The organism is Pseudomonas sp. LP_7_YM (assembly GCF_004364435.1).
In the GTDB taxonomy this organism is placed as follows: domain Bacteria; phylum Pseudomonadota; class Gammaproteobacteria; order Pseudomonadales; family Pseudomonadaceae; genus Aquipseudomonas.
Window position 1 is genome coordinate 1,032,629 of record NZ_SOCT01000001.1, and the last position, 56,203, is coordinate 1,088,831.

54 protein-coding genes and 3 pseudogenes (2 of these 57 cut by a window edge) are annotated in these 56,203 nt (G+C 60.4%); 37 read left to right on the forward strand and 20 right to left on the reverse strand.

Translation table 11 applies throughout. The features are described from left to right. The 3 genes in view from EC915_RS04600 to lexA are tightly spaced (at most 7 nt apart) and all read right to left on the reverse strand, a layout consistent with a single transcriptional unit that may run on beyond the window. Positions 1-246, reverse strand: the beginning of a protein-coding gene (locus EC915_RS04600) for a DNA polymerase Y family protein (protein WP_133749314.1). Its footprint begins 1,185 nt before the window's first position; only the first 246 of its 1,431 coding nucleotides appear in the window; its start codon is at positions 244-246; its stop codon lies off the left edge, out of view. 7 nt (positions 247-253) lie between these two features. Beyond that, positions 254-871 carry a translesion DNA synthesis-associated protein ImuA gene (imuA, locus tag EC915_RS04605; protein WP_166650926.1) on the reverse strand — a complete coding sequence of 206 codons (618 nt, stop codon included), beginning with the start codon at positions 869-871 and terminating at the stop codon, positions 254-256. Further along, positions 871-1,488, reverse strand: a complete 618-nt coding sequence (lexA, locus tag EC915_RS04610; RefSeq protein ID WP_133749316.1) for a transcriptional repressor LexA — start codon at positions 1,486-1,488, stop codon at positions 871-873. The genes imuA and lexA overlap by 1 nt, the downstream gene beginning before the upstream one ends. 248 nt (positions 1,489-1,736) lie before the next feature. Between lexA and EC915_RS04615 the strand changes: the two genes are divergently transcribed. From EC915_RS04615 to EC915_RS04640, 6 genes are all read left to right on the forward strand, one after another. After that, positions 1,737-2,327 (forward strand): amino acid synthesis family protein, encoded by a 591-nt coding sequence (locus EC915_RS04615; RefSeq protein WP_133749317.1) that lies wholly within the window; start codon positions 1,737-1,739, stop codon positions 2,325-2,327. A gap of 40 nt (positions 2,328-2,367) precedes the next feature. Continuing rightward, entirely contained in the window at positions 2,368-3,201 is an 834-nt protein-coding gene (locus EC915_RS04620) for an alpha/beta fold hydrolase (RefSeq protein ID WP_133749318.1), read from the forward strand. Then, positions 3,198-4,679 (forward strand): aldehyde dehydrogenase, encoded by a 1,482-nt coding sequence (locus EC915_RS04625; RefSeq protein WP_133749319.1) that lies wholly within the window; start codon positions 3,198-3,200, stop codon positions 4,677-4,679. Before EC915_RS04620 ends, EC915_RS04625 begins: the two co-directional genes overlap by 4 nt. A 12-nt stretch (positions 4,680-4,691) precedes the next feature. Then, entirely contained in the window at positions 4,692-5,192 is a 501-nt protein-coding gene (locus EC915_RS04630; RefSeq protein ID WP_133749320.1) for a flavin reductase family protein, read from the forward strand. 194 nt (positions 5,193-5,386) lie between these two features. Further along, positions 5,387-6,139 (forward strand): GntR family transcriptional regulator, encoded by a 753-nt coding sequence (locus tag EC915_RS04635; protein ID WP_133749321.1) that lies wholly within the window; start codon positions 5,387-5,389, stop codon positions 6,137-6,139. A gap of 1 nt (position 6,140) precedes the next feature. Beyond that, complete coding sequence (locus EC915_RS04640; protein ID WP_133749322.1) at positions 6,141-6,704, forward strand: NUDIX hydrolase; 564 nt, start codon at positions 6,141-6,143, stop codon at positions 6,702-6,704. 141 nt (positions 6,705-6,845) lie between these two features. Here the strand turns inward: EC915_RS04640 and EC915_RS04645 are convergent, their stop codons facing one another. After that, positions 6,846-7,139 carry a DUF1330 domain-containing protein gene (locus tag EC915_RS04645; protein ID WP_133749323.1) on the reverse strand — a complete coding sequence of 98 codons (294 nt, stop codon included), beginning with the start codon at positions 7,137-7,139 and terminating at the stop codon, positions 6,846-6,848. Between the two features lie 109 nt (positions 7,140-7,248). Between EC915_RS04645 and ribBA the strand changes: the two genes are divergently transcribed. Then, complete coding sequence (gene ribBA, locus EC915_RS04650; RefSeq protein WP_133749324.1) at positions 7,249-8,358, forward strand: bifunctional 3,4-dihydroxy-2-butanone-4-phosphate synthase/GTP cyclohydrolase II; 1,110 nt, start codon at positions 7,249-7,251, stop codon at positions 8,356-8,358. 192 nt (positions 8,359-8,550) lie between these two features. Beyond that, positions 8,551-8,762: pseudogene (locus tag EC915_RS25130) on the forward strand (polyamine ABC transporter ATP-binding protein); the annotation flags it as partial. 230 nt (positions 8,763-8,992) lie between these two features. On the opposite strand, the gene EC915_RS04660 reads toward EC915_RS25130, so the two are convergent. Further along, positions 8,993-10,411, reverse strand: coding sequence for a cytosine permease (locus tag EC915_RS04660; protein WP_133749325.1), 1,419 nt, complete (start codon positions 10,409-10,411; stop codon positions 8,993-8,995). Positions 10,412-10,789: 378 nt separating this feature from the next. Between EC915_RS04660 and EC915_RS04665 the strand changes: the two genes are divergently transcribed. Together EC915_RS04665 and EC915_RS04670 are read left to right on the forward strand one after the other, a co-directional pair. Next, on the forward strand, positions 10,790-11,275 hold the full coding sequence (locus tag EC915_RS04665) for a flavin reductase family protein (RefSeq protein ID WP_133749326.1): 486 nt from the start codon (positions 10,790-10,792) through the stop codon (positions 11,273-11,275). A gap of 87 nt (positions 11,276-11,362) precedes the next feature. Continuing rightward, positions 11,363-12,400 (forward strand): LLM class flavin-dependent oxidoreductase, encoded by a 1,038-nt coding sequence (locus EC915_RS04670; RefSeq protein ID WP_133749327.1) that lies wholly within the window; start codon positions 11,363-11,365, stop codon positions 12,398-12,400. A 155-nt stretch (positions 12,401-12,555) separates the two neighbouring features. Here EC915_RS04670 and EC915_RS04675 read toward each other — a convergent pair whose 3' ends face one another. The 6 genes from EC915_RS04675 to EC915_RS25135 form a co-directional block, all read right to left on the reverse strand. Next, positions 12,556-13,356, reverse strand: a complete 801-nt coding sequence (locus EC915_RS04675; RefSeq protein WP_133749328.1) for an isocitrate lyase/phosphoenolpyruvate mutase family protein — start codon at positions 13,354-13,356, stop codon at positions 12,556-12,558. A 133-nt stretch (positions 13,357-13,489) separates the two neighbouring features. Continuing rightward, positions 13,490-14,029, reverse strand: coding sequence for a methylated-DNA--[protein]-cysteine S-methyltransferase (locus tag EC915_RS04680; protein ID WP_133749329.1), 540 nt, complete (start codon positions 14,027-14,029; stop codon positions 13,490-13,492). An 84-nt stretch (positions 14,030-14,113) separates the two neighbouring features. After that, entirely contained in the window at positions 14,114-15,034 is a 921-nt protein-coding gene (locus EC915_RS04685) for a DNA-3-methyladenine glycosylase (RefSeq protein ID WP_133749330.1), read from the reverse strand. Between the two features lie 164 nt (positions 15,035-15,198). After that, the gene (locus EC915_RS04690; protein ID WP_133749331.1) at positions 15,199-15,879 is read right to left on the reverse strand and encodes a hypothetical protein; all 681 of its coding nucleotides are present in this window, start codon (positions 15,877-15,879) and stop codon (positions 15,199-15,201) included. A 211-nt stretch (positions 15,880-16,090) separates the two neighbouring features. Beyond that, a complete protein-coding gene (locus EC915_RS04695; RefSeq protein WP_133749332.1) occupies positions 16,091-17,227 on the reverse strand; it encodes an MFS transporter in 1,137 nt (378 codons plus the stop codon). Positions 17,228-17,352: 125 nt separating this feature from the next. Further along, positions 17,353-17,484, reverse strand: coding sequence for a hypothetical protein (locus tag EC915_RS25135; protein WP_256658649.1), 132 nt, complete (start codon positions 17,482-17,484; stop codon positions 17,353-17,355). A gap of 106 nt (positions 17,485-17,590) precedes the next feature. Here EC915_RS25135 and EC915_RS04700 point away from each other — a divergent pair, with 106 nt between their 5' ends. The 8 genes from EC915_RS04700 (at position 17,591) to EC915_RS04735 (ending at position 25,727) form a co-directional block, all read left to right on the forward strand. Beyond that, positions 17,591-18,577: an aliphatic sulfonate ABC transporter substrate-binding protein gene (locus tag EC915_RS04700; protein WP_133749333.1), complete on the forward strand. Its 987-nt coding sequence runs from the start codon at positions 17,591-17,593 to the stop codon at positions 18,575-18,577. After that, a complete protein-coding gene (locus EC915_RS04705) occupies positions 18,574-19,407 on the forward strand; it encodes an ABC transporter permease (RefSeq protein ID WP_133749334.1) in 834 nt (277 codons plus the stop codon). The genes EC915_RS04700 and EC915_RS04705 overlap by 4 nt, the downstream gene beginning before the upstream one ends. A gap of 260 nt (positions 19,408-19,667) precedes the next feature. Further along, the gene (locus EC915_RS04710; RefSeq protein ID WP_177413351.1) at positions 19,668-20,693 is read left to right on the forward strand and encodes a LacI family DNA-binding transcriptional regulator; all 1,026 of its coding nucleotides are present in this window, start codon (positions 19,668-19,670) and stop codon (positions 20,691-20,693) included. A 133-nt stretch (positions 20,694-20,826) separates the two neighbouring features. Then, positions 20,827-21,648 (forward strand): sugar phosphate isomerase/epimerase, encoded by an 822-nt coding sequence (locus tag EC915_RS04715; RefSeq protein ID WP_133749335.1) that lies wholly within the window; start codon positions 20,827-20,829, stop codon positions 21,646-21,648. Beyond that, positions 21,641-22,606: a sugar kinase gene (locus EC915_RS04720; protein WP_133749336.1), complete on the forward strand. Its 966-nt coding sequence runs from the start codon at positions 21,641-21,643 to the stop codon at positions 22,604-22,606. Before EC915_RS04715 ends, EC915_RS04720 begins: the two co-directional genes overlap by 8 nt. Positions 22,607-22,671: 65 nt before the next feature. Further along, a complete protein-coding gene (locus tag EC915_RS04725) occupies positions 22,672-23,988 on the forward strand; it encodes an MFS transporter (protein WP_133749337.1) in 1,317 nt (438 codons plus the stop codon). A 14-nt stretch (positions 23,989-24,002) separates the two neighbouring features. After that, complete coding sequence (locus EC915_RS04730; RefSeq protein ID WP_133749338.1) at positions 24,003-24,989, forward strand: NAD(P)-dependent oxidoreductase; 987 nt, start codon at positions 24,003-24,005, stop codon at positions 24,987-24,989. Between the two features lie 474 nt (positions 24,990-25,463). Continuing rightward, positions 25,464-25,727, forward strand: a complete 264-nt coding sequence (locus tag EC915_RS04735; RefSeq protein ID WP_133749339.1) for a DUF1652 domain-containing protein — start codon at positions 25,464-25,466, stop codon at positions 25,725-25,727. Between the two features lie 236 nt (positions 25,728-25,963). On the opposite strand, the gene EC915_RS04740 is transcribed toward EC915_RS04735, so the two are convergent. Continuing rightward, on the reverse strand, positions 25,964-28,378 hold the full coding sequence (locus EC915_RS04740; protein WP_166650927.1) for a UvrD-helicase domain-containing protein: 2,415 nt from the start codon (positions 28,376-28,378) through the stop codon (positions 25,964-25,966). 386 nt (positions 28,379-28,764) lie between these two features. Between EC915_RS04740 and EC915_RS04745 the strand changes: the two genes are divergently transcribed. Then, positions 28,765-29,463 carry a pirin family protein gene (locus EC915_RS04745; RefSeq protein ID WP_133749340.1) on the forward strand — a complete coding sequence of 233 codons (699 nt, stop codon included), beginning with the start codon at positions 28,765-28,767 and terminating at the stop codon, positions 29,461-29,463. Positions 29,464-29,700: 237 nt separating this feature from the next. Here the strand turns inward: EC915_RS04745 and hemB are convergent, their stop codons facing one another. Together hemB and EC915_RS04755 are read right to left on the reverse strand one after the other, a co-directional pair. Beyond that, positions 29,701-30,675: a porphobilinogen synthase gene (gene hemB / locus EC915_RS04750; protein WP_133749341.1), complete on the reverse strand. Its 975-nt coding sequence runs from the start codon at positions 30,673-30,675 to the stop codon at positions 29,701-29,703. Between the two features lie 332 nt (positions 30,676-31,007). Continuing rightward, a complete protein-coding gene (locus tag EC915_RS04755) occupies positions 31,008-31,538 on the reverse strand; it encodes a GNAT family N-acetyltransferase (protein ID WP_133749342.1) in 531 nt (176 codons plus the stop codon). Positions 31,539-31,646: 108 nt separating this feature from the next. On the opposite strand from EC915_RS04755, the gene EC915_RS04760 reads away from it, so the two are divergent. Together EC915_RS04760 and EC915_RS04765 are read left to right on the forward strand one after the other, a co-directional pair. Beyond that, entirely contained in the window at positions 31,647-32,534 is an 888-nt protein-coding gene (locus EC915_RS04760; RefSeq protein WP_133749343.1) for a LysR family transcriptional regulator, read from the forward strand. 48 nt (positions 32,535-32,582) lie between these two features. Then, complete coding sequence (locus tag EC915_RS04765; protein ID WP_133749344.1) at positions 32,583-33,536, forward strand: class I SAM-dependent methyltransferase; 954 nt, start codon at positions 32,583-32,585, stop codon at positions 33,534-33,536. 62 nt (positions 33,537-33,598) lie between these two features. Here EC915_RS04765 and EC915_RS04770 read toward each other — a convergent pair whose 3' ends face one another. Together EC915_RS04770 and EC915_RS04775 are read right to left on the reverse strand one after the other, a co-directional pair. Next, positions 33,599-35,218, reverse strand: coding sequence for a methyl-accepting chemotaxis protein (locus EC915_RS04770; protein WP_133749345.1), 1,620 nt, complete (start codon positions 35,216-35,218; stop codon positions 33,599-33,601). Positions 35,219-35,555: 337 nt separating this feature from the next. Continuing rightward, on the reverse strand, positions 35,556-36,392 hold the full coding sequence (locus EC915_RS04775; protein ID WP_133749346.1) for an IclR family transcriptional regulator: 837 nt from the start codon (positions 36,390-36,392) through the stop codon (positions 35,556-35,558). 262 nt (positions 36,393-36,654) lie between these two features. Here EC915_RS04775 and EC915_RS04780 point away from each other — a divergent pair, with 262 nt between their 5' ends. The 10 genes from EC915_RS04780 to moaA all read left to right on the forward strand — a co-directional run bounded on the left by EC915_RS04780 (position 36,655) and on the right by moaA (position 47,063). Then, complete coding sequence (locus EC915_RS04780) at positions 36,655-37,683, forward strand: ABC transporter ATP-binding protein (RefSeq protein WP_133749347.1); 1,029 nt, start codon at positions 36,655-36,657, stop codon at positions 37,681-37,683. Then, positions 37,680-38,552 carry an ABC transporter permease gene (locus EC915_RS04785; RefSeq protein ID WP_133749348.1) on the forward strand — a complete coding sequence of 291 codons (873 nt, stop codon included), beginning with the start codon at positions 37,680-37,682 and terminating at the stop codon, positions 38,550-38,552. The genes EC915_RS04780 and EC915_RS04785 overlap by 4 nt, the downstream gene beginning before the upstream one ends. Positions 38,553-38,555: 3 nt before the next feature. Next, positions 38,556-39,350, forward strand: coding sequence for an ABC transporter permease (locus tag EC915_RS04790; RefSeq protein WP_133749349.1), 795 nt, complete (start codon positions 38,556-38,558; stop codon positions 39,348-39,350). A 52-nt stretch (positions 39,351-39,402) separates the two neighbouring features. After that, positions 39,403-39,693, forward strand: a complete 291-nt coding sequence (locus tag EC915_RS04795; protein ID WP_133749350.1) for a (2Fe-2S)-binding protein — start codon at positions 39,403-39,405, stop codon at positions 39,691-39,693. Next, positions 39,690-41,051 (forward strand): NAD(P)/FAD-dependent oxidoreductase, encoded by a 1,362-nt coding sequence (locus EC915_RS04800; protein WP_133749351.1) that lies wholly within the window; start codon positions 39,690-39,692, stop codon positions 41,049-41,051. The genes EC915_RS04795 and EC915_RS04800 overlap by 4 nt, the downstream gene beginning before the upstream one ends. Then, a complete protein-coding gene (locus tag EC915_RS04805; RefSeq protein WP_133749352.1) occupies positions 41,048-42,220 on the forward strand; it encodes an FAD-binding oxidoreductase in 1,173 nt (390 codons plus the stop codon). The genes EC915_RS04800 and EC915_RS04805 overlap by 4 nt, the downstream gene beginning before the upstream one ends. Before the next feature lie 29 nt (positions 42,221-42,249). Then, positions 42,250-43,302 (forward strand): ABC transporter substrate-binding protein, encoded by a 1,053-nt coding sequence (locus tag EC915_RS04810; RefSeq protein WP_133749430.1) that lies wholly within the window; start codon positions 42,250-42,252, stop codon positions 43,300-43,302. Positions 43,303-43,544: 242 nt separating this feature from the next. Then, entirely contained in the window at positions 43,545-44,894 is a 1,350-nt protein-coding gene (locus EC915_RS04815; protein WP_133749353.1) for a sodium:proton antiporter, read from the forward strand. 267 nt (positions 44,895-45,161) lie between these two features. Next, a complete protein-coding gene (locus EC915_RS04820; RefSeq protein WP_133749354.1) occupies positions 45,162-45,989 on the forward strand; it encodes a formate/nitrite transporter family protein in 828 nt (275 codons plus the stop codon). Between the two features lie 75 nt (positions 45,990-46,064). Then, positions 46,065-47,063: a GTP 3',8-cyclase MoaA gene (gene moaA / locus EC915_RS04825; protein WP_133749355.1), complete on the forward strand. Its 999-nt coding sequence runs from the start codon at positions 46,065-46,067 to the stop codon at positions 47,061-47,063. 93 nt (positions 47,064-47,156) lie between these two features. Here moaA and EC915_RS04830 read toward each other — a convergent pair whose 3' ends face one another. Next, entirely contained in the window at positions 47,157-48,485 is a 1,329-nt protein-coding gene (locus EC915_RS04830; RefSeq protein ID WP_133749356.1) for an OprD family porin, read from the reverse strand. A gap of 562 nt (positions 48,486-49,047) precedes the next feature. Beyond that, positions 49,048-50,244 (reverse strand): annotated as a pseudogene (locus tag EC915_RS04835) (pyridoxal phosphate-dependent aminotransferase); the annotation flags it as partial. A 291-nt stretch (positions 50,245-50,535) separates the two neighbouring features. On the opposite strand from EC915_RS04835, the gene copC reads away from it, so the two are divergent. From copC to EC915_RS04860, 5 genes are all read left to right on the forward strand, one after another. After that, positions 50,536-50,922: a copper homeostasis periplasmic binding protein CopC gene (gene copC, locus EC915_RS04840; protein WP_133749358.1), complete on the forward strand. Its 387-nt coding sequence runs from the start codon at positions 50,536-50,538 to the stop codon at positions 50,920-50,922. 4 nt (positions 50,923-50,926) lie between these two features. Then, complete coding sequence (gene copD / locus EC915_RS04845; RefSeq protein ID WP_133749359.1) at positions 50,927-51,799, forward strand: copper homeostasis membrane protein CopD; 873 nt, start codon at positions 50,927-50,929, stop codon at positions 51,797-51,799. An 82-nt stretch (positions 51,800-51,881) separates the two neighbouring features. Further along, on the forward strand, positions 51,882-52,991 hold the full coding sequence (ada, locus tag EC915_RS04850) for a bifunctional DNA-binding transcriptional regulator/O6-methylguanine-DNA methyltransferase Ada (RefSeq protein ID WP_133749360.1): 1,110 nt from the start codon (positions 51,882-51,884) through the stop codon (positions 52,989-52,991). 47 nt (positions 52,992-53,038) lie between these two features. Next, positions 53,039-53,488, forward strand: a complete 450-nt coding sequence (locus tag EC915_RS04855) for an antitoxin Xre/MbcA/ParS toxin-binding domain-containing protein (RefSeq protein WP_256658650.1) — start codon at positions 53,039-53,041, stop codon at positions 53,486-53,488. Next, positions 53,488-53,955, forward strand: a complete 468-nt coding sequence (locus EC915_RS04860) for an RES family NAD+ phosphorylase (protein WP_133749362.1) — start codon at positions 53,488-53,490, stop codon at positions 53,953-53,955. The genes EC915_RS04855 and EC915_RS04860 overlap by 1 nt, the downstream gene beginning before the upstream one ends. Here the strand turns inward: EC915_RS04860 and EC915_RS04865 are convergent. Continuing rightward, positions 53,952-54,963 (reverse strand): annotated as a pseudogene (locus EC915_RS04865) (MDR family oxidoreductase). The gene EC915_RS04860 and the pseudogene EC915_RS04865 overlap by 4 nt on opposite strands. 15 nt (positions 54,964-54,978) lie before the next feature. After that, positions 54,979-55,617: a TetR/AcrR family transcriptional regulator gene (locus EC915_RS04870; protein ID WP_133749431.1), complete on the reverse strand. Its 639-nt coding sequence runs from the start codon at positions 55,615-55,617 to the stop codon at positions 54,979-54,981. A 144-nt stretch (positions 55,618-55,761) separates the two neighbouring features. Here EC915_RS04870 and EC915_RS04875 point away from each other — a divergent pair, with 144 nt between their 5' ends. After that, positions 55,762-56,203 carry the beginning of a nitronate monooxygenase family protein gene (locus EC915_RS04875; protein ID WP_133749363.1) on the forward strand. It continues 641 nt past the right edge of the window, so the window shows 442 of its 1,083 coding nt (coding positions 1-442); its start codon is at positions 55,762-55,764; its stop codon lies off the right edge, out of view.

Sequence of the window (56,203 nt, forward strand, 5' to 3'; positions counted from 1 at the left end):
CCGGTGCCAATGCTCGGTCTGCTTCGGATCGTACTCGACCGTGTCGAAATCGCGGGTCATGGCATGTGCTGCGGTGAGGGACTGGCCGGGACGCAAGCCCAACTCCCGGCCGGCGGCGTTGACGGTTTGCAGTACCCGACGCTGGGCCGTGCCGCTGATCAATGCCAGCGCGCGGTCCGGCTCGGCACGTCGACGCATGACGCCGTCCAGTGCCAATTGGGGCAAGAGGATACAGGCCCAGAGCATGCAAACCTCAAGCGTCGGCAGTGAAAGGAATGGGTGCGCAAGGCGCCAGCCCGCCACGGCACTTGAGCACCCGCAGCTGACTGGGCCGTGCATCGATGGCCAGGCGCAAGGCGGCAGGCGACGGATTGGCTGCCGCGTGTTGTCCGCGACAGGCAAAGGCCAGGGTTTGGCCGGTTTCCGCCGCCACCTGCAAACGGCGCAGCGCCCGGTCATCGACCTTGGCGGGCCAGCACAGCACCGCGCCACAGCTGCCGGAACGCAAGCATTGCTCGACCGCCCACAAGGCATCGGTATCGCTGGCGTTGATCACCGACAGCTGCCGCAAGTCGACACCCGCTGACTGCCAGGCCTGGGGGTAAGGCACATGAGGCGGCGCCACCAGCACAATCCGTTCGCCGCTGTCGGCCAATCGAGCCAGGGTCGGCCACAGCAGACGCAGCTCACCACTGCCATTGGCTGGAATGAGGATTTCCGTCAGTGCAGCGGGTGGCCAGCCTCCAATGGGCAAGGCAGCATCGAGCAAAGGATGGCCGGTGGGTTGGGCGGCAACCGGCTGAACCTGTGGACGCCCTTTCCAGACCCGGCGCTCGTCCAGCAACGCATCAAGGCTGACCACCGCGCGCATCATTCCCGCCGCACCAGGCCACAGAACACGCCTTCAATGGCGAAATCCTGATCCGGGCCTACAACGATGGGGGCATACGTCGGGTTGCGCGGCAGCAGACGGAATGTGTTATTCCCGCGTTCCAGACGTTTGATGGTGACTTCCCCCTCCAGCCGGGCCACGACGATCTGCCCGTCCTTGGCTTCGGCGCTTTGCAGGATGCCCACCAGATCGCCGTCGAGGATGCCGTCTTCGATCATCGAATCGCCCTTGACCCGCAGCAGGTAATCCGGGATGCGCTGAAAGGTTCGGCTGTCGAGGGTGAAGGTGTCGTGGATATCGAGATCCGGGCCGATCGGCGCGCCAGCCGCGACCCGCCCCAGCACCGGGATCTCGAGCATTTGCGCACGGCGCCTATGCTCGACCAGGCGAATGCCCCTGGCCTGATTGGCCGTGACTTCGATAAGGCCGGCTTCGGTCAGCGCCACGATGTGCTTGCGCGCCACACTGCGCGAAGCGAAGCCAAAGGCGTCGCAGATTTCAGCGAGGCTCGGCGGCTGGCCATGGTCTGCGACGCGATCACGGATGAACGTGAGAATGGCAGCGCGTTTGGGAGATAAGTTGGTCATGGAGTACATTTGTACTCTTTGCGCTGAGTGCTGACTAGAACCGTTCATCAAATATGCCGTTTTCCTGAAGCTCCATCGGCCACAGGCCCGCCGCATCTGAACAAGCCCCAGCCATTGCCGTTCAGTGGCGCTTCTCCTCGCGGGAGGTATTTGGTCACAACCTCATGCAAAATATTTGCATCAATGATCTTATGGTATACCATCAGACCAAATACAAACCCGCATCAATAATCCGATCAAGAACCCGGGAGCCATTCATGAGTTTCGAAATTCGCAAAATCGTCAGCTACCTCGAAGAAACCCTGATCGAAGGTGGCAAAGCCACCGACACGCCGGTGACCATGGTTGGCCTGGCCGTGGTGATGAAGAACCCGTGGCTGGGTCGTGGCTTCGTCGAGGACCTGAAACCGGAGATCCGCGCCAACTGCTCCGATCTGGGCGCCATGATGGTCGAACGCCTGACGGGTCTGATCGGCGGTGCCGACAATATCCAGGCCTATGGCAAGGCTGCGGTGGTCGGTGCCGAAGGCGAAATCGAGCACGCCTCGGCCGTCATCCACACCCTGCGCTTCGGCAATCATTACCGCGACGCGGTGCAAGCCAAGAGCTACCTGAGCTTCACCAACAAGCGTGGCGGTCCGGGCACCTCGATCCAGATTCCGATGATGCACAAGGACGACGAAGGCCTGCGTTCGCACTACATCACCCTGGAAATGCAGATCGAAGACTCACCGCGCGCCGACGAAATCATCGTCGTACTGGGCGCTGCCAACGGCGGTCGTCTGCACCCGCGCATCGGCAACCGCTACATCGACCTGGAAGAACTGGCGGCCGAAAAAGCTCAGTGATGACAGCTGCGACTACTTATAAGGCTTGCAGGAGCGATCCATGATTCGGCTCATCGCTGAACGCACCCCGGCCGGCACCAGTTATCTGGCGACCGGCCAGGGCCACCCCGTGGTGTTGATTCACGGGGTTGGCCTGAACAAGGAAATGTGGGGAGGACAGATCGTCGGCCTGTCCCCTCACTATCGAGTCATTGCTTACGACATGCTCGGCCACGGTGCCAGCCCGCGCCCGGCCCCGGAAACCGGGCTGCCGGGGTTCGCCGAACAACTGCGTGAGTTGCTGGAGCACCTGGGCCTGCCCAGTGCCACGGTCATCGGCTTTTCCATGGGCGGTCTGGTGGCGCGGGCCTTCGCCCTGCACTTCCCTGAGCAGGTGTCGGGCATGGTTATCCTCAACAGCGTGTTCAATCGCAGCGCCGAGCAGCGTGCAGGCGTCATTGCCCGCACCAGCCAGGCTGCCGAGCACGGGCCTGATGCCAATGCTGCCGAAGCGCTGACGCGCTGGTTCAGTCGTGAGTATCAGGCGGCCAATCCGGCACAGATCGCGGCGCTCAGGCAGGTGCTGGCCAACAATGACCCGCAGGGCTACCTGACCTCTTACAAGCTGTTCGCCACCCAGGACATGTACCGTGCCGACGAGCTGGGCGACATCCGCGCACCGACACTGATTGCCACCGGAGAACTGGACCCCGGCTCGACGCCGGACATGGCCCGGCAACTGGCGATGCGCATCCATGGCGCTCAGGTGGCGATACTGGCCGAGCAGCGGCATATGATGCCCGTGGAATCGCCACGCATGGTCAATCAGGTGCTGCTGGACTTTCTCAAGCAGGCAGACGCGCAAAACACTTCGGCAAAGGGGATCGTTGCATGAGCCTTACCCGTTTCCAGATGTGCATCGACGGCCAGTGGGTCGATGCAGTGTCCGGCAAGACCTTCGAAAGCCTCAACCCGGCGCTGGCCCAGCCTTGGGCCGAACTGCCCGATGCGGATGAAGCCGACGTCGAGCGCGCGGTACAAGCAGCCCAGGCAGCGTTCGAAAACCCGGCCTGGCGCACGCTCAGCGCGACCGCACGCGGCAAGCTGCTGCGTCGTCTGGGCGATCTGATCGCCGAGAACAAAGAGCATCTGGCGCAGCTGGAAAGCCGCGACAACGGCAAGCTGATCCGAGAAACCCGCGGTCAGGTCAGCTACCTGCCGGAGTTCTTCCATTACACCGCAGGCCTGGCCGACAAGCTGGAAGGCGGCACCTTGCCGCTGGACAAGCCCGATCTGTTTGCCTACACCGTGCACGAGCCCATGGGCGTGGTCGCAGGGATCATTCCCTGGAACAGCCCGCTGTACCTGACTGCGATCAAGCTGGCGCCGGCATTGGCGGCAGGCAACACCATTGTACTCAAGCCTTCGGAGCATGCCTCGGCGACCATTCTTGAGCTGGCACGTCTGGCCCTCGAAGCCGGCATTCCGCCGGGCGTGGTCAACGTCGTTACCGGTTACGGTCCCAGCACCGGCGCAGCCCTCACCCGCCATCCGCTGGTGCGCAAGATCGCCTTCACCGGCGGTGCAGCCACGGCCCGGCATGTGGTGCGTAGCAGCGCCGAGAACTTTGCCAAGCTGTCACTGGAGTTGGGCGGCAAATCACCGAACATCATCTTCGCCGACGCCGACCTGGACAGCGCCATCAACGGTGCGATCGCCGGTATTTATGCGGCGTCGGGTCAGAGCTGCGTGTCCGGCTCGCGCCTGCTGGTGCAAGACGAGATCTACGACGAGTTCGTCGAACGTCTGGTCGAGCGCGCGCAACGTATCCGCATCGGCAATCCACAGGATGAAAGCAGTGAAATGGGCCCGATGGCTACCGCGCAGCAACTGGCCGTGGTTGAAGGTTTGGTCGCCGATGCACTGGCCGAAGGCGCGCGTCTGCGCACCGGGGGCAAACGTCCTGAACTGGACGGCGATGGCTGGTACTACGAACCCACCCTGTTCGAGTGCGACCGCAATTCAATGAAGATCATGCAGGAAGAAGTCTTCGGCCCGGTGGCGTCGGTGATTCGCTTTAAGGACGAAGCCGAAGCGCTGGCCATTGCCAACGACTCGCAGTTTGGCTTGGCAGCCGGCATCTGGACGCGGGATCTGGGCCGCGCACATCGCCTGGCGCGGGACGTGCGCTGCGGGATCATCTGGGTCAACACCTACCGCGCCGTCTCGGCCATGGCGCCGATCGGCGGCTTCAAGAACAGTGGCTACGGGCGCGAGAGCGGCATCGATTCGGTACTGGCCTACACCGAACTGAAAACGGTGTGGATCAACCTTTCGCAAGCGCCGATGCCCGACCCCTTCGTGATGCGTTAAGAGGCCTTCGACATGATCGAACCCGGAATTTACAAAGAAGTGATGGCCTCGTTTCCCTCTGGGGTCACGGTGGTCACCACTCTGGATCCAGACGGTGGCATGGTCGGCATCACGGCCAGTGCGTTCAGCGCGCTGTCCATTGATCCGGCGCTGGTGCTGTTCTGTCCCAACTACGCTTCGGACACCTACCCGGTGCTGCGCGACAGCAAGCAGTTCGCGATTCACCTGCTGTCCTCGGCGCAGACCGCAGAGGCCTACGCCTTTGCCGGTAAAGGCAAGGACAAGACCAAAGGCATCGAGTGGCATCTGAGTGAATTGGGCAACCCGCTGCTGGGCCCTTCGTCGCAGCCGCAGGCCACGGCGATCATCGAGTGCGAACTGTGGCGCGAGTACGACGGGGGCGATCACGCGATCATCGTCGGCGCGGTGAAACACCTGATCCTGCCCCAGGTGCCGGTCACGCCGATGGTCTATTACCGGGGCAAGCTGGGACCCTTACCGGTTCTGGCGTGAAATCCGCTGATAAAGAGTTGAAATCAAGCCCATCCCGGTGATGGGCTTGCTGGTTGGCGGCACACAGCGTGATAAACTGCGCCACGTTTTGGCCTCAGGGCCACCCCAGTCAACTACATGGCTGCCTGAAATGACAGCGCGCTTGAGCATCGAGCCGCTTTTTTGCACGGACAGCCATCTTCAGAGCGGACTCCATGAAACGCCTGCCACTCGACGACAGCTTCAAGGTCAATCGCAACCCCGTCACCCTGCGGGAAATCGTGCTGGATAAACTGCGCAGCGCGATCATGAATTTTCAACTGCTGCCCGGCGACCGTCTGGTCGAACGCGATCTGTGCGAGCGCCTCGGCGTGAGCCGTACCTCGGTGCGCGAAGCGCTGCGCCATCTGGAATCCGAAGGTCTGGTGGAGTTCGCCGACGCCAAAGGCCCTCGCGTCGCGATCATCACCCTGGAAGACGCCTGCGACATCTATGAGCTGCGTTGCGTGCTCGAAGGCCTGATCGTGCAGTTGTTCACCCTGCGCGCCAAGGCCAAAGACATCCGCGCCCTGGAAAAAGCCCTCAACGAAAACAGCAAGGCGCTGGAACACGGCGAGCTGCAACAGGTGCTCGATTCGGTACAGGGCTTCTACGACGTGCTGCTGGAGGGCTCGGGTAACCACTTCGCCGCCACCCAGTTGCGGCAATTGCAGGCCCGCATCAGCTACCTGCGCGCCACTTCCGTTTCTCAGGAAAACCGTCGCGGCGCGAGCAATCGGGAAATGGAAAAAATCGTCGCGGCGATCAAGAGCGCAGACCCGCTGGCCGCGCATCAGGCGTCGGTCGATCACGTGCGCAGCGCAGCCAAGGTCGCGCTGGATTACCTCAAATCAAAACAGGACGATGGCACCAAGGTGCGCGACATCGTCGAACCCGTGGTTCTGAAGGAACCGCGCATAGGACGCTGAGATGCCTGATCCGCGCTTTTGTCCGCAATGTGGCAGCACTGACCTGGCTCAGCGCACTCCCGAGGGAGACACCCATCAGCGGCTGATGTGCGGAGCTTGCCAGCACGTCCACTATGTCAATCCGAAGATCATCGCCGGCTGCATCATCGAGCGTGAAGGCAAGTACCTGCTGTGCCAGCGCGCGATTCCCCCGCGCCCCGGCACCTGGACATTGCCGGCCGGATTCATGGAGACCGGTGAGACCACCGAGCAGGCAGCGTTGCGCGAGGTCTGGGAAGAAAGCGGTGTGCGCGCCGAAATCCTCTCGCCCTACTCGATTTTCAGCGTGCCGCAGATCAGCGAGGTGTATATCCTGTTCCGCGCCATCGCTCTGGAAGTGACCGGCGAGTTCGGCCCCGAGACCCTCGCCTGCCGGTTCTTCTCCCCTGAAGACATCCCGTGGGACAGCATCTACTACCCCGCCATCCGCCAAATCCTTGAGCGTTACATCACCGAGCGTCAGGCCGGGGTGTACGGGATCTATGTCGGCAATGACGATACCGGGAAAATCCATTTCATTCGTTGATCGTTAAAAGCGCCACGGTCAGGTCTGGGGGAGCGAATCCATTCGTGATTGGCCATCTCAGCCGGTAGAGCTCTGGGGCCTGTGAACGCGCATCGCGAATGAATACGGTTGCTCAGGGTGTGAGCCCTTTCTGGATAAGCCCTACCCCTCGAAACCCTCGACAATCACGATCTCCGCCTGAGCCACGCCGTGCCTGTGGCTCATCGCTTCCTGATACTCGGCAGAGTGGTAACAGGCCAGCGCCTGTTCGTAGGATTCAAACTCGATGATCACGGTACGCTGCGGCGTCTTGCGCCCTTCCAGCGCCTCGGCACGACCGCCGCGGGCCAGGAATTTGCCGCCGTAGCGGGCAAACGCCGCCGGACCGCGCTGAGTGTATTCGGCGTATTGCACCGGGTGGGTGACGTCTACGTGGGCAATCCAGTAAGCCTTCATCGCACGCTCGCTCTTTATCAATGAATAGGGTTTCAACTCAGTCAAATCTGTGAAATATTCTGTCTTATGGTATACCAGTATTTTTGACAATAAAACAGAGACTCAGCGTATGGCGTTCGACCGCATCGAAGACATCATCCAAGACTACCGCCAAGGCAAGATGGTCCTGCTGGTCGATGACGAAGACCGGGAAAATGAAGGCGACCTCCTGCTTGCGGCCGAGTGCTGCACCCCTCAGGCCATCAGCTTCATGGCCAATGAAGCGCGCGGATTGATTTGCCTGACGCTGACTGACGATCACTGTCAGCGCCTGGGCCTGGAGCAGATGGTGCCCAGCAATGCCAGCGTGTTCTCGACCGCCTTTACCGTGTCCATCGAAGCGGCAACCGGGGTTACCACCGGTATTTCCGCCGCTGATCGTGCCCGCACCGTGCAAGCGGCGGTTGCCGCTGACGCCAGGCCTGAAGACCTGGTACAACCCGGTCATATCTTCCCGCTGCGCGCTCGCGAAGGCGGCGTACTGAACCGCGCCGGGCACACCGAAGCCGGTTGCGACCTGGCACGCCTGGCCGGTTTTACCCCGGCATCGGTCATCGTCGAAGTGATGAACGACGACGGCACGATGGCTCGTCGTCCCGAGCTGGAGCGCTTCGCAGCCCGACACGGCATCCGCATCGGCACCATCGCTGACCTCATCCATTACCGTTTGAGCACCGAACACACCATCGTGCGCATTGGCGAACGCGAGCTGCCGACGGTGCATGGCACTTTCCGCCTGATCAGTTACGAAGATCGCATCGAAGGCGGCGTGCACATGGCAATGGTCATGGGCGAGGTGCGGCGTGACGACCCGACGCTGGTGCGGGTGCATGTGGTCGACCCGCTGCGTGATCTGGTCGGCGCCCAATACAACGGCCCGACCAACTGGACATTGTGGGCCGCCCTGCAAAAGGTCGCCGAAGAAGGTCGCGGCGTCGTTGTGGTGCTGGCCAATCACGAGTCCTCCCAAGCGCTGCTCGAACGCATCCCGCAGCTGACCCAGGTGCCCCGGCAATACACCCGCTCGCAGTCACGCATTTATTCGGAAGTCGGCACCGGAGCGCAAATCCTGCAAGACATTGGCGTGGGCAAGCTGCGCCATCTCGGGCCCCCGCTCAAGTATGCGGGACTCACTGGGTATGATCTGGAAGTGATTGAAAGCATTCCGTTTCCTGGCTGACATAACCCGCCATTCGCACACCGTTTCGCCGGTCATCAGCGTTCAGCCCCATAAACACTGGGGGTCTTACCTGCACACACAACCAAAATACCAGGCGCCAGGGACGGCAAAGTACATGCGGAAATCTTGAAATACCCTAATATGACATTCCGTATGCCGATGAATTTTCAGTCAGGTGCGCCTGCATGGGACAGCACAACAGTTGGAGAAGTACTTTTCCTCGCTCAGAGCCAGACCTGCGCAGTGCTCACGCAAAGCACAGTGAGCATGACCGTCAAGGCGCCGCCGCTGACAGGCCTCTGAAGACCGGCGCCCAGGTGCGCGTACGCTGGGCCACTGCCGATGCGTGCGTGTATACGCAATGGGCCGAAAGCGACCTGAACAAGGTCACCGGTGCACGCTGATCCTGTACGCAACTGTATGTAGACAATAGCCCCTCACAAACAAACAGACGCCGCTTGTCTCGACTTGAGAAAGCGGCGTTGTGCTTCTTCATCCGCACATGCCCTGAATGCCGCTGACGCTTGAGCACCAGGGGTGAAGGATGAACTTGAAGAAGAGCCATAAAGCAGTGGGAGTGAGCATGCCCACTCCCACCGCAGATGTTTCAAGTGACACCGCTTCAAACCTTGCCTCAGTCAGCAAACCCCAATGGCTTCGCTTTGTCCTGCTCCACGCGCCCGCGAGTCGCCAGGCAGTAGTACAGCGGGCAAGTCACCAGCAGTCCTGCCAGCCATGACAGGTCGACGCCCTCCAGGTAGTTGGCGTATGGCCCGACATACAGCGCAGTGTTGGCAAACGGCAGCTGCACGATGATGCCAACGAAGTACGCGATGATCGCGTGGGGGTTGAAGCGTCCGTAGATCCCGCCGTCAGCGCTGAAGATCGAGGCGATGTCATAGTTGCCGCGCTTGATCAGGTAGAAGTCGATCAGGTTGATCGAAGCCCACGGTACCAGCACGATCAGCAAGGTCAGGATCAGGTTGATGAACTGCGAGATGAAGTCGCCGGAGGCGCCGACCGCCGTGATGCAGCAACCCGTCAGAATCACACTGGCCAGCGCCACACGCACCTTGATGCTCGGTGTCCAGTTGCCGGCGAAGGTCTGGATCGAGGTCACGATCGAGAGCACCGCGCCGTACAGGTTCAGCGCGTTGTGGCTGATGATGTTGAGCAGAAACAGCAGCATCAGAATCGGCCCGAGAAAACCCGTAGCCTGTTTCACCGCGTCCATCGCCTGGGTGCCTTCAGGTGTCGCGAGCACCGCCACCGCACCGAAGCTGAACGACAGGATCGTGCCCAGTGTCGCGCCGAAATACGTCGCCCAGAAAGGCTTGGCGATGCCGATGTCGCAAGGCAGGTAGCGCGAATAGTCCGACACGTACGGCGAAAAGCTGATCTGCCAGATGATCCCCAGACAAATCGTCGCCAGCCAGCCGGAAAGGTTGAAGCTGCCGCGACTGAAAAAGTCCTGCGGTAGGTTCTGGCTGAACATCATGATGAACCCGGCCAGCAATGCTGCACCCATGACCCAGGTGCCGACGCGGTTGAGGGTATGGATGAAGCGATAGCCGATCACCCCGATGGCGGTTGCGCTCAGTGCGCCAATGACCACGCCGACCGGCAGCGGCACCCCAGGCAGCATCCCGTGAATCGACTGCCCGGCCAGGACGATGTTGGAGATGAAAAAACCCACGTAAATCAGGGCGGCAAAGAACACGATCAGTAATGCGCCGTAGCGACCGAACTGGCCCCGGCTCTGCACCATCTGCGGGATGCCCATGCGCGGGCCCTGTGCCGAGGCCAGTGCGATCACCACGCCACCGATCATGTGACCGATCGCGATTGCGATCAGCCCCCAAAGCAGATTCAAGTGGAACACCTGAACCACCATCGCCCCGGTGACGATGGGCAGTGGCGCGATATTGGTACTGAACCACAACGTGAACAGGTCGCGCGCCTTGCCATGGCGTTCAGCCAGGGGCACGTAGTCGACGGTGTGATTCTCAATCAAGGGTGCAGCGTTGCCGCCGTTTGAATCGGAAGTAGTCATCGTTTCGCCTATTTCTTGTCTTTGTGCGTAGCTAAAACCATGAAGCGAAGCCGGTGAACCGAAGATCCCGATGCCGCTTTCGACGTCGTAAACACTTCCATGCTGTCACGAGCGCGACCACCATATTATGGTATGCCAACATTTTACAACGGGTAGGACGGGTATTTGCAGCGATTGAAAGAGGCAGAAGCGATCTGAAAAACCGGTTCAGCACTGTCTGGAACGCCGTTCTGCAGTGCGTTGAGACTCTTTTAAAAACACCCTCCGGCCTTGCGGCAAGGACAAAAAATGCTTGCAAGGCAGGTATTACGGTATACCATCAGACACACAAAACAGATCACTCTTCTCGACAAGGCCACCGTCCGCAGAGGTCGCAATATGATTGACGCAAACATTTATAAGAACGTCATGGGCTCCTTCCCTTCCGGCGTGACAGTGATCACCACGCTTAACGACGACGGCGAAGTGGTCGGCCTGACCGCCAGTGCTTTCAGCTCGCTGTCGATGGACCCACCGCTGGTGCTGTTTTGCCCCAATTACAGCTCCGACTCGTACCCGACCCTGATCAAGAACAAGCGCTTTGCCATTCATCTGCTGTCCGGCACCCAGCAAAGCGAAGCCTATGCCTTCGCCCGCAAAGGCAAGGACAAGGCCGCCGGTCTTGAGTGGACGCTAAGTGAACGAGGCAACCCGCTGCTGGCGAACGCCACGGCGATCATCGAATGCGAGTTGTGGCGAGAATACGAAGGCGGCGATCACGCGATCATGGTCGGGGCGGTGAAGAACCTTATCCTGTCCGAGCAGCCCGCCAGCCCGATGGTGTACTGCCGGGGCAAAATGGGCGCCCTGCCCGCTCTGGCTTGAAGCACACCGACACCAGGCATTACGGTATACCGAAAAACGCCGGACCGTTTCACAGCGCATGGCCAGAATAAATCCGAGGTAAGCGTCATGAAATTTTCGTTGTTCGTACACATGGAACGCTGGGACGACTCAGTGAGCCACCGCCAGCTGTTCGAAGACCTGACCGAATTGACCCTGATGGCCGAACAAGGCGGCTTCAGCACGGTCTGGATCGGCGAACACCACGCCATGGAATACACCATTTCCCCGAGCCCGATGCCGCTGCTCGCTTACCTGGCGGCAAAGACCACCACCATTCACCTGGGCGCTGGCACCATCATCGCGCCGTTCTGGCACCCGCTGCGGGTGGCTGGCGAATGCGCACTGCTGGACGTGATCAGCAATGGCCGCATGGAAGTCGGGCTGGCCCGTGGCGCCTACCAGGTCGAGTTCGATCGCATGGCCGGCGGCATGCCCGCTTCAGCCGGTGGTCAGGCCCTGCGTGAGATGGTCCCGGTGGTCAAGGCGCTGTGGCAGGGTGACTACGCTCACGACGGTGAAATCTGGAAATTCCCTACCTCCACCAGCGTGCCCAAACCGGTAAAGACTCCACCGATGTGGATCGCCGCCCGCGACCCGGATTCGCACAACTTTGCGGTCAAGAACGGCTGCAACGTGATGGTCACACCGCTGATGAAAGGCGACGAAGAAGTCGTCGATCTGAAGAACAAGTTCGAAGCTGCGCTGGCGAATAATCCTGACGTGCCGCGCCCGCAACTGATGGTCCTGCGGCACACCCACGTGCATGCGGACAATGACCCTGAAGGCTGGAAAGTCGGCGCCAGAGCGATCTCGAAGTTCTACCGCACGTTCGACGCCTGGTTCGGCAACAAGACCACGCCGGTCAACGGCTTTCTCGCGCCGAGCCCGGAAGAGAAATTCGCCGAGCGTCCCGAGTTCGCCCTGGAAAGCCTGCACAAGACCGCCATGATCGGCACGCCGGAAGAGATTATTCCGCGCATCAAGTATTACCAGGAACTGGGCGTCGACGAATTCAGCTTCTGGTGCGACAACAGCTTGCCCCATGCCGAGAAGAAAAAATCCCTGGCGTTGTTCATCAAGCACGTGGTGCCAGCGTTTCGCTGATTGATTCAGAGTGCAAAGCCCGGCCAAAGACCGGGCAATGTGCGCAGGTGTGCAGCGCGCGCATCAGCGGGGTTCCGGGGCACTGCGGTGAGCACAGACTTGCGCGAGAAAGCCTGCAGGCCTGAGCGATCCCACGCCTGCAGCAATCAATTGAGTTAACCGAACAACGCTTGAATCTGCGGGTAACCCAGGGAACTCTGGGTCACTGTCTCCGAGCGCCCATTTTCAAGGAAATCACGACCCAGCTGTTCGGCAAGGCTCAATACGCTCTGCGCGACGCTGGCCCCGGCACTCAGGCGGCGCACGCCCAGTTTCGCCAGTTCATCCGCCGCCGGCAGCCCGGCCCGGGCCAGCACGTTGATCGGCAGGTCGATGCCCTGAACGATGGTCTTGATTTCTTCAACCTCGACCAGCGCAGCGACGAAAAGACCATCGGCACCGGCCTGCTGATACAGTTGACCACGCTTCAAGGTTTCCTCCACCCGCAGCTCTTCGGTCACCAGACTCGCCAGGTATACGTCAGTGCGCGCGTTGATGAACACCTCCAGCCCGCTGTTGGCCGCCATGTTCTTGATCGCCTCGATCTTGCGCGCCAGCCGTTGCGGATCGTCGGAACCGTCTTCCAGATTGACGCCCACCGCGCCGACGTCCAGTACTCGCTTGACGTTTTCCGCGACCGTCTGCGGATCGTCCGAATAACCATTTTCGAGGTCCACGGTCAGCGGTACTTTGATCAGCCGGGCGATGTGGGCGGCGACGCCGACAGACATTTCAATCGCAAACACCCGCCCATCGGCATAGCCCTGGGACCACGCCACCCCGGCGCTGGTGGTGGCAATGGCTGTCGCGCCGAGACTTTCGAACAGGCGCGCGCTCCCGGCATCCCAGGCATTGGGCAGGCGCAGAACGGAGGATTGATGGTGCAGGTCACGAAAGGTCTTGGCAGAAGCAGGCATTTTCATCTCCATTGAGTGGCGTGCACGCACATGATCCGTGACAGCAGGCTCATATGCCTGGCCGACACATGCAGAGGTTCAGCCCCTTTTCGCGAAGACCTGAACAGCCACGGCTTGCAATGCGTGGCTGAGTCTAGAACAGCGAGGTCTGGATCGGCAGAGGATTTTGCGTGCGTCTTTTCACAAGCGTCGGCACGCCGCCTTCCAGCGTCAACAGCATTTGCTTGGTTGTCAGCCCACCGGCAAAACCGGTCAGCGCCCCGGAACTGCCAATCACCCGATGACAAGGAGCGACGATGGAAATCGGGTTCCGGCCATTGGCCGCTCCCACTGCGCGCACGGCTGCGGGGTTACCGATCTGAATGGCAATCTGCAGATAACTACGGGTCTCCCCAAAGGGGATCGTCAGCAACGCCTGCCAGACCTGTTTCTGAAACTCGGTGCCGTGAAATTCCAGCGCCAGATCAAAATAGCTGCGGGCTCCGGCGAAGTATTCGGCCAATTGCTGTTCGGCGCGGTTGAGGATTGCGCTGCCCCGGTCTTCACTCATGGCGCCAAGCAACACTCGGTTGGGCCGATCGTTTTCCCAGAGGATGGCCGCCAGTGCCGACCCTTTGGCGATCAGTTTCAGCTGGCCCACCGGAGAGTCGATGAAGCGGTAAGTGAAGGTCATGGCAAGGCTCCTTGTCTTCGCGATGAGCCCATACTAACGGTCCCGAGATTTAGATCCACCCGGTTCTTGCGTTCGAATTCGCGTCTATCCGCCCTTGGCCTTGCCTGCCACATCCGCCGCCGAACTCCAGATGTGCAGGGCGGCATAGGCGCGCCACGGTTTCCACGCTTCGGCACGCGCCTTGTGTAACGTCAGGCGGGTCAGACTCGGGTCCTGCAACGTCATCAGATTCATCAGCACCAGATCCGAAGCCGGCCAGGCATCCGGGTCGCGCCAGGCACGCATGGCGATGTACTCGACAGTCCAGGGACCGATGCCGGGCATGGCCAATAACTGACGACGCAACTCAGCCACATCGCCTTGACTGACCTTTATTGGAATTTCGCCACTGGCCACCGCTGCCGCCACGCGTTGCAGGGTTTGCACCCGCTTGCCGGGCATGCCGATCTTGTCCAGATCGACCCGCGCCAGCGCATCGGGGGTGGGAAAGCGCCAACCCAATTGATCGAACGGACTGTCGGGAACCTGAACCCCTGCCCTTTGCACCAGCCGACCGACGATGGTGGTGGCGCCCTTCACACTCACCTGCTGGCCGACGATGGTGCGTACCATCAGCTCGAACCCGGAAAACGCCCCCGGCACACGCAGTCCGGGCCGTCGCCGCACTAACGAAGCCAGCCACGGATCGGTGGACAGGCAAGCGTCGATCTCATTCGGCATGGCGTGCAGATCGAACATATGCGAAATCGGCTCGACCAGGTCATCGATATGGCGGCTGACCTCGCCATGCACAGTCGCCACCAAATGATCACCCTGTGGCGCCATCGCCACCGACAGCGTTCCAAGACTGCCTTTGAACTCGATATTGCGCAGGTACGCGCCATCAATCACCGCCTCCACGCCCGCTGTCATGCGCGCAGCGAAGAAGTCGAGCATGCGCTGCCAGTCGAAGGGAGGGTTGAACGGTAAGAGGCGGGTGGCCTGGGGGTAAAGGGTTTCTGGCATATGTAAGATTCGGCAGCGATCAGAGTGGCTGAACGCTAACGCAGTCACCGGCGCAATACAAAAGTCATTCTGTGCGCGCCTTCCGGGCGCGCCGCAGGACCTGGGGGAGTTTTGAGGATTTTCCGGACCTTTTTACGAAACTGAGTCCGTAGAGGCTTGATGCCTTATGTCGGACACCCTACTGCCCCGTCGTTCAGGTTCTGTTTGTGATTTTCGTACTGCAACGTGGCTTTGCCGTCATTCCATTTCAGGGTCAGGACCAGCACTGAGTCGAAGTCGTCTCCCATCCAGTCCTTGACCAGTGTGAGGTCCTCGCCCGACGCTTCCTGAGCAACCTTGTTGATCAGTTCCGGCAGATAGCCGTGGGACCAGGCGGTGTAGATCGTGGCGTCGTGGTATTTGTCGCGCGTCAGCTCGTCGGCCAGATCACTGGTGTCATTGGCGGCGAAATCGATGTTGATCGGCAGGCCGAGTTTGATTGCGCTGGGGCCGACGGTCATCAGAGGCCGCAGATAGCTGTACGACTGATCGCCATCCCCTTCCTCCACATGGCGGCTCGGATTGGCAGCAAAGATGAAGTCGGCCTTGCCAAAGGTCTGCGGCAATACGGTGGACAGGTCGATGGCGCGATTCAAGCCCTGGCAATTCAATTGGCCAAGGCCCAGGTCGGGCTTCTCGGCGTGTCGCAGAAAAACCAGGGTCTGCGTGCCGTTCTTGGGATCGGCATGAACCGACCTGCCCGCACTGAACCAGAACACCGCTGAACAGATCAGCAGAATCGGCAAGAGGAAATAGGCAATACGCTGCAGGGCGGAAGAAGAAGCCGGGGGTTTGAAAAAGGTCATGATGGCCTGGGTTCTGATGATGCGTGAGGGGCGTAGTGCCCTTTGCAACGTCCTTGTGAACTGGCATTTCGCTAGCAGATGCAGCCTATCGAAGCTTTATGTCCGTATGAGGAATGCCCATCAGATATGAAATAACTTCAGAGGTTGCATGCAAACCGCTGATTTGCCGAATTAATCGCCCGACGGTATGTAAGCAAATGTACCAAAGCCACTAGGCAGTGACCTCGGGTGCCTTGTACCGGCTGCACGCCAGGGCGCTGACGACCACTGCGATACCCGCCAGGCTGTAGATCCAGGACGGCGATGCAAGGGGCAGCAACACCCCGGCCAGCAAGGGGCCTACGCCGGCGCCGACATCACGCCAGACGGCATTCCCCGCCAGCGCCTGAACCCTGCCCACCCCCGGATTGCGCTCGGCGACAAGGGTTGTGACCAGCGGCAATTGCAGTGCACGCAAAATCAGCACTGCGCCTGCGCCGACAATCAGCCAGTGAAAACCAAATGCGGTGAGGGCCAGCGTGGTCAGCGCCGAAAACAGCACAAGCATGCGCACCGCGCCATAGCTGGCGGCAGCCCGACCACCCAACGGGCTGAGGAGCATTTCCGAGACGTAACGCAGGGCCAGCAACACGCCGGCGATGAACACCGCGTTGCCGCCGAGCACTGACTGCGCCTGCAACGACAGACCAAAAATGAACAGCCCGTCCAGCGCAACGCCTTCTATGAAGGACCACAGTGCGACACTGTCCGGAGCCTTGAAGCGGCGTCCATTAGCACTCGGCATGGCATGGGGAATAGCGGGCAACCCTTTGGCGATCAGCAATCCGGCCAGAGAGAAGAATGCCAGGATCAGGAAGATCACCCGTGGTCCGAAGTACAGGCTGATCAACGCCCCTATCGGCAAAGCCAGCATGGGGCCGACCGCGATGATTGCCCGGGAGGTGCCCGATCTGCGCGCTGCGCCCGCAGGATCCGACGTCGCCAGCGCTTGAGTCGACAGGTTCAGCGCGGCATAACTCAGCCCCCAGCCCAGCCGCAGGATCAGCAACCACCAAAACCCCGAGATGAAGGAATTGCCCAGCGCGCAGATCATCGAGACAGTCGCCGCCAGCATCACTGCTGCCCGGTCGCCACGACTCGCGTAAAACCGCACCACATAGCTGTAGCCGAAGATGCGCACCAGGCGGTTGGCGGCGAGCAGTATGCCGGCTTCGGCCAGACTGATACCAAATGCATCGGCATTCATCGGCAGCAACAGGTACAGCAGGACATCGCTTGGCAGGCAAAAACTCAGCACGGTTGCTGAACGGCGGGAAGCTGAATCGGCATCTCGGGCAGTGGCGGACATGCGCAGACCATTCCTGTAACACAAATGAAAGACGCAGGATGCAGACGGCTGGCGCAGCTGACAACTGTTTTGATCCCGCCTCGCAGGTCTCGATAACTAGGCAGGGCGGCACTTCGCAGGCGTTATCAGCCAGTAATCCGCACAGCCAACGCGCCCTGTTTATCCAGCAACAGCGATTCAACAGAACGTTTTTCAAGCAACTTCTGCAACAGCGTCGTTCTCCTGAAAACACCCAATCGAAAGCGGAAACCGCTCATGGCACAGAGCCTGCATTATTCCATTTACGCAGGCTGACTCGCGCTGACTGCTGGTTTCGAAATAAGCAGTTCCGTGCAGCTTTCACTCCCTTGACTGGACTTGATCATGACCGCCTTCCCTCGCCTGCCTGCCTCATTGAAACGCCTTGCCGGGGTGCTAGCCCTGACGTTGCACCCCCTCACCCAAGCTGCTGAAGCGCCACCTGCTGAAGTCCATCTGGACTACGCCTATTACTCCCCCGTCAGCCTGGTGCTCAAACATTTCGGCTGGTTGGAAGCAGCGCTGCCAGACACAAAAGTCAGCTGGGTCTTCAGTCAGGGCAGTAACCGTTCGCTGGAATACCTGAACAGCGCAGGCGTCGATTTCGCGTCTTCGGCGAGCCTGTCTGCGGTACTGGCCCGCGCCAACGGCAGCCCGATCAAATCGGTCTACGTTTACAGCCGCGCAGAATGGACCGCGCTGGTGGTGCGCAAGGATTCACCGCTGAACAGCGTGGCCGATCTCAAAGGCAAGAAGATTGCCGCCACCAAGGGCACCGACCCTTACCTGTTTACCCTGCGCGCGCTGCAGCAGGCCAAACTGACCAAGGACGACGTCGAGCTGCTGCACCTGCAACACCCGGACGGCCGAATCGCTCTGGAGAAAGGCGATGTCGACGCCTGGGCCGGTCTCGACCCGCACATGGCCGCCAGCGAAATCCAGGCCGGTTCGCGCTTGCTGTATCGCAACAAGGACTTCAACAGCTACGGCGTGGTCAGCGTGACCGAGCGCTATGCCAAGGAACACCCGGATGCGATCAAGACGGTGATCGGCGCCTATGAAAAAGCCCGTGAGTGGTCGCTGAAAAACCCCGACGAGTTCGCCCGATTGCTGGCCACCGAATCCGGCCTGCCGCTGGACGTCGCCAAATTGCAGCTGACCCGTACCGACCTCAGCACCCCGCAACTGACGGACAAGGACGTGACGGCGTCCAAAGCCGCGGCGCCGATTCTGGTTTCCGAGGAACTGGTGCGCAAAGGCACGAATGTCGATCAGGTCATTGACCAGTTGATCGATCCCGCTTTCGGTAATGCAGTCATCGGCAAGCCATGAGCGATTACAGAGTTCAGGTACTGAGTTGCGAAGAGATCACAGCACCTGCGCAATCCGCGACACCGCGCCGCTGGCGCGTACGCCTTAAGGGCTTGATCGTGCCTGTGGCGATCCTGCTGGTGCTGGAAATTGCGGTACGCATTGGCTGGGTGCAGTCCTACCAGATGCCTGCGCCCAGCGAGATCTTTTCAACGCTGACCGATCTGGCCAATGGTGCGCTGTGGAAGCACATCGGGGCCAGCCTTGTGAGGGTGCTGAGCGGGTTTGCGATCGGTGCGGGTCTGGCGTTGCTGTTCGCCGCCTGGGTGGGCCTAAGCCGCGAGGCCGAAGCCTACCTGGAACCGACTTTCGCTGGCCTGCGTTCGATTCCAAGCTTGGCCTGGGTGCCATTGCTGTTGCTATGGCTAGGGATCGGCGAGACGTCGAAAATTGTCCTGATCGCCATCGGTGCGTTTTTTCCCGTCTACCTCAATGGCGTCGCGGCCATTCGTGGGATTGATCGCAAGCTAGTCGAAGTCGGCAAGATGTACCGCTTCAGCCAGTGGCAGATGATTGTGCATCTGTTTCTGCCCGCCGCCCTGCCCGGCCTGTTCACCGGATTGCGCTCGGGATTGAGCCTGGCCTGGATGTTTCTGGTGGCGGCCGAGCTGATCGCCGCCACCAAGGGCCTTGGTTACCTGCTCAGCGATGGGCGGGAGACATCGCGCCCGGACATCGTGCTGGCGGCCATCATCGTCCTCGCGTTGTCGGGCAAACTCAGCGATGGCGTACTGGCGATGCTGGAGAAGCGATTTCTGGCATGGCGCGATACGTTCAAAGGTCAAGGCTGATCCGAAGCCTGCCACAAATGCCACCAGTTGCTTCTGGCCAGTGGCCGTAGGAACTCTGCCGGGGGGGTGCCTACGACAACGGCCCGGAATCAATAGCAGACGGCGTCGACCATCCACTGATGGCGTCAGCCCTGAGGTCACCTTTCATCCAATCCCACGTTGACGACGCCCACGCTTTGATGTTTCCCTGAAACCGGTTTCAGAGCAGCAACCTGCGCTATAGCGTCAAGCCTGCTGATAATTCCAATAAGGTTCAGGCCGTGAACAGTATCTCCACCCCGACGCGGACCCGCGTCACCATGAACGACGTCGCCGATCTGGCCGGCGTATCAAAAGCCAGCGTCTCCCGGTTCATCGGTGAAGACCGTCAACTGCTCTCCGAGTCCATCGCCCGCCGCATCGAGCAGGCCATCGACACCTTGGGTTATCGTCCCAACCAGATGGCCCGTGGCCTGAAGCGCGGTCGTACCCGGCTGATCGGCATGCTGGTGGCCGACATCCGCAATCCCTACTCCATTGCCGTGATGCACGGCGTCGAAACCGCTTGTCGCAAACACGGCTACAGCCTGGTGGTGTGTAACACCGATCGGGACCACGAGCAGGAGCGTTTGCATCTGCAGGCGCTGCGTTCCTACAACATCGAGGGCCTGATCGTGAACACCCTCGGTCATCACCTTGGCGAGTTGCGCGAACTGCACAGCGAGCTGCCGATGGTACTGGTGGATCGCAAGGTCGATGAGCTGGAAAGCGATCTGGTCGGGTTGGACAACGTCGCTACGGTGGCTCAAGCGCTGGATCACCTGCAGCAGGCGGGCTACCGCGACATCCTGATGGTCACGGAACCACAGGACGGCACCAGTTCGAGAGTCGAGCGCGTCGACGCCTTCTCCGCCAACCTTGCTAACCGTCCCGACATGCGCGGTCAAGTCTGCGAAACCGGTGAAACGCTCCACAGTGCGCTGCGCACGTTCCTCGATCAGCATGGGCACGGCCCCAAGGCGCTGTTTACTGGCAACGGTATCGCGACCCTGAGCACCACACGCCTGCTGCACGAGCTGGGCTGCCACCTGTTCGATGACATTGGGCTGATCGCCCTTGACGAGCTGGATTGGTATCCCTTGGTCGGCAGCGGCATCACTTCCCTTGCCCAACCCACCCACGACATCGGTGTCACTGCCTTCGAATGCCTGCTCAGTCGGCTGCGCGGCGACCCGGAACCTGTGCGGGTATACGACTTTCCTGCTCAGCTGATCGTGCGCGGCTCTACGCGACGACGACGATCCTGAGCTGAAGCGTCCGGGCTAATCTTCGGGCCAGCCGCAGTCAGCGCCGCAAGTCAGCAGCCCTGTTTTTTTGGCGAACTTTTTTCGAGTTCGTCAGTTCGAAGCAAAATGAAACCGGTTTCAGAGGATAAAAATAATGAGCCGATTCCCCGTTGCCATCAGCCTGGGCGCCTTTGGTGCCGACCTCGTACGTGAGCGCGGCCAAGCCAGCTTCATTGCGTTGCTGGTGGAGGCCGGCGTCACCCGCATTGAGCTGCGCGAAGAACTGTTCACTACAAACCTTGCCGACGAAAATTTCCCGGCACTGGCCGAAGCCATTCGTGCGCAAGGTCTGGAATGCTTGTACTCGGCGCCTCTGGAGTTGTGGATCGAAGGCCAGAATGCACCCAATGCGCAACTGCAACCTACGCTGGAGCGCGCAGCTGCCTGTGGCGCCGCGTGGTTGAAGGTTTCCCTCGGCCATTTCACCGACGACAGTGACGTCGCCGCGCTGGCTGATCGCCTGGCGCGGCACGAGGTGCACTTGCTGGTGGAAAACGATCAGACGCCACAAGGCGGCACTGTGCAACCGCTGACCCGTTTCTTCGCACGGGTAGAAGCCCTGCAAATGCCCATTGGCATGACCTTCGATATCGGCAACTGGCTGTGGCAGGCGCAATCGGCCAGCGCGGCGGCGCTTCAACTCGGGCGCTACGTCCAATACCTGCATTGCAAGGCGGTTTCGCGCAATGCCGCCGGCAAACTCATTGCTGTGCCGCCGGGTCAGAGCGATCTGCACCTGTGGGAGCAATTGTTGAAGCACATGCCGGTCGGCCTGCCCCGCGCAATCGAATACCCCCTGCAAGGCGATGATCTGCTGCAGGTGACACGCCTGCAGGTCCAGACCCTCGCCCGGCTCGGAGCTGCCCTGCATCAGCCCAACCTCACCCCGACGCTGGAGGCCGTGAGCCATGTCTGAGATCGATATTCTCTCCTTCGGCGAGACCATGACCATGCTGGTCGCCGAACAGAGCGGTAACCTGGCCGCTGTCAGGCACTTCGAAAAACGCATCGCAGGGGCCGACAGCAATGTTGCCATCGGCCTGTCACGCCTGGGCTTCAAGGTGGCATGGCTGAGCCGTGTGGGTCACGACTCCATGGGCCGTTTCGTGACGGACAGCCTGACGGCAGAGGGCGTCGATTGCAGCCATGTGGCGATTGACCCTGCGCACCCCACCGGCTTTCAGTTCAAGTCCCTGGAGCTCGACGGTGCAGACCCGGTGGTCGAGTATTTCCGCAGGGGCTCGGCGGCCAGTCATCTGTCAGTCAATGACATCGTTCCTGATCTGCTCAAGGCGCGGCACCTGCACGCCACCGGCATTCCGGCAGCGCTATCGGACAGCTGCCGGGAGCTGTCCCAGGTGTTGATGACGCAAATGCGCGATGCCGGTCGCAGCGTCTCGTTTGACCCCAACCTGCGGCCTTCACTGTGGTCGAGTCAGGCGCTGATGATTCGTGAGGTCAACCACCTTGCCAGCCTCGCGCACTGGGTTATGCCAGGCATGGCCGAAGGCGAATTGCTGACCGGCTTCGACACCCCGGCCGATATCGCCAGCTTCTATCTGGACCTGGGCGTTGAAGCCGTAGTGATCAAGCTCGGCGCCAAAGGCGCGTATTACCGCACGCAACTGAATGAGGCTTTCGTGCCCGGCGTCGTCGTGCCCAAGGTGATCGACACCGTCGGCGCGGGCGATGGCTTCGCTGTGGGCGTGATCAGTGCGCTGCTGGAAAATCTTGATTTCGCTCAAGCCACCGGCCGGGGCAACTGGATCGGCAGCCAGGCCGTTCAAAGCCGCGGCGATATGGAGGGCTTGCCGACCTTGGCCGAACTGCGTGCCGGCCAAGCGCAACCGGCAGCCCGACGACACAGCGCCTGACCGATCGTGAAAGGTTTGTCCCTATCACCTGCTGCGACAAGAACAACACCCTCAGGGAGTCCGACATGGAAAAGCTACTCGAAACCGTAAAGCACGCGGGTCTCAAACGCCGTTGGCTGCTGATCATGCCCATCGTGTTCATCACTTACAGCCTGGCCTACCTGGACCGCGCCAACTATGGCTTTGCCACTGCTTCGGGCATGGCCGAGGACCTGAACATCACCCCCGGCATGTCGTCGTTGCTGGGGGCGCTGTTCTTCCTCGGTTACTTCTTCTTCCAGGTGCCCGGCGCAATTTACGCGCAAAAGAAAAGCGTGAAAAAGCTGATTTTTGTCAGTCTGATTCTCTGGGGCGCTTTGGCGACGCTCACCGGGATCGTCTCCAACGCCTACATGCTGATCGGCATCCGCTTCATGCTCGGCGTCGTCGAAGCGGCCGTGATGCCCGCCATGCTGGTGTACCTGTGCTACTGGTTCACCAAGGCCGAGCGCTCGCGGGCTAACACTGTGCTGATCCTCGGCAATCCAGCGACCATGCTGTGGATGTCGGTGGTGTCCGGCTATCTGGTGGCGCATTTCAGTTGGCGCTGGATGTTCATCGTTGAGGGCATCCCGGCGGTGGTCTGGGCCTTTATCTGGTGGCGTCTGGTGGATGAACGTCCGGCTCAGGCCAAATGGCTGACGGCGCAAGAGAAAACCGAACTGCAGTCACGGCTGGACGCAGAGCAAGTCGGTATCAAGCCAGTGAAAAATTACGCCCAGGCCTTCCGCTCGCCCAAGGTTCTGCTGTTGGCCGCTCAGTATTTTTGCTGGAGCATCGGCGTTTACGGCTTTGTGCTGTGGCTGCCGACCATCATCAAGAAAGGCATGCAGATGGACATGGTCGAAGCGGGCTGGCTGTCCGCGCTGCCCTACCTGGCGGCGGTGATTGGCATGATCGTGGTGTCGTGGGGATCGGACAAATTACAGAAGCGCAAACTGTTCGTCTGGCCTCCTTTACTGCTGGCTGCAGTTGCCTTCTATGGCTCCTATGCGCTGGGCACCGATCACTTCTGGTGGTCCTACTCGTTACTGGTGATTGCCGGTGCCTGCATGTACGCACCCTATGGCCCGTTCTTCGCCATCGTGCCGGAAATCCTGCCCTCCAACGTCGCGGGTGGCGCCATGGCATTGATCAACAGCCTCGGCGCACTGGGCTCGTTCGCAGGCTCCTACCTGGTCGGCTACCTGAATGGCGTAACCGGGACCTTGAGCGCCTCGTACCTGTTCATGAGCGGCGCGCTGCTGGTGTCGGTGGTACTGACGCTGTTGCTCAAACCGGATAACCGCGCACAGCCAGTGGGCGATGAGACAAATGTACATCGCACCGCTGCGCATCCTTGACTGGAAAAACCCTGATGAAAAAGCAAGTTGTGCTGTACAAGAAACTCTCCCCGCCTCTGATAGCGCGCCTGGAGGCGGTCGCACAGGTCACGCTGATCGAAGACCCGAAGAGTGCAGACGGCATGGCCCGCCTGCGCGATGCACTGCCTGAGGCGGACGGGCTACTGGGGGCCAGCATCAAACTGGCCGCACCGTTGCTGGACCTCGCACCGAAGCTCAAGGTGGTGTCCAGCGTCTCGGTGGGGGTCGACAACTACGACATCGAGTACCTGACGGGTCGTGGCATTCTGCTTACCAACACCCCGGACGTGCTGACCGAAACCACTGCCGACACCGGCTTTGCCTTGATCATGGCCACGGCGCGGCGGGTGGTGGAGCTGGCGAGCATGGTTCGCGCCGGGCAATGGACGCAGAATATCGGGCCCACGCACTTTGGCACTGATGTACACGGCAAGACCCTCGGCATCATCGGCATGGGCCGAATTGGCGAGGCGCTGGCGCAGCGTGGGCATTTTGGCTTCGGCATGCCGGTGATTTACCACAGTCACTCGCCCAAGCCAGCCGTCGAGACCCGGTTCGGCGCGCAGTACCGCAGCCTCGAAATATTGCTGCGCGAGGCTGACTTTGTCTGCCTGACGCTACCGCTGACTGCGCAAACCCAAGGATTGATCGGCGCAAAGCAGTTCGCGTTGATGCGCCCGGAGACCATCTTTATCAACATCGCCAGAGGCAAGGTGGTAGACGAGCAGGCAATGATCCAGGCCCTGCGCAACCGCCATATTCGCGCGGCCGGACTGGATGTATTCGAGCGAGAACCGCTGCCAGCGGACTCCCCCTTGCTGCAGTTGGACAACGTGGTAGCCACCCCGCACATGGGTTCGGCAACCCACGAAACCCGAGAGGCCATGGCTCGCTGCGCAGTAAATAACATGCTCGGCGCGCTGACTGGAGAGCGGCCAAAAAATCTAGTGAATGAACCGGCCTGGACAGCGCAAGGCTAATCCATACTCGGATCCGTAACGGCATTCGTTGACCTGAAGAGGTTGCGACGATGGGGCCAGGTCGACGTTTCGGCCTCATCGCGAATGAATGTGCGCCTGCAAGTCTACGTGCTGTTTGAAGCGGTTCAGCAGTTAAACCGTACGCCACACCCGATGACCTTCTCCCTATCTCAAACACGTTGGTTATATGGAATAACGCTCAATCCTCAATCAGAAAGATCGTTTTGCTATAACAAAACATGATCTGAATCACTGAAAAATGAATTTTGCGTTGCCTGCCTGCTTTTTCTCATTTTTGTCAAAAGTCGATGCTACCTTTAGCTGACTCGTCTTTCATGCTTCGATTTACGCAGGACAAAAACAAAGCAATGCGATGCTCAGGTACGCTATGCATTGTCCTTCGGAGTTGGCTGACAGACGCCGTTTCCTGCCCTGCGGAGCCTTGGAATTGCTCGATCGAACGAGGTAGGCACCATGAACAAAGTCACCTTTCCCAATGCCTGTCAGCTCATGCGCTGGCACTTCCACCCAGTGGGCTTCGAAGCCAATATGGACGCACCCAGCAGCATGGTCGTGCGCCTGTTCGACCGTGCCAGTGGCGAAACGGTAATCGCCATTGCCGGGATTCCCTGCGCTACGGTGATGAACGCCATGGACGTGGAGCGCATCATCGAAGCCATCGAGCTTGAGCTGGAAACCTTTGCGCCGCAGCGGGCGTTGTACCTGAGCCACGCTTGATTGCGGCAGCGCGGCCTTTACATTCGCCACATCCAGTGCATCGACAGACCGCATCGCCCGGTTCATGTTTTGCGGATGAATCCGCGCCTATAGGGGTTTTGTGCGTCGCACAGACCAGGCAGTCTCTGCCAAGGTTGCCTTGGCGAGCCGGTGCAATAAATAAAGACGCCGATGCCCTGTAGGAGCGAATTCATTCGCGATGTGCGGGTGTGTTCAATACATTTCCAGGGCCTGCATCACGTATCCAACACCGCAACACCGCGTCGATCCTCGAAAAACGCTTTGTCGCTGGCGATTCTCGCGGATGCTTTGGGCACGCTTGCATCCTCATTGCCTACCGCATCGATGAACCAGTAGCAATGCCGCACTGCTCGGGTGATCGCCACATAGGCCAGGCGCAGCACTTCGTCTTTCTGTGCGGTATCGAAGGCTTCAAGATCGCCCTCCTTGCCCAGCCCGGCCAGTTGGTAAACCTGATTTTTGTAAGGCGACTGGGTCAAGTGCTGGCAATCCCCGAGCAGGAATACCGCGTCCGCCTGCAGGCCCTTGGAACTGTGGTAGGTCAGTTGCTTGAGACGACGCTCGTGCGGCGCCAGTGCATGGTCAGCGCGCATCAGCGCTTGCAGCGGCTCTGGCAGCTTGTTGCGTTCGCTGCCCTTGCGATACAGCAGCAATATCGAATCACCGGCGTTGTAGTGTTCGAGCAGGGTCGCCACCAGTCGATCCTCATCACGATCCAGTACCGTGACCGGCAGCAGTTCCTGTTCCAGGCCACTGGCGCGGGCTTTCTTGCCGCTGATCGCAGGCGCGGCCCGGACGATGTGCTCGGCAGCATCGATGATGTGCTGATGGCTGCGGAAGTTGTCGCTGAGCATGACCTTGGTGGTCGATGGCGACGAGAACTCCTTGGGGAACTCCATGAAGAATTTCGGTGAACTGCCGCGCCAGCCATAGATCGATTGCCAGTCATCGCCCACACACAACAGCGACGAACGCTGCGCGCCACGTCCGGCGTGCAGTGCCGATCCACGGCTGCGCACTTCGCGCAGACTGGCGCGAAGCCAGGACACGATCTGCGGCGAGACGTCCTGAAACTCGTCGATCATCAGATGTGACAGCGGCCGCAAGCCCTCGTCGCTGACCAGCTTGAGGTTCTCCGGCGACTTCTCGCCGAACAGCGAGAACATCCGGTTGTAAGTCATCACCGGCGGGGTCTGCTCCAGCAGATGATCTTCGAAGGCTTTCCAGAACAGGCTCAAGGCTTCGAAGAAAAAACGGTCCGGGTCTTGGTCGAAAAAACTCATCTGCGACACAGCGTCGGGCACATCGAGACCGAGGTTTTCGATGAACCCGGCGGCCGCAACGAAGCAATCGAGCAACGGTGCTGCGCTCAGCTCGCCCTTGACCTTGTAATCGAACCCCGGCCCGGCCACGGCAGCCCCGGACAGCGACTGCATCATGCCTCGCGATGCTTCGTAGTTTTCCAGCCAGATCACCGGCTTGCGGCAGAACGCCTGGAACAGCGTGCGCTTGATCACCCATTCGGCCCAGACCGGCAGTTTGGCATCGGGGCGGCGCAAGTGCTGGTCCTCGCCGGGGTCGAAACCCAGCACGATCCATGCATCCAGCTCAGCAGCGTAGCCGTGAACATGGAAGCTCAAACCGCTGACCTCAACCGTCTGGCGCATCGGCTCGACACCCTGAATCGGCCAGGCGCCGGCACGAATCCACAGGTCTTCGATAATGTCGCACAACTCTTCGTCGCGCTTGGCCGACAGGCCCATCACCGTGATGCGTTTCTGCACGTCCGGGTGGTCGCGGTCCAGTTCCTTGAGCTGCAACGAATGCCTATACAGCGGCGCCATCACCTCGCGGAAACGTGGGCTGGTAGCATAGAGGTCGCGATAGCACAGGTTCATCTGCTGCCGTTGGGCGTCGTTGATGCGCAGGTCGAACGGGTTACTGTCCGCACCCTCGTCCAACGGGTTGCCGACAGCCAGCGTGTGAGTCTGGTTAGTGAGGTTCTCGAACGCCTGTAATTGCTCCAAACCCGGCAGGCTGCGAACCAGCGGCAGGATGCGCGAATGGAACGTGCGCACTACGTCACGGGCCTGGCGCAGGGACAGGTCCTGCCCCCATAGCGCCATGACCTCGATGAGCTTGTTGATGAAGTCCTTGCGCGACTCGCGGGTGAAGGTCACCACGGTCATGGAATCCAGCTCGAAGCCCAGGTAGTGGTTGAGCAACAGAACCCGCAGTACCAGCGAGGTCGACTTGCCTGCCCCGGCTCCGGCGATGACATAGGTCGACGGTGTGTCGCTGAAAATCATCTTCCACTGCGCCGCAGTGGGCTGAGCGTGCGACGGTAACTTTTCAGCGACGTCGGCCTTGATGCGTTTTTTCAGCTCGCTGGTCAGCGGCAAGCGCCAGTCATCGAACAGATGGTCGTCGACCCGTGGTCCGCGGTGCTCCAGCGGACGAGTATCGCGAATCACCAACACCTGCCGGCCTTCTTCGATGCCGTCCAGGTGGCCTTCGGCATAGCCCTCGTTCATCCCTTCGACGTGGCCGTTGAGGAAACCGTCGGCATGTCCCTGTCTCCACGACGGCACATGTTGGGCCTGCATGCGCGACAGGCTGCGGCCGATCATCCGCGCCAGCAAACGTTTGAAGAATGGCAGGCGTTCGGGAACAGTCAGATCAGGAGGTAAATCGGCGGCTGGGTCGTGGGGTGGCTCGGCGGGAAAATCGTGCGACACGCGGGCTCCATGTATCAGCGTTAAAGAGAGGGCGCCTATGGTCGCCCCATTCGCCGTCAAGCTCCAGCGAAATGCTTGTTGGTCATGGGGTTAGCCGATCAAGTGCAGGTTGTGACGTAAAAGCAGACACCCCCTAACCATTCAAGTATTCGATTGGAATGACGCAAAACTTACGCTTTTTATCGATGTAATGTGGGTAGATGATGTGGTCATCTACTTAAGACTCATCAACAGCGGCGCGGCCTAGTCGTCCGGCCCTGCTAATGGAGGCACTGACCATGCTGCAACTTCGTCCTTTCAAATCCCTGGGTGGCGCGGACCATGGCTGGCTGAACGCCCATCACCATTTCTCATTCGCCAACTACTACGACCCAAGCCGCATGAGCTGGGGCCAACTGCGGGTCTGGAACGATGATGTGATCCAGGCTGGCACTGGTTTCCCGCTTCATCCGCACCGGGACATGGAAATCATCACCTATGTCCGCGAAGGCGCGATCACCCACGAAGACAGCCTGGGCAACCGTGGCCGTACCGAAGCAGGCGATGTGCAAGTGATGAGTGCGGGTACTGGTGTGGCTCATAGTGAGTACAACCTGGAATCCGAAGAGACGCGTATTTTCCAGATCTGGATCATCCCGGATGAGCTTAACGGAGCACCTTCCTGGGGCGCGAAACCCTTCCCGAAAGGCAACCGCGAGGGTTTCGTGACCCTGGCCAGCGGCAAGGCGGACGACGACATAGCGCTACGCATTCGTGCGAATGCCCGGTTGGTCGCGGCCAATATCAAGGCGGGCGAAACCGCCGAATACCTGCTGGATAAAGGGCGCCGAGCCTATCTGGTGCCAGCAACGGGCATCATCGAGGTCAACGGTATGCGCGCTGAGGCGCGTGATGGCATCGCCGTTGAAGATGAGCACGTGCTGCGCGTCACGGCCATCGAAGACAGCGAAATCGTATTGGTGGACGTGGCGGGATAAAACGCTGACGCATGCATGAAAAAAGCCCCGGCTTCCTGTGAAGACGGGGCTTTTTCTGCTTTGCATCTGAGCGTCTGTGCAGGCCGCTCCCTCCCTTTCATTCACGATCAGACCCGTGCAGACGACTCATCTCTAGCGCATGCACACGCTTTCGCGAAAGAATTCGCGCTTACAGACCCAGCGTGGTGCCCGGCTCCTGCGCGCAGCCTTCGCCGGCAAGCAGGGTGAATGTCGGACTCAGATCCCGCTCAATGCCAGATCCATTGCGAAGTAGGTGAAGATTAGATCCGCACCCGCACGCTTGATAGCGCCGAGGCTTTCACGGACTACACGGCCTTCGTCGATGGCGCCAGCCTGGGCGCCGAACTTGATCATCGCGTACTCGCCGCTGACCTGATACGCCGCCAGCGGCAGGTTCGAGGCCTCGCGGATGTCGCGGATGATGTCCAGATAGGCGCCCGCAGGCTTGACCATCAGCGCATCGGCGCCCTCGGCCTCATCCAGCAGCGACTCGCGCAAGGCCTCACGACGGTTCATCGGGTTCATCTGGTAGGTTTTACGGTCGCCCTGGAGCGCCGAGCCGCCTGCTTCACGGAACGGGCCGTAGAGCGATGAGGCGAACTTGGTGGAGTACGCCATGATCGGTGTCTGGGTAAAACCCGCAGCATCCAGCGCTGCACGGATGGCCCTGACCTGCCCGTCCATCGCCGCCGAGGGTGCGATCACATCGGCACCGGCGCGAGCGGCCATCACCGCCTGCTTGCCAAGGTTCTCGATGGTCGCATCGTTGTCGACGTGGGCACCGTGCATCACGCCGCAATGGCCGTGGTCGGTGTATTCACAAAAGCAGGTATCGGACATCACGATCATGTCCGGCACCGCGTCTTTGATGGTGCGAGAAATCCGCGAGACCAGACCCTTTTCCTGCCAGGTGTCACTGCCGCTGGCGTCCAGGTGGTGGGAGACGCCGAAGGTCATCACCGACTTGATCCCGGCACGGGCGTAGCGCTCGACTTCCTGAGCCAGTTTCGACTCTGGAATGCGACTCACGCCAGGCATGCTGTTGATCGGCACGAAGTCATCGACTTCTTCTTCAACGAAAATCGGCAGCACCAGGTCATTAAGCGTGAACTCGGTTTCCTGGAACAGCGTGCGGAAATTGGCGTTGCTGCGCAGGCGACGTGGACGAGCGGCGGGAAACAGACTGGACATGGCGGTTCCTGAGCGAAGAGGTGTGGACAGCGACAGACTGGACGGGGCTGGTCGCTAACAATGGCGCGAAGCTTATTCCTGCATCGCTCCGGATTCAAATATCGGGGCGATAAAGAGAATTGTTGGACGCGCAAAAGTAGGGCTTGAGCCATCGACGAAATCAGGCCCGTAGGCCCGCCAGCTCAGCTACCGGCGGATATAGCTGCTTTGACAGTTAAAGCCTGCGGGTGCGCTGATTGACCGCACCTGCGGCAAATGCCTCCAGGGCTGTGTCGGAACTGCGCATGGCGCAACGGCTCGCAATGGGTGGCGGGCGCGAGGTTTCGACCGCTTCAGCCTGGCAGGTTGTCATCGCCCTCACCCAGTGGGCGCTGCATGATCACCGTATCCAGCCAGCGCCCATGCTTGAAGCCCACCGATTCGAGTACGCCAGCCTTGCGAAAGCCCAGGCGCTCGTGGAGCCGGATCGATGCGATATTTTCACTGTTGCCGATGATCGCCACCATTTGCCGCCTGCCGCCTTCGATGCAACGCTCAATAATTAGGTTCAACAGCGCACTGCCAATTCCCAGACCTGCCCTGCCTTCACGGACATACACCGAATCCTCGACGGTGAAGCGATAGGCTGGCCGTGGCCGGTAGAGCGTGGCGTAGCCGTACCCGACGACCTCGCCGTCGAGCTTGGCGACCAGATAAGGCAATCCGATGGCGCAGATATCCTCACGGCGCTTGAGCATCTGTTCAAGGGTCGGCGGCTCCAGTTCAAAGCTGGCCGTGCCGTACTGCACGTGGTGGGCGTAGATCGCCTGCACTGCGTGCATGTCATTTTCGCTGGCGTCGCGCAGGATCAGGTTTTGGGACATTCAGAGGGTCTCGATGGTGGATATGAATGCTGATGACAGAATGATGACGCACCGCCTGACCTAAACAAAGCTATGATTCGTCATCTTTAGCATAAGTAAAACTTTGGCATGAAACGCCTCAATCTCAATCATTTGCACACCTTTGCCCAGGTCATGGAACACGGCAGTTTTTCCGCTGCGGGCGAGCGCCTTGGCCTGACCCAACCGGCGGTCAGCCTGCATATTCGCCAACTGGAAGCGCGCCTGAACCTGCGTCTGATCGAACGGGTCGGCAAGCGCGTCAAGCCCACTTCGGCCGGTACAACCTTGCTCGAACACATCGGGCGCATCGACGCGGTGATCGAAGCCGCCCTGTTGGACCTGTCTGGCCACGCCCAGGGTATCGCCGGGCAGATCGCTATCGGCACGGGGGCCACCGCCTGCATTCACCTGCTGCCGCCACTCCTGCGTGCCTTGCGCCTGCAATTTCCGGCGCTGGACGTGCGCGTGAGTACCGGAAATACCGATGCCATCCTGCGCGCCGTCGAAGAAAACCGGCTGGATGTCGCACTGGTCACGCTGCCTGCCTCGGGGCGAAGCCTGTCGATCAACCCGCTGCTGGAGGACGAGTTCGTGGCGATTTTCAGCACCGATCAACCTGACCTGCCATCGTTGCTGACGCCGCAGCTCCTTGAAAGCATACCGCTGGTGGTTTTTGAAGCGGGCAGCAGCACGCGTTTGTTGATCGATGAGTGGTTCCTGCTGGCCGGCCTGCGCGTCAAACCGGTGATGGAGCTGGGCAGCATCGAGGCCATCAAGGAAATGGTTGCAGCGGGTCTGGGTTACAGCATCGTGCCGTACCTGTCGGTGGCCGCAGCCCACCACCGCCGCGGCTTGCGCATCCAGCCGTTGACACCGTCCCTGACACGCACGCTGGGCATTGTGCTGCGTCAGGACAAGCCCGTGAACAAGGCGCTGCGTCAGGTGCTCGAAGCGCTGCAGACGCTGAGCCCCTGATTGGGTTTAGAATGCCGCCCTTCCTCACTGCCGACCCGCTGCCCACCGATGAATGCCGACGCACTGAACACCCTCACCGAGCATCTGCTCACCGCCCTGGCCCCTGCACCCGCAGAAACCCGACGCTTGTTCCATGGCCGTGGGCGACGCTGGCCAGGGCTTGAGCAACTGACCGTGGACTGGATGCAAGGGGTGCTGCTGGTGTCGTTGTTCAAAGAACCCGCCACAGATGAACTGCATGCACTGAAAACACGGCTGCTCGACCTGACCCGGCAGCAAACCTGGAAAGACACTCAGGCCCACACCCTGCTGCTGCAACATCGCTACCTGCCCGACAGCCACACCGAAACGCTGACGGGCAAGATGCCGGATGAGTGGACGCTGACCGAGGGTGGTTTGCGCTACCTCGTGGATTTGGGCAAGAAGCAGAACTGCGGGCTATTTCTGGACATGCGCTATGGCCGGGACTGGGTGCGCGCCAACGCTGGCGGCAAGCGCGTCCTGAACCTGTTCGCTTACACCTGTGGCTTTTCAGTGGCGGCGATTGCCGGTGGCGCGCAATCGGTGGTCAACGTGGACATGTCACGCGCAGCCTTGAGCCGGGGTCGCGATAACCACCGTCTGAACGGCCATGACCTGAACAAGGTCGGCTTTCTCGGCCATGAATTGTTCAAGTCGTGGGGTAAGGTAAAGAGTGGTGGGCCTTACGATTTGGTGATCATCGACCCGCCGTCGTTCCAGAAGGGCAGCTTTCTGCTGACCAAGGATTACCAGCGCGTGTTGCGCAAGCTCCCGGAATTACTAAGTAGCGAAGGCACGGTGCTGGCTTGCATGAATGACCCGGCCCTGGGTGCGGATTTTCTGATCGAGGGTGTGACGCGTGAAGCGCCAGGGTTGCGTTTTGAACAGCGGCTGAACAACCCGCCGGAGTTTGCCGATATCGAGCCCGGTGGCGGGCTAAAGGTACTCGTGTTCCGCCAGCAAAGCGGCGCAGAGCTATAAACCAGAAGCTGCAAGAGAGGCGCTTACGATCTCGCCTTGCAGCTTGGCATTCACCTGCGCTTTTAAGCGCTGAGACGCGAAATCACGTCGTTCAACCCTGCCGACAAGCCATGCAGATCAACGCTGGCAGCCTGGGTGCGCTGTACGTTGCTCTGGTTGGTGGTGGCGATGGCAGTGATTTCCGTGAGGTTGCGCGAGATGTCTTCGGCCACGGAAGTCTGCTCTTCGGCTGCCGTAGCGATCTGCCGGTTCATGTCGCGTATCGCCTCGACCGCTGTGGTAATGCGTGCCAGCGAAGAGCCGGCCAGCGTCACCTGATCGACACTTTCCTGACTGCGCGACTGCCCGTTTTCAATGGCATGCGCAGCATCGATGGCGCCGGTCTGGACCGAGCTGATGATCTGGTTGATTTCCGCAGTCGACGCCGCTGTGCGCTGGGCCAGCGTACGTACTTCATCGGCCACTACTGCGAAACCCCGGCCTGCATCCCCGGCTCGGGCAGCCTCGATCGCTGCGTTCAATGCCAGCAAATTGGTTTGCTCGGCGATGCCACGAATCACCTCCAGGACCTTGCCGATCCGGCCGCTGTCGCTTTCCAGGCGGCGAATGACATCGGCGGTGTTGCTGATTTCGGCGCGCATTCGAGTAATCGCGGTAATGGTTGCGTCCATGACCTTGCCACCCTCCTGCGAGCTGCGGTCTGCCTCATCGGCAGCGTGCGCGGCCTGGGCGGCGTGACGGGCGACTTCCTGGGCAGTGGCCGACATCTCGGTCATCGCCGTGGCCACCTGATCGGTGCGCTCGAACTGCTCGTTAGTGCCCTGCGCCATCAACGCCGCGATGGCTTTCAACTCACCACCGGCGCTGTCCAGATCGGTGGTACTGCGTTTGAGCCGAGTGAACGTGTCGGCAAGGAAGTCGCGCAAGGTGTTGGCTGCAATCGCCAGCCGCCCCAGTTCATCCTGCCGCGTCACGTTGACCCGTTCACTGAAATGACCCTGGCTCAGTTGCGCGACGTAATCGATCAACAGGCTGATCGGCTTGACGATATTGCGGTTGACCATCCACAGCGCCAGGATGCCCACCAGCAAGGCTGACGCCAGCATCACGACAGTGCCGATGAGGATGGTACGGTCGGCGGCGTGGCTGATGACCAGTGATTGCTGATCACTGAGTTTGCGCAGGCTGACCACCAGCCCGCTCATTTGATCACTGGTAGAGCGGTCTACCCCATTGACCGCCTGATCGCCCGCAACCGGATCGGCACCGGCCGCCACGAACGCATCGCGAGCCTTGCGATAGGCAACGCCCAGCGCTCGATGATCCTCACGCAGTTGGTCGACTTGCGCTTTGGAGGTGGCGTCCAGACCGTTGACAGCACCCAAACGGCCCAGCGTGTCCTGAACCTGACGTTCCTGATCTTCGAACTGCGCCCAGAGCTTGTCGCGCTCGGCGGGTTGTTTGCCACGTAGCAGAACGTTCTTCCACTCCTGGACCTGAACCTTGAATTGCAGGTTGGCCTGATCGACCAGTTGCGAGGCATGCAACGGTCCGTCCAGGAGGCCTCGATAGGCGTGCACATTGCTGGAAAGAAACTGGAAACAGGCCAGGGCGATCAGCAACACCAGCACCAGGCTGCCGCTAAGCAGTGCCAGAATCTGCAATTTGAGGGATTTGGACATAGGAAGAAGCTCATCAGGGAGGACTACCACCTTGGAAGGGAGGTCGATACGACGCTTTCCAAGGAAGGTTTGCTTGCCACATCCCTGTGCCGTCGTATAGAAAACGGCGGGCTTATGTCACTAGATTCGACCTCGCGGCGAAGTTCTTTAAGCGGCCCGCGACACATCCCGACAGGCGGTCAGGAGGCCTCATATGCACCTTTTGCTGGCAGGACTGATCAGGGATTTTTGCATCAGCCAACGCGCTGAGCACCACGGCGTTTTGACAGGTCTATGGCGAGCCATGGATACCTTGACCCTGTCTCAATGCGGTCCGGTTGGGCTGAGCTGAGTGCAATCATTCCTTCTGCCCGAATACCTGCGATGGTCTGCGCAGCACCGGGTCGAACGGGTTGATCTTCCGCCCGATCGCTGCCGCCTCGCGCTTGAGCATTTCGACCACGGTGGGCATGCGCTCGGCGTTCAACCGATCACTGATGGTGGCCACGCTCAACGCTGCAACCGCTCGGCCTTCGCGGTCAAGAATCGGCACCGCCAGACCGGCCATCCCTTCCAGAACCCCGGTGTTGCGCGAGGCATAGCCCAGACGCCGCACGTTGTCGACTTCCGAACGCAGCATCACCTCGTCGTAAAGGTGGAAATCTCGCAGACGCGGCAGGTTGTAGCGGATCACTGTGTCGCGCTCCTCTTCGGGCAGGAACGCCAGAATCGCCAGGCTGCCCTGCCCCACGCCGAGCGCCACGCGACCACCAATGTCGCCGGTGAACGTCCTGATCGGATAGGGCCCTTCGCTGCGATCCAGACAGACTGCGTCGAACCCGCTGCGCGCCAGCAGGAACAGCGAATCGCCCAATGAAGCTGACAGCCGCAGCAGGCTTGGCCGCACCACATCGCGCAAGTTACCGGTCTGCCCGGCTTTAGCCGCCAGGGCGAAAAACTCCAGGCTCAGGCGATAGCGTTTGCTGCGCACATCCTGCTCGACCATGCCCTCGTCCATCAGGCTGCGCAGCAAGCGGTGGGTGGTTGGCTGCGACAGGCCGATTTGTCGAGCCAGTTGCGTTACCCGTTCGCCGCCTTCCGGGCAGTCGCCCAGCCTGCGCAGTACCGCAAACAGCCGGGATACTGCGCCGACGCCAGTCTCTTTCGGTATGTCATTCCGGTCAGTGAAATCCACTTCTGTCTAATACCTTTTCCTATTCGATGAATGAATAAATATGAAAATACCAATCGATCAATGAAATTCAGCGTTGAGTCCATCCTATTCGCAGGCATAGGATCAGTCCACAGGGCGATTTGAATAACAGCGGCAGCCGACACAGATCGAGCGCCAGCGTCCATTGAGCGTGTTGTATCAGACAACACGCGTTCTCTCTTCGCATCTGCCCATAAAAAACGCACGCCTCAAGACGTGCACGAAAAAAAGGTGGAACGCAGCCATGGCTTTTCTTCAGCTTCAGGCACTGTGCAAACGTTACGGCGCCGTAGACGCGGTGGTCGCCACTGACTTGTCGGTGGAAAAAGGCGAATTGATGTCCCTGCTCGGCCCTTCCGGCTGCGGCAAAACCACCACCCTGCAAATGATCGCCGGTTTTGTCGACGTCACCTGCGGGCGGATCCTGCTCGACGGGCGCGATATCACCCATGCCAAACCCGCCAGCCGCGGCCTGGGCGTGGTCTTCCAGTCCTACGCGCTGTTCCCGCACATGAGTGTGCGCGACAACGTCGCCTTCGGCCTGAAGATGCGCAAGGTGCCAGCAGACGAAATCCAGCGTCGGGTGGCGCGCGTGCTGCAACTGGTGCGCCTGGATCAACACGCCGAGCGCTACCCCCGTGAGCTTTCCGGTGGACAGCGTCAACGTGTAGCACTGGCCCGGGCGCTGGTGATCGAGCCGCCGGTGCTGTTGCTCGATGAGCCGCTGTCCAACCTTGATGCCAATCTGCGTGAAGAGATGCAGTTCGAGATTCGGCGCATCCAGCGCGAAGTCGGCATTACCACCTTGATGGTCACTCACGATCAGGCCGAAGCGCTGTCGATCAGTGATCGCGTGGTGGTCATGCAGGCCGGTCGCATCACCCAGATCGACGAACCCTACACACTTTACGAGCACCCGCGTACGCGGTTCATTTCCGGTTTTGTCGGCAAGGCCAATCTGCTGCGCGGCGACCGCGATCACACGGGGGCTGCCCAGGTTCGCCAGCAGCCCGGCGACGGCGAACTGACCCTGAGCCTGCGCCCGGAAAAGATCGACCTGATCACTGCCGGCGCAGGGCGTCTGCAGGGTCGCATCATCACCCGCTACTTTCTCGGCAGTCAGTGGCTGTATCGCATCGATACGGCGATCGGCGAGCTGACGGTGGTGCGCCGCAACAATGGCCAGGCACCGATGAACGAAGGCACTGTCGTGGGGCTGGACTGGCCGGCGGAGTTGCTGCGAATCCTCGCTGTCGATGAGGTGTCGGCATGAGTGCAGTGAGTGTGCTGCGCGATACGGGCCGCGGTTACCTGTTGTCGTCCCCGGCGCTGGTGTTGTTCGTCGGCCTGCTGGTGGTGCCGTTGCTGCTGACGCTGGTGCTGTCGTTCAACGTGTTCGACTATGGGCTGGGCGTCAAAAGTGGCAGTTGGACCTTGGCCCAGTACCTGAACCTGGTCACCGATTCGTACTTCTACGAGATCTTCTTTCGCACCTTCTGGATCAGCGCGCTGGTGACCTTGCTCTGTGTCGTGATCGGGGTGCCCGAGGCGTACATCCTCAGCCGTATGGGCGCACCTTGGCGTTCGATTTTTCTGATTCTGATCCTCACCCCTCTGCTGATCTCGGTGGTGGTTCGGGCTTTTGGATGGAGCCTGTTGCTGGGCGCCGACGGGCTGGTCAATCAGGCGATCCAGGCCCTGGGCGGGCGTCCGGTCAAGCTGCTCTATACCCCGTTCGCGGTGGTTCTGGCGCTGGTCCACGTGATGCTGCCGTTCATGATCATCCCGGTGTGGACCTCGTTGCAGAAGCTTGATGCCTCAGCCGAACAGGCCGCGCTCTCGCTGGGCGCTAGCCAGACCAAGGTCACGCGTCTGGTGGTGCTGCCACAGGTCATGCCCGGCGTGCTGTCCGGCACGCTGATCGTCTTCGGTTTGTCGGCAAGCTCCTTCGCCATTCCCGGCCTGCTCGGTGGACGTCGCCTGAAGATGGTCGCCACCACGGTCTACGACCAATACCTCTCGGAACTCAACTGGCCCATGGGCGCGGCGATTGCCGTGGCCCTGTTGCTGATCAACCTGCTGGTGATGCTGTCGTGGAACCGGCTGGTCGAAGGCCGATATAAAAAATCCCTGGGGGAATGATTGATGGCCAAAAATGGTCCTTTGGCCCTGTCCTTCCATGCTCTGGTGGTGCTGTTCATGCTCGCGCCGCTGACCGTGGTATGTCTGGTGGCGTTCACCCCGGAAAATACCCTGAGCCTGCCGTGGCACGGGTTTTCCCTGCGCTGGTTCAAAGCCGTGTTCGAGCGCGCCGACTTCATTCAGTCGTTCTATAACAGCCTGATTCTGGCGGTGGTTGCGGCGACGCTGGCGACGCTGATCGCCGTGCCGGCAGCGCTGGCGATCACACGCTGTCGGTTTCCGGGGCGCAACCTTCTCAACGGCCTGTTCCTGTCGCCGGTCATCATTCCGCATCTGGTGCTGGGCGTGGCGATGCTGCGCCTGTTCGCCCTGATGGGGGTCAATGGCAGCTTTGTCTGGCTGATGTTTGCCCATGTGGTGGTGATCACGCCTTATATCCTGCGTCTGGTGATCGCTGCCGCCATTGGTGTCGACCGAAGCGCCGAACAAGCCGCCGAATCGCTGGGTGCCGGTCGTTTCACGCTGTTCCGGCAGATCACCCTGCCGATGATCCTGCCGGGTGTAGCCGGTGGCTGGCTGCTGGCGTTCATCAACAGTTTCGACGAAGTCACTCTTTCGATCTTTGTTACCTCGCCGTCGACTCAGACCCTGCCGGTGCGCATGTACGTCTATGCCACCGAATCCATCGACCCGATGATGGCCGCAGTGTCGGCGCTGGTAATCGCCCTGACCGCCGCGACCATGATCATTCTCGACCGGGTCTACGGCCTGGACCGTGTGCTGGTGGGGCGTCACTGATGAAACAGGAATCGATGGTTCACAACCATTTGGGGCTCAAAGAGAACGCACCATGGCACTGCTGAAACGACTGGCCGAATACGACCGCGAGGTCCTGACGTTCACCCTCGACGGTCAGCCCGCCAGCGGCCTGCGAGGCGACACGCTGCTGACCGCCGTGCTGACTGGTGCGGATCACCTGCGCGGCAGTGACTTTAGCGCCGAGCCCCGGGCCGGCTTCTGCCTGATGGGTGCGTGTCAGGACTGCTGGGTCAAACTGGGTGACGGCCGCCGGGTGCGGGCCTGCTCGACACCGCTGGAAGCCGGGCTGAGTGTCAGCCGCGAGCCGGGGCGCTGCGCATGAGCACCTCCGATATCGTCATCGTCGGTGCGGGGCCCGCAGGCGTCCGCGCCGCACAGACCCTGGTGGCCTATGGTCAACGACCTTGCCTTATAGATGAGAGCCTGCGCGGCGGCGGTCAGATCTATCGCCGACAGCCAGCGAATTTCAAGCGCCCGGCCAAGGCGTTGTATGGCTTCGAGACGTCGAAAGCCCAAGCCCTGCATGCAGCGCTTGATGGCCTCGAAGGCGATATCGATTATCGCCCTGAAACGCTGGTGTGGAACGCCCAACAGTACGCGCTCGACACGCTGGCCCATGGCGTTGCCGCGCAGGTGCCGTACAAGCGGCTGATCGTGGCGACCGGTGCCACCGACCGGATCCTGCCCGTACCTGGCTGGACCCTGCCCGGCGTTTACAGTCTGGGGGCCGCGCAGATTGCCTTGAAGTTCCAGGGTTGCGTCATTGGCGAGCGGGTAGTATTCGCAGGCAGTGGACCTTTGCTGTATCTGGTCGCCTTCCAATACGCCAAGGCCGGTGCGAAGGTGCTGGCGGTGCTCGACAGCGCACCGCTGATCGCCCAGACCCGCGCACTGCCCGCGCTGCTGCGCCAACCGGCGACCCTGGCCAAGGGCATCTATTACCGCAGTTGGCTGACCGCTCATGGCATACCGGTGCATCAGGGCGTTGAGCTGTACGACATTGTCGGTCAGCAGCGCGTGGCGGGCGTGCATTGGCGCAAAGGCGAGCTCACGCGCTCCCTCGATTGTGACGGTGTGGCATTCGCCCATGGCTTGCGCAGCGAAAGCCAGCTGGCAGATCTGCTCGGTTGCGAATTTAACTGGAGCCCACTCAATCGCGCCTGGCTGCCGCTGCGCGATGACCGAGGACGAAGCAGCGTGGCGGATGTTTACCTCGCAGGCGACGGCGCGGGCATCATGGGCGCGGACGCTGCGGAGCTGGCTGGAGAGCTGACTGCATTGACTCTACTGGGTGACAGCGGGCAACACATCGATAAGGCGCGCGTCGGTCACTTGCAAGGCAAGCTGGGCGCGATTCAGCGTTTCCGTCATGGCCTGGAAACCGCTTTCCCGTTCCCTGAAACCTGGGCGGCCAAGGCCCCGGACGCGATGACCATCTGCCGTTGCGAAGAGGTCAGCGCAAGCGACATCCGTCAAAGCGTTGCCGAGGGCCATTGGGAACTCAATCGGGTCAAGGCCATGTGCCGGGTCGGCATGGGTCGCTGTCAGGGGCGCATGTGCGGGCTGGCAGCTGCCGAAATTGTCGCTCAGGCGTCGGGACTCGACATCGCCAGCATCGGCAGGCTGCGCGGCCAGGCTCCGATCAAGCCCATTACCTTCGGTGTCGAGGCTGAACAATGAGCCTGCCTATCGATGTGGACGCGGTGGTCATCGGTGGCGGCATTGTGGGCGCTTCGGCGGCGCTGTTCCTGGCCAAAGCCGGCCAGCGGGTAACGCTGCTGGAACGGGATTTTTTCGGCTCGCATTCCAGCGGCGTCAATTATGGCGGCGTGCGTCGTCAAGGCCGGCCCCTGCCGCAGTTGCCGCTGTCGCAAAGGGCTCACGGCATCTGGAGCGACCTGCAAGGGCTGATTGGCACCGACGGTGAATACCTGCGTTCCGGCCATTTGAAGCTGGCCCGCAGCGACAGGGACATGGCGGCGCTGGAGGCATATGAAAAAGCCGCCCGGGGTTTTGGTCTGGACCTGCAACTGCTCGACAGGGCCCAACTGCGTGCGCGATTTCCCTGGGCCGGTGACGTGGCGGTGGGCGCCTCTTTGTGCGCCGACGACGGCCACGCCAACCCACGGATCGTGTCGCCCGCTTTTGCAGGTGCGGCCCGGGGCGCAGGCGCTCAGGTCTTCGAACAGGCCCACGTGACGGAAGTGATGCACGACGGCCATGCTTTTAATGTAAGAACCGCCAGCGGCCTGCATGTTCGCGCACCGTGGCTGTTGAACTGCGCCGGGGCCTGGGCGGCAGCGTTGGCCGAGCAGTTTGGTGAAGCGGTGCCCATGCGCACGGGCCATCCGGCAATGCTGATCACCGAACCGCTGCCGATGTTCATGGACGTCAGCACCGGTGTCGAAGGTGGCGGGATTTATGCCCGGCAAGTGGCAAGGGGCAACTGTGTGCTCGGTGGCGGTCAGGGCTTCCCTCTGGATCCGACCAAGGCTCGCCCCGGCCGGGCGGCGATTCTGGAAATACTGCGCAATGCCGTCGAGCTGTATCCGCCGTTGGCGGGCGCACAGGCGATTCGCACCTGGAGCGGCACCGAAGGTTATCTGCCGGACCGCGAACCCGTGCTCGGCGCCAGCGCGACGCAACCGGGGCTGCTGCACGGTTTCGGCTTTGCCGGCTCCGGTTTTCAGATCGGCCCGGCCGCTGGAGAGGCACTGGCACAGATCGTCTGCAGCGGCGCCCCGACTATCGCGCTCGACGCGTTCTCGATCAGCCGCTTCAAAAAGGTCTTGCAACCTGTAGCGCTCGACACCGTCGTGCCCGGTAGCGCGGCCAACATTACCCTTTAGCCCAGAGGAAGATCGCAGCCATGAAGCACATGAAAAGCGCCAAATGTTTCGCCCTGACCGGCTTGTCCTGTCTGCCGCTTGCTGCACTGATAGCGTCGATGCCTGCTCACGCAGAAACGATTCTGTACCTGGGCATGAACGGCGGCACCATGGAACGCCTGTATGCCGATCAGGTGTTGCCAGCGTTCGAGAAGGCCAACAACGTCAAGGTGGTGATTGTGCCGGGCACCTCATCGGACATCCTCGCCAAGGTCCAGGCCAGCAAGGACAACCCCCAGATGCACGTGATGTTTCTCGACGACGGCATCATGTACCGGGCGATTTCCATGGGCCTGTGCGGCAAGCTGCAACCGAGTGCCACGCTGGCCGACATTCCGGCAAAGGGCAGGATCAAGGACGAAGCGGTGGCCGTGAGTCTGGGCGTTACGGGCCTGGCCTACAACAGCAAAATGTTCCAGGAGAATGGCTGGAGCGCGCCGACCTCGTGGGCAGACATGGCTGACAAGCGCTACAAGGACAAGCTGGTATTCCAGTCGCTGGCCTCCTCGACGTTCGGCCTGCACGGTTTCCTGATGTTCAACCGCTTGCAGGGCGGCGATGAGACCAATGTCGAACCCGGCTTCAAGGCCTGGCCGAATACTGTCGGGCCAAACGTGCTGGAATACATCGCAAGCTCGGCAAAGATTTCGGAAATGGTGCAGACCGGTGAAGCGGCGCTATTCCCGCTCACGCCGACTCAGGTCACGGCGCTGAAACTCAAGGGTATTGCGGTGGAGTACGCGCCGCCCAAGGAAGGTGCGGTGGTGCTGAACGTCGCCGAATGCACCATCGCCAACAATGATCAGCCTGAACTGGCGCAAAAGCTGGCGGAGTTCCTGCTCACCCCGCAAGCCCAGGCGCCTGCGCTTGAAATGGGCGATCAGATCCCGTCCAACCCGAAAACCCCGACCAGCGACAAGACCCGGGGCCAGGTAGAGGCGATGAACAAATACCTGGAAACCGCGGTGACCCTCGACTGGGATCAGGTCAATAAGATTCGTCCGCAGTGGAATGCGCGCTGGAGCCGGACCATCGAACGTTAGAGGCTGGTGTTGTCCAGGTCAGGAGCCAGACGTTGAGTGGCCCGCAGCAAGATAGAGTGTTGCGGGCCTCGGTCGCCAGTAAAGACGAAGATCCGGTGGGAGACGCCGCAGATTAGGACAGCAGCGAACGCGGTGCATCAGGGGCTGATGCGTCGCTTATTGAAACATTTTGTCAACTATCCCCCGCTCGTACAGTCACACAAACACGTTCCCCCTACCTACTGACGTGATGACGAGGCCGGATGAGTTTCATTCTATGCATGACCGTGCTCGGTGTTCTGCTGATGCTGCTGGCACTGACTTCTTCTTACCTGCGCTGGATGCCGGTCACCACCTCAGCGGTGTGCCTGGCGTTCGGCGCGTGCATGGGGCCCTGGGGGCTGGATCTCGTTCAGATCGATATTCGTGACGGTCGACACTGGCTGGAACGGTTGACCGAAGTCGCTGTGCTTTTTTCGCTGTTCAATACCGGCATAAAGCTGCGCCTGCCGTTGCATCGTTCTGCGTGGCATTCGGCCTATCTGCTAGCGGTGCCGGTCATGCTGGCGACCATTGTCGGCGTCTGTCTTACTGCACATTATCTGCTCGACCTGTCATGGCCGGTGTCGCTGCTGCTGGGCGCGATGCTGTCCCCCACCGACCCGGTACTGGCCGGCCTGGTGCAGGTCAACAACGCGCAGGATTTCGACCGGGTACGCTTTGGCCTGTCGGGAGAGGCGGGACTTAACGACGGTACTGCGTTTCCGTTCGTCATCTTTGCGTTGCTCTTCCTCAGCCACGGTGCGGCAGATTTCAGCTGGGTGCAGGGTTGGTTGCTGAAGAACATCCTGTGGGGCGTGCCGGTGGGGCTGCTGGTGGGCTACGGACTGGGACGGGGCGTGGGGCACCTGATGATCTACCTGCGCATCAAGAACGCCGACAGCACCAGCTCTCCGAACGACTTCCTGGCGCTGGCATTGATCGCCATCGCTTATGTCACCGCAGAGGGATTGGGCGCTTTCGGCTTCCTCTCGGTGTTTGCCGCAGGGTTGGGGCTGCGTCGGGCCGAAGTGCGTACCACGCGATCAGACGTCCCCGCCGAGCATGTGGCCAAGCCGGTGTTGGGCCATATGAACAGCGATCCGCAGGCGGGCACGGTCACCCGGCATGAGGAACTCAGCGACTCGCAGTTGGCCGCCGGGATCATGATGGGGGACATGCTGGCGTTCGGCAGTCTGGTGGAGCGAGCCATGGAAGTGCTGCTGATCACCCTGCTGGGCGCGGTCATCGCTTTCTACTGGGACTGGCGTGCAATGGGATTGGGCTTGGCCTTGTTTTGCGTCATCAGACCATTGAGCGTCTGGTTGTTGATCAGTGGTCGGCTGCTCACCCGACCGCAAAAAGCGCTGGTGGGCTGGTTCGGCATCCGCGGCATCGGCACCCTTTATTACCTCTGCTACGCGCTGACTCACGGGGTGCCAATGGAGGCAGGGAAAACCATCATCGGCTTGACGCTGTCAGTGGTTGCGCTGAGCATTTTGCTGCACGGCATCAGCATTCAACCCCTGCTGGAACGCTATGAGCGCAGCGTCGCACGGGACGATGAAAAGTGAGTTGATAGAGCCGCTCGATGAATTCATCGGAACAAGCGATTGGACGCTCCCGCTCCCGATAGGTAGCTTGCTCATCAACTAACCACCTGTTTTTGGCCGTAGCAACATTGCGGCCAAACGTCGCACTTCGTTGCTTTCAATGGATAGGCGCCGTGTCTGCTGACACGCTCGCGCATCAAGACCGGACGCTTGAAAACCACCCCGAAATCTGCGTGGCGCGCGGCCCCCTGTCGCAATGCCGGCCCTTGCGTACGAGTCCTTGAAAGAATGTCCATCAATAGTCCCCAACAAATCGCTGAAATTTCCATCGAAGCCGGTGTAAAGAAATCGCACTTGCCCACGGTGTCAATCCTGGTGCTGGGCTTTCTGGCCGGAGCCTTCATCGCCTTGGGCTTTCTGCTGGATATCCATGTCAGCACTATGATCCCCGGGCCATGGGCGTCGCTGGGTAATTTGATGGGAGCGGCAGTGTTCCCTGTTGGACTGATCCTGACCATTCTGGCCGGCGGCGAGTTGCTGACGGGCAACATGATGACCCTGCCGACCGCGATGTTCGCCGGCCGAATTTCCGCAGGCGCTGTAGCCCGTAACTGGCTCCTGGTGACGTTTGCCAACCTGGTGGGCGCGTTGTTCATCGCTTATTTCTTCGGCCACGTATTGGGCCTGACCGAAGGCGCTTTCCTGGCCAAGACACTGGCCATTGCCAAGGCCAAGGCCAGTGCCGACTTCGGCCAGGCGCTCATTTCAGGGATCGGCTGTAACTGGCTGGTGTGTCTGGCGGTGTGGTTGTCCTTCGCCAGCAAGGACGTCACTGGCAAGATTTTGGGTATGTGGTTTCCGATCATGGCCTTTGTGGCGATCGGCTTCCAGCACGTGGTAGCGAACATGTTCATCATCCCCGCCGCCATTTTTGCCGATGCGCTGACCTGGTTCGATTTCGTCGAGAACTTCTTCCCCGTATTCCTCGGTAACGCGGTTGGGGGTGCAATTTTCGTCGGGCTGGCGTATTACGTCTCCTACTCGAAGGCTGCACAAGCCCAGGTCACCGTTGAACACGCTGCGAGCGTCGAGCAACCGGTGGGCCAAAAGATTTAACGATTCGGTCGCGTGCTGCTCTAACCAGCAGGCACGCGACCTGCTTCTGCCACGCAGCACGCTGTAGAGGAACACATGTCCGATCGAGTTCTGATAGACGGGTACTCACGCAAAGTCGATTACGTGCGTATGTCGGTGACCGATCGCTGCGATTTCCGCTGCGTGTATTGCATGGCAGAAGACATGACCTTCCTGCCCCGCCAGCAGATCCTCTCTCTGGAAGAAATCCTGCAGATCGCCGAACGCTTCGTCGCGCTGGGCACCAAGAAGATTCGTCTGACAGGGGGAGAGCCGCTAGTCCGCGCCGGCATCGTCGGGCTTTGCAAGAATATTGCCGCCCTGCCCGGCCTGCGCGAGCTGTGCATGACCACCAATGGCTCGCAGCTGGAAAAGCTCGCTGCGCCGCTGTTCGACGCAGGGCTCAAACGTCTGAACGTCAGCCTCGACAGCCTTGATCCCGTGCGTTTCAAGGAACTGACCCGCACCGGTGATCTGGACAAGGTGATTGCCGGGATCGATGCCGCCAACGCCGCAGGTTTCACCCACACCAAGCTCAACTGCGTGGTGATGCAGGGGCGCAACGATCACGAGATCAACGACCTAGTGGCCTTCGCCATCGGCCGGGGCCTGGACATTACCTTCATCGAAGAAATGCCGCTGGGCATCATCAGCGAGCACAGCCGCGCCGAATCGTTTTTCTCCAGTGATCAGGTGCGCGAGCGCATTGCCGAACGCTATACCCTGATCAGCTCCACCGAATCGACCCAAGGCCCTTCTCGCTACTGGCGTCTGGCCGAAGCACCGCATATTCGCATCGGCTTCATCTCGCCGCATAGCCACAACTTCTGCGCCACCTGCAACCGCGTGCGCGTGACCGTCGAAGGACGTCTGTTGTTGTGCCTGGGCAACGAACACTCCGCCGACCTCAAATCTACGCTGCGGGCACACCCCGGCCAACCGGAGAAGCTGGAAAAGGCCATCATCGAAGCGATGAAACTCAAGCCTTACAAGCACACGTTCGAAATCAATGACGATGTGCAGGTTGTGCGGTTCATGAACATGACGGGCGGATAGACCAGTACCCACAGACGCCTCTGACACAGTCTCAAGGCAAAAAGCCAGGCGATTTGACAGATCGCCTGGCTTTTGTTCGAGTGAATGCCGGCGTCAGAACACGTTGATCGGGTAGTCAGCGATCAGACGCAGCTCGTTGTTATCCCCCTCCCCCTGATCAGCATTGGCGCGGTGAAACGACTGACGCATGCGCAGCGACAGATCCTTCGCCGGCCCGGTCTGCACCACATACTTGGCCTCGATATCGGTTTCATGATGCCTGCCATCATCCCCATATCCATAGTTCACATAGGTGCTGTTGGACGGCATATGTGAGCCGTCGATATTGTCCCCAGTGATATAACGCGCCATGAAACTAAGACCCGGTACACCATAGCTGGCCATGTTCAAGTCATAACGTGCCTGCCATGATTTCTCACCCGGACCGTTAAAGTCGGAATATTGCACCGAGTTCGCCAGCAAGATCGAGTCCGCTGTATCGCCGGGACCGTTGGTACCAAAAGCCACATAGTCAAATGGCGTATTGCCATGAATTTTCTGATAAGCCAGTGTAAGGGTATGCGCTGTCAGGAATGAATAAGCCGCTGCCAGCGACCACGCAGTGTTGCTGATATCGCCTGCTTTGGCCGAACCTGCGTCGCTGGTGCGGTAAATGTTGAAATCAAAGTTGACCGACTGACCGTCAACGATGGCCTGGGTGTAATTCAGATTGCCGTAGTACTGATCCCATACATCCTTGAGGTTGGAGGCGTACAGACTCGCCGTCAGGTTGTCGTTGAACGAATACTTGCCGCCGGCATAGTCAATGCTGGAGGCGGCCACGTTCGCATATGACGCATAGATATCATGGTCGTGGCTGGTGGTGACGGGCCCGCTACTGGAAGTGAAATGACCACCATCGAGTTCAAGACCGGCGATATCGCTGCTCAGCAGATTGAAACCGGTCGCAGTCTGCGGGAACAGTCGCGAGCCACCCGCCGCAAAGACCGGCGCGGCCGGCATCAGATCGCCGTATCGCAGTTCAGTCTTGGAAATACGCATCTTGATGGCGCCGCCCGCAGTGCCGTACTCATCTTCTGGCTCGCCATGGCGATCCACCGGCAAGTTACCGGTGCCCGAAGTGCCTGCGCCGCCATCAAGCTTGAGGCCCCAATACCCATAGGCATCTACACCGAAACCCACGGAGCCCTGGGTGAAGCCGGAGCTGAAATTGCCCAGCACGCCCTGTGTCCAGTCTTTGCGGTCGCCACCGCCGTTCTTACCATCATGATTGAAGTAATAGTTCTTGAGATGAACAGTCAGACTGCTGTCTTCGACAAAACCCTTGGTTTCGGACTGATCGCTGACAACCCCCGCTGCTGCCAGCTGGCTCACGCTCAGCGAAACCGCCAGGGTTACCAGGTTCCATTTCACAGACATCATTATTATCCCCTGTCTCAGTTAAGGCCCAACGTTCCGCAGACCCTGATATACAGGGCATCCTCCCGAGTTCAGGCCAGATATGAAACGATGGAAATCGCGCTATGGCAGATGGGTAAATACATCTATACCGTCATTGATCTTCACGGCAAATCTACAGCCTTTGGGCCATTTCGTTGTTGTTGGCGTGAGGTCACTCAGACCTCAGGTTTTACTGTATGTGCCTGCGAGGCGAAAAAACTTTTAGCACTTCCCATCCGACGGGGCACGAATCGCTCGTGATAATCACTATCGATTATCGTAATAGTTCGAGCCGACAACGCGGTGTTACCTTGGGCGGCGATGAAGCACACGAATCGATGACCTGATGAATCCGCAGCATCAGGTGATCGAATCCTGCTCCACTTCATCATTCCTTTGGTAAGACTTTTAGCCACCTCACGTCAGTGCGGTGGCTTTTTTATTAGCTATCCATTCATGCTGATTTCATCATCCGGGCCATTCACCGATGCAACTTTGCGCTTCCCGAATAACCCGCTCACGTCTTCGAATAACCCCGCATCTGTATTGGCGGGCGGCATGCGGGCTGATTCGCCAGTCCCTTCACAAAACTGGCCATACGTTCACAGGCCTTTGCCAACTGATCCTCGCCCAACGTAAATGACAGCCGGACGAACCCCTGAGCGGGCTCACCGAAGGCTGCGGCGTCGAGCACTGACACTCCCGTCTCACGAAACAGCCTCCAGGCGAATTCCAGAGAGGTCAGGCCAGTGCTGCGAACGTCGACCAACACGAACATGCCTGCGTCCGGTTCCAGGACGGTAATTCCCGGACAATCGCTCAGTCGCCCCACCACCAGATCGCGGCGGCATTTATAGGTATCACGCATGCTCCCGGTGACTTCATCATGCGCCAGTACCGCTGCAAGCGCCCCTTCCATGACGAACCCCGGCAAGCCATACAGCATGCTCAGCGCCAGATTCTCCGCGTGCGCGATCAATTGAGCGTCGGCCAGCATCCAGCCAATGCGCCAACCGGTCATGGCGTGGGATTTGGACAGGCTGCCGATTACCACGCAGCGCCTTTCCATACCGGGCAGGCTAGCCAGACTCAGATGCTCACGCCCGTAGCACAGGCTTTCATACACTTCATCTACGACGACCCAAAGGTCATGGGCAATGGCCAGATCAGCGATGATCTGCAACTCCTCGCGGTCGAGGACCACACCCGTTGGGTTATTGGGATTGGACAGGAAGATCGCCCGGGTGCGTTCAGTGATCGCGTCCGCCAGGTTCCGCGCGTTCAGGCGAAAGCCTGACCCTGCATCGCAGGTGGCGCGCACAAGGGTGGCGCCAGAAGCCCTGAGCGTCGCTTCATAGGTCACGTACATCGGATCAAGCGCCACAACCTCGTCACCCGCCTGCAGCAGGCACATCGATGCCATGAATAACGCGTTCTGCGCACCGGCGACGACAATGACATTCTGCTTTTCAACCGCACGGCCAAGCCTGGCTGAATAACGGGCAGCGATCGCTTCACGCAGCCTGGGCCGACCGGGGATGTCTGCGTAATGCGTGTCGCCGCTGCGCAGTGCACCGATGGCAGCCTCGCTGATGAACTCGGGGGTGGCGAAATCCGGATCGCCGATGCTCAGGATGATGACATCCTGGCCTTCGCGTTGAGCGTCGAAGGCTGCGTGATGAATGTCCCACGCAGCAACGCCGTGGCCGGAAATTCGTTCGACGAAAGGTGAAAAACGCATGCCGGGGCCTCTTTAATACAATGACAGGCAGATCGCTGACAGCCTCGGGCAACCGGCTGGACGGCCAACATAGATCAGACCGGACAGGGGTTCAATAGGCCCTGCTGTGGTTCAACGTCTCCTGATTTTTTAAAAAGCCATCTGCCAAAGCCTTGCGTGCACATCGGCTTTAACTGGAGTCCGGGGTCACTTTCTGGTCTAGTAGCGCTCGTATAAACCGGAATCGACAGGTATCGATTTCTGACACGAACGATGCTGCAAAACGCTGCTGCAAAACCAAAGGTGCCCTTGATGTCTGCCCAACGTGTAAAGCTCGCCCTCTCCCTCCTTTCTTTCGTGGCCTGCCTGAGCAGCAGCACCGCCTTCGCCCATGCCCATTTGGAAACCCAGCTCCCGGCCGCCGACAGCGAAGTGACGCCGCCCAAAGAACTGCGCCTGAATTTTTCTGAAGGCGTGGAGGAGCAGTTCACCAAAGTCGCGATCAGCCTCGACGGCCCCGGCGCCAGCACTGAAATCATCCAGACCCAGAGTGTGGCTACCGATCCTGCCGACAAAAAAGTGTTGATCGTAGTCCCGGCAGTGCCGCTGGCACCGGGCAGCTACAAGGTCGAGTGGCACGCGGTGTCCGTCGACACCCACAAAAGCGAAGGCGTCTACCGCTTTAAGGTGACGCAGTAACGCCATGCAAGAGGCATTGATCCTCTGCCGATTCGTGCATTTCGGCGCGGTTCTGTTGCTGTTCGGCAGCGGCCTGTTTCGCCACGTACTGTTCAGCTCTGCCCTGCAGAGCTTTGAAGCCAGCCCGGCACGCCGCCGCCTGGACCAAATGCTGGTCGGGCTGACCATCCTGGCTCTGCTCAGTGCAGTTGGCTGGCTGATGCTGACTGCAGCGAACATGTCGGACGATTGGCATGGCGCCGCCGATCCCTCTACCCTCGCGCGGGTGCTTGGGCAAACGTTCTTTGGCCATGTGTGGGTGGTTCACCTTGCCCTTAATGCGTTGGCTCTGCTGTGGGCTCTCTTCAGAGCGCCCTGCGCCCCGCGCCGGTGGCTGTTGCTGAACGTACTGCTATTGCTGACGCTGGCGCCGGTTGGCCACGGCGCAATGTTCGACGGCGTACGTGGCCCGTTGCTGATAGTCAACCAGATGCTCCATCTGATCGGCGTCGGCAGCTGGCTCGGGGGGCTGCTGATGCTCGCCGTGCTGTTAATCACGGCCAGCGGCGTCGACCTGCGTGGCGCACTGGCTCGATTCAGTGGCCTCGGCTATGGCCTCGTGGCGCTGATCATCGTCACCGGAATGATCAATGTCCGCGCCCTGAGTGGCGCGATCTGGCCGCAGCCTGCGTTGTCAGGGTTCGGGTTGGTGCTAGCGGTTAAAGTGACACTGGTGCTGTGCATGCTGGTGTTGGCAGGCGTAAACCGGCGACTGGCGCGCGCCAATGTGCTGCCAGTCAGAGCCCTTCGAGTGAGCGTGCTGTTCGAAGGCCTATTCGGAGCCGCAGCGCTGGCCGCCGTGGCATTGCTAGGCACCCTGCCGCCACTGCTTGGCTGAATTTGACCGCAAGACTCGGGGTTCCGGCTTGCGGCGCAAAGCTTAGTCTCTGGCACGAACGCCATCTGCAGAGGTAACGGCCATGGCCCAGCGCGAGTCCAACGCAACCGTACAAAACACCCTGAATGATCCGCGCTGGGCAGCGGTTCTGGCTCGGGATCCGACCGCAGACGCTCAGTTCGTCTATGCGGTTCGTACCACGGGCATCTACTGCCGTCCCGGCAGCGCCTCGCGCCTCCCACATCCGCAAAACGTCGTGCTTTTCGACACTGCAGAGCAGGCCGAGGCCGCTGGTTATCGCCCGAGCAAACGCGCGACCGCCGACCAGACTCGCCTGTCCACGCAACACGCCCATCTGGTCGCCCGGGCTTGCCGCCATATCGTCGATGCCGAACACCTGCCTGGCCTGAAGGAGCTTGCGGGTCCGTCCGGCATGAGCCCGTGGCATTTTCATCGCGTGTTCAAGACCGTCACGGGCCTCACACCCAAAGCCTGGGCCAACGCGCACCGGGCGGACCGCGTCCGCAGCCGTCTTGGCGATACTTCGACAGTCACCGAAGCCCTCTACGACGCTGGCTTCAACTCTAACAGCCGCTTTTACGAAGCCAGCGACAGGCTGTTGGGCATGAAGCCGTCCGACTATCGCAAGGGCGGCAGCAACGCCGAGATCCGCTTTGCCGTGGGTGAATGCTTTCTCGGCTCGATCCTGGTTGCCCAGAGCCAAAAAGGCGTTTGCGCCATCCTGCTCGGGGACGATCCTGACCACTTGGTTCGTGAGCTGCAGGATCAGTTTCACAATGCCACGCTCATCGGCGGTGACGCGCAATTCGAGCAACTGATCGCGCAGGTCGTTGGCTTCGTTGAAGCCCCAGGGCTGGGGCTGAAACTGCCTCTCGACTTGCAGGGCACAGCATTTCAACAAAGGGTCTGGCAAGCGTTGATGGACATTCCTGCGGGCACCACGGCCAGTTACGCAGAGATCGCCCGGCAGATCGGTGCACCTAAATCATTTCGCGCTGTGGCCCAGGCGTGCGGTGCCAACACTCTGGCCGTGGCGATCCCCTGTCATCGAGTGGTGCGCAGTGACGGCGGTTTGTCTGGCTATCGCTGGGGTGCCGAACGTAAACGCCAATTGCTCGAGCGCGAAACCCGAGCAAACCCGTGTAACAGCTTGGGGCTTGAGAAACCGTGACAGGGGCGTAACGTCCAGCCTCGGACATCTGATCAAGGAGCATGGACGTGCCTGCCACTTTTCAAGCGTCGACCCCAGCAGCTTCACCCGCCTTCTGGCTGATCGCCGATCAGCTCAATACGCGCAACGAAACCGAACGCCTGGCTTACATCCGCACCGGTTTTCCGCCCGGTTGGGTCAAGGCGGTGCGTCATGCGTTCCAGTTGAGCAACAGTCAACTGGAAGCATTGCTCAACGCCTCGATCTCCACCCTGGAGCGCCGTCAACGGCAGCGACGCCCGCTGGATCTGGTGGGTTCCGAGCGCCTGGATCGGGTTGCCTCGCTGGCAATCCGGGCAGCTGCGGTCTTCGAGGATCAGGACACCGCGCGGCGCTGGATGATGGCCCCCAATCGCGCCCTCAACGACCAGACGCCGATCACGCTATGCGAAACCGAAATCGGGTCGAGTCAGGTGCGTCGGGCGCTTGCAGCGTTGCAACACGGCGGGGTGGTCTGATGCAGGCCTGGAGAATCGGCAAGGCCGAGGACATCACCGACCTCTCAGGGGCCGGTGCGGCGCTGTTCGGCGGGCGTTGGAACCGGCCCGATCAACCAGCGGTGTATCTGGGTCTGAGTCCTTCCGGTTGCGCCCTGGACCCGGTGCTGCTGGCCGGACATGTGCCACACCTGCCGTTCAAGCTCATGCACCTGCAATTGCCCTGCGACCCGGCGCTGTACGAGGAACCGTCGTTAGCCGACCTGCCCTGGGGCTGGGACAGCCTGCCCCCGGACAGGCCCAGCATGGATTTCGGCAGCCTCTGGCTTGAGCGCAACCAGCAACTGGGGTTGATCCTGCCTTCAGCGGCCATGGATGGAACCCGCTGCCTGCTGATCAACCCCCGGCACCCCGCCAGCCATCTGGTCCGCGTGCTACAGATCACCGACTTTGTCTATGGCAAACCTGGCACGCGGCAAGCGGCTTAACGCCCGGTATCGACCACCACCCTGCCCCGCACCTGCCCATCCGTCAGTCGATGGGCAGTCTCGATCACTTCACTCAGGCGGATCTCGCGGGTGATCAACGCCAGAGCGGCGGGGCCCAGGTCCGTGGCCAGGCGCGCCCAAGCCTCGATGCGATCCTGGCGCGGACGCATGACGCTGTCGATCCCCGCCAGCGTGACGCCGCGCAAAATTAATGGCGCTACCGATGCCGGAAACGCCATCCCTTGAGCCAGCCCGCAGGCGGCAACCGTCCCCCGGTACCGAGTACTCGCGCAAATGTTGGCCAAGGTGTGGCTGCCGACCGAATCGATAGCCCCGGCCCAACGTTCCCTGGCCAACGGGCGACCCGGCTCGGCTAACGTTGCACGATCAATGATTTCAGCGGCGCCCAGCTGTTTGAGGTAAGCGGATTCAGCAAGCCGCCCGGTAGAGGCTACGACGCGGTAGCCCAGGCTGGAAAGCAACGCAATCGAGAAGCTGCCCACCCCGCCATTCGCGCCAGTGACCAGCACCTCACCCTTATCCGGGCTCACGCCATTCTTCTCCAACGCGATGATCGCGAGCATAGCAGTGTAACCCGCAGTGCCTATCGCCATGGCCTGAGCAGGCCTGAACGACGGGTTCAAGGGAATGAGCCATCGGCCCTGTACGCACGCCTTTTGCGCCAGCCCGCCCCAATGCCCTTCCCCGACACCCCAACCATTGAGCACCACCTGATCGCCTGGCTTGAAAAGGGTCGCTACTGTCCTCCACAGCGCCCGCGAAATCGACCCCAGGGACCATGGGAAAGGTGCGAATGATCGGCCCTTTGCCGGTAATGGCCAAAGCGTCCTTGTAATTGAGCGTACTGTGAGAGACCCGCACCGCCACGTCACCGGTGGGCAATTGTGCTGCGTTGATAGACGCCAGTTTGACGCGATAACCGCCGCCATCTTTGTCGATCAATATCCCGTTGAACCTGCGTGCTTCTAATTTAGACCGGACGTCTATAGATACAACGAAACATCAGCGCGGCAGGCCACGCAGAAATCCGGTGATGAACGTATTCAATGGCCCATCCCCTTGCACTAACCGGGCACGCAGCACTGCACCTTCCCAGCCGATCCAGAAATACGCCGCCAGCTCGCGACAATCGGCATGGACTGGCAGCTCTCCTGCCTGTCTGGCGGCGTCGAAACATTCACAGAGACGCCTTTGCCAGTCGAGAAAGATCCGCTCCAGCGCGTCGCGAAATCCTTCTGGCAGCATGCCGACTTCCTGGCCCAGGTTGCCCACCAGGCAGCCACGGCGGTAGGCGTAACGCGCCATGCTGACCCTGGAATGCTGAACGAAGCCCGCCACCCGCTCCAGCGGCGACAGCGTGTCATCGAGAAGCCAACGGTCGAGCCGCCTGGCGAAGTACTCGGCGTAACTGGCCAGCACTTCAAGGCCGTAGGCCTCTTTGCTTGCAAAATAATGGTAGAAAGAGCCCTTGGGCACGCCGACGCGCTTGAGAATGCTATCGATGCCCGTGGCCATAAAGCCCTGCTCGGTCAATACCTCTACCCCACAGCGGATCAATGCCTGGCGGGTGTCGAAGTCATCAGCGCGGGCAGTTTTAGGGGGACGGCCTGGACGCCTGGGTTTTGCGGTCATGTCAGTCATGGGTTGCATATTAGACCGATCGTCTATTAAATCAACCGCGGATCCGGGGGCTCCAAACCTGCGCGCTCAACGATCCCTGCCGATGCTCATTACTCATCCGTTGCCCTCACGCCGGATCGTCAAATGCCTTTGGAGAGACTGCCCATGATCGCCTGGCCAGATACCCGTATTCTCAAGCTGTTCGACATCGAAGTGCCCATCCTGTTGGCTCCCATGGCGGGCGCTGCCGGTTCCGCGCTGGCGATAGCCGTTGGCAGGGCAGGCGGATTGGCATCTTTGCCCTGCGCGATGCTCAGCCATGAGCAGATACGCGAGGAGGTGGCGCTGATCCGTGCCGGGACTCATGCACCGCTGAACCTGAATTTCTTCTGTCACCAGACACCCGCTGCCAATCCCGACGCAGACACGGCCTGGAAAGACCTGCTTCGACCCTACTATCAAGAGCTGGGCGCGGACTTCGACGCTCCAACCCCCACCTCCAACCGCGCGCCTTTCGACGACAGCAGTTGTGCGCTGGTCGAAGCATTGAAGCCGCAAGTCGTCAGTTTCCACTTCGGCCTGCCCTCTGCGGACCTGGTCATGCGCG

Excerpts from the sequence above, each read along its gene's own strand:
- EC915_RS04705 (WP_133749334.1), top strand. The coding sequence starts at position 18,574 with ATGAGCGATTACAGAGTTCAGGTACTGAGTTGCGAAGAGATCACAGCA.
- moaA (WP_133749355.1), top strand. The coding sequence starts at position 46,065 with ATGTCCGATCGAGTTCTGATAGACGGGTACTCACGCAAAGTCGATTAC.
- EC915_RS04740 (WP_166650927.1), bottom strand. The coding sequence starts at position 28,378 with ATGATCGGCCGCAGCCTGTCGCGCATGCAGGCCCAACATGTGCCGTCG.
- EC915_RS04630 (WP_133749320.1), top strand. The coding sequence starts at position 4,692 with ATGATCGAACCCGGAATTTACAAAGAAGTGATGGCCTCGTTTCCCTCT.
- EC915_RS04675 (WP_133749328.1), bottom strand. The coding sequence starts at position 13,356 with ATGCCTGCTTCTGCCAAGACCTTTCGTGACCTGCACCATCAATCCTCC.
- EC915_RS04870 (WP_133749431.1), bottom strand. The coding sequence starts at position 55,617 with ATGACTGACATGACCGCAAAACCCAGGCGTCCAGGCCGTCCCCCTAAA.
- EC915_RS04640 (WP_133749322.1), top strand. The coding sequence starts at position 6,141 with ATGCCTGATCCGCGCTTTTGTCCGCAATGTGGCAGCACTGACCTGGCT.
- EC915_RS04715 (WP_133749335.1), top strand. The coding sequence starts at position 20,827 with ATGAGCCGATTCCCCGTTGCCATCAGCCTGGGCGCCTTTGGTGCCGAC.
- EC915_RS04790 (WP_133749349.1), top strand. The coding sequence starts at position 38,556 with ATGGCCAAAAATGGTCCTTTGGCCCTGTCCTTCCATGCTCTGGTGGTG.
- EC915_RS04815 (WP_133749353.1), top strand. The coding sequence starts at position 43,545 with ATGAGTTTCATTCTATGCATGACCGTGCTCGGTGTTCTGCTGATGCTG.
- EC915_RS04820 (WP_133749354.1), top strand. The coding sequence starts at position 45,162 with ATGTCCATCAATAGTCCCCAACAAATCGCTGAAATTTCCATCGAAGCC.
- EC915_RS04645 (WP_133749323.1), bottom strand. The coding sequence starts at position 7,139 with ATGAAGGCTTACTGGATTGCCCACGTAGACGTCACCCACCCGGTGCAA.
- EC915_RS04735 (WP_133749339.1), top strand. The coding sequence starts at position 25,464 with ATGAACAAAGTCACCTTTCCCAATGCCTGTCAGCTCATGCGCTGGCAC.
- EC915_RS04745 (WP_133749340.1), top strand. The coding sequence starts at position 28,765 with ATGCTGCAACTTCGTCCTTTCAAATCCCTGGGTGGCGCGGACCATGGC.
- EC915_RS04625 (WP_133749319.1), top strand. The coding sequence starts at position 3,198 with ATGAGCCTTACCCGTTTCCAGATGTGCATCGACGGCCAGTGGGTCGAT.
- EC915_RS04720 (WP_133749336.1), top strand. The coding sequence starts at position 21,641 with ATGTCTGAGATCGATATTCTCTCCTTCGGCGAGACCATGACCATGCTG.
- EC915_RS04810 (WP_133749430.1), top strand. The coding sequence starts at position 42,250 with ATGAAAAGCGCCAAATGTTTCGCCCTGACCGGCTTGTCCTGTCTGCCG.
- EC915_RS04660 (WP_133749325.1), bottom strand. The coding sequence starts at position 10,411 with ATGACTACTTCCGATTCAAACGGCGGCAACGCTGCACCCTTGATTGAG.
- EC915_RS04760 (WP_133749343.1), top strand. The coding sequence starts at position 31,647 with ATGAAACGCCTCAATCTCAATCATTTGCACACCTTTGCCCAGGTCATG.
- EC915_RS04700 (WP_133749333.1), top strand. The coding sequence starts at position 17,591 with ATGACCGCCTTCCCTCGCCTGCCTGCCTCATTGAAACGCCTTGCCGGG.
- ada (WP_133749360.1), top strand. The coding sequence starts at position 51,882 with ATGGCCCAGCGCGAGTCCAACGCAACCGTACAAAACACCCTGAATGAT.
- EC915_RS04765 (WP_133749344.1), top strand. The coding sequence starts at position 32,583 with ATGAATGCCGACGCACTGAACACCCTCACCGAGCATCTGCTCACCGCC.
- EC915_RS04695 (WP_133749332.1), bottom strand. The coding sequence starts at position 17,227 with ATGTCCGCCACTGCCCGAGATGCCGATTCAGCTTCCCGCCGTTCAGCA.
- EC915_RS25135 (WP_256658649.1), bottom strand. The coding sequence starts at position 17,484 with ATGAGCGGTTTCCGCTTTCGATTGGGTGTTTTCAGGAGAACGACGCTG.
- copC (WP_133749358.1), top strand. The coding sequence starts at position 50,536 with ATGTCTGCCCAACGTGTAAAGCTCGCCCTCTCCCTCCTTTCTTTCGTG.
- lexA (WP_133749316.1), bottom strand. The coding sequence starts at position 1,488 with ATGTACTCCATGACCAACTTATCTCCCAAACGCGCTGCCATTCTCACG.
- EC915_RS04690 (WP_133749331.1), bottom strand. The coding sequence starts at position 15,879 with ATGACCTTTTTCAAACCCCCGGCTTCTTCTTCCGCCCTGCAGCGTATT.
- EC915_RS04805 (WP_133749352.1), top strand. The coding sequence starts at position 41,048 with ATGAGCCTGCCTATCGATGTGGACGCGGTGGTCATCGGTGGCGGCATT.
- EC915_RS04680 (WP_133749329.1), bottom strand. The coding sequence starts at position 14,029 with ATGACCTTCACTTACCGCTTCATCGACTCTCCGGTGGGCCAGCTGAAA.
- hemB (WP_133749341.1), bottom strand. The coding sequence starts at position 30,675 with ATGTCCAGTCTGTTTCCCGCCGCTCGTCCACGTCGCCTGCGCAGCAAC.
- EC915_RS04755 (WP_133749342.1), bottom strand. The coding sequence starts at position 31,538 with ATGTCCCAAAACCTGATCCTGCGCGACGCCAGCGAAAATGACATGCAC.
- EC915_RS04620 (WP_133749318.1), top strand. The coding sequence starts at position 2,368 with ATGATTCGGCTCATCGCTGAACGCACCCCGGCCGGCACCAGTTATCTG.
- imuA (WP_166650926.1), bottom strand. The coding sequence starts at position 871 with ATGCGCGCGGTGGTCAGCCTTGATGCGTTGCTGGACGAGCGCCGGGTC.
- EC915_RS04860 (WP_133749362.1), top strand. The coding sequence starts at position 53,488 with ATGCAGGCCTGGAGAATCGGCAAGGCCGAGGACATCACCGACCTCTCA.
- EC915_RS04785 (WP_133749348.1), top strand. The coding sequence starts at position 37,680 with ATGAGTGCAGTGAGTGTGCTGCGCGATACGGGCCGCGGTTACCTGTTG.
- EC915_RS04685 (WP_133749330.1), bottom strand. The coding sequence starts at position 15,034 with ATGCCAGAAACCCTTTACCCCCAGGCCACCCGCCTCTTACCGTTCAAC.
- copD (WP_133749359.1), top strand. The coding sequence starts at position 50,927 with ATGCAAGAGGCATTGATCCTCTGCCGATTCGTGCATTTCGGCGCGGTT.
- EC915_RS04725 (WP_133749337.1), top strand. The coding sequence starts at position 22,672 with ATGGAAAAGCTACTCGAAACCGTAAAGCACGCGGGTCTCAAACGCCGT.
- EC915_RS04730 (WP_133749338.1), top strand. The coding sequence starts at position 24,003 with ATGAAAAAGCAAGTTGTGCTGTACAAGAAACTCTCCCCGCCTCTGATA.
- EC915_RS04615 (WP_133749317.1), top strand. The coding sequence starts at position 1,737 with ATGAGTTTCGAAATTCGCAAAATCGTCAGCTACCTCGAAGAAACCCTG.
- EC915_RS04830 (WP_133749356.1), bottom strand. The coding sequence starts at position 48,485 with ATGATGTCTGTGAAATGGAACCTGGTAACCCTGGCGGTTTCGCTGAGC.
- EC915_RS04665 (WP_133749326.1), top strand. The coding sequence starts at position 10,790 with ATGATTGACGCAAACATTTATAAGAACGTCATGGGCTCCTTCCCTTCC.
- ribBA (WP_133749324.1), top strand. The coding sequence starts at position 7,249 with ATGGCGTTCGACCGCATCGAAGACATCATCCAAGACTACCGCCAAGGC.
- EC915_RS04800 (WP_133749351.1), top strand. The coding sequence starts at position 39,690 with ATGAGCACCTCCGATATCGTCATCGTCGGTGCGGGGCCCGCAGGCGTC.
- EC915_RS04635 (WP_133749321.1), top strand. The coding sequence starts at position 5,387 with ATGAAACGCCTGCCACTCGACGACAGCTTCAAGGTCAATCGCAACCCC.
- EC915_RS04770 (WP_133749345.1), bottom strand. The coding sequence starts at position 35,218 with ATGTCCAAATCCCTCAAATTGCAGATTCTGGCACTGCTTAGCGGCAGC.
- EC915_RS04780 (WP_133749347.1), top strand. The coding sequence starts at position 36,655 with ATGGCTTTTCTTCAGCTTCAGGCACTGTGCAAACGTTACGGCGCCGTA.
- EC915_RS04795 (WP_133749350.1), top strand. The coding sequence starts at position 39,403 with ATGGCACTGCTGAAACGACTGGCCGAATACGACCGCGAGGTCCTGACG.
- EC915_RS04670 (WP_133749327.1), top strand. The coding sequence starts at position 11,363 with ATGAAATTTTCGTTGTTCGTACACATGGAACGCTGGGACGACTCAGTG.